The organism is Glaciihabitans sp. dw_435, from assembly GCF_018449675.1.
In the GTDB taxonomy this organism is placed as follows: Bacteria; Actinomycetota; Actinomycetes; order Actinomycetales; family Microbacteriaceae; genus Glaciihabitans.
Genome location: NZ_JAAVUZ010000006.1, coordinates 164,328 through 208,694, shown reverse-complemented (window position 1 = coordinate 208,694; position 44,367 = coordinate 164,328). Strand labels below are relative to the sequence as shown.

The following is a 44,367-nucleotide window of genomic DNA, read 5'->3' as shown; positions in this document are numbered from 1 at the left end:
CGCCCCGAAGAGCCGCATTCGCCCGCGTTCGCGTCGGCGGCCCTGCCAAACCGGCGACCAGGCCACGGGGCACCGGGCGACGGGGGCGCCATGCCGCGAAGGCGTCGGGCGGACTTAGAAGCTGGAGGGGTCCGCGAGGATGCTTTCGAACGCGAGCTCGGCCGCTCCGATGATGAGGAGGTTCTTGCCGAGTTCGGCGCGCGCGATCCGCACGCTGTCGCGCGCCGCGGGCAGCGACTGGTCGGTCGCCCCTCGCTCGAGACGACCCGGGTTCACCGCGTACAGCGATCCGAGGAAACCGCCGAGCACGATCAGCTGCGGGTTCAGGGTGTTGATGGCATTGCGGAGGGTGATGGCGAGGGTGTCCACCTGCCGGTCAATCTCCTCCGTCACTTCCGCGGACGAGGATTCGAGCATGGCGGCCTCGAGATCGTCGGCGTCCTCCACGTCAACGCCGGTCAGCTGCAACAGGGTCGATCGACGAACCTCGGTCTCGAGGCATCCGACCGCCCCACAGTGGCACACCACGCCGGAAGAATTGACGAGCGTGTGACCGAGCTCCCCCGCGTAGCCCGAGACGCCGCGCAGCGGAGAACCGTTGACGATCGCCCCGCCACCGATGCCGCTGGCACCGCCGTTGAGGTAGATCAGGTCGGTCAGTCCGCGACCGGCGCCGAAGGTGCTCTCGGCCAGCGTGCCGAGGCGGGCGTCGTTGGCGGCGACCACCGAGAATCCGGTCGCCTCCTCGAGCATCTCCGACAGCGGCTCGTCCACCCAGCCGAGGTGGGGGGCGAGGCGCACGAGGCCATCGTGCGAGCGCACGAGTCCGGGCACCGCGACGCCAATTCCGACGGCCCTGTGCGCGAGGTCAAACTCCTCGCGCAGGCCGTCGATGATCTGCGCACTGATGGCGACGGCCTCTTCCGCGGTGGGAACGTGGTCGACATTGTGGCGGATGCGCCGGAGCACCGTTCCTCCCAGGCCGACGATCCCCACGGTGATCGCATCGATCTCGGGGTTGATCGCAATTCCCACGGCCCGCGGTCCCGGGCGCACGATGGGACTCGGACGCCCCACCTGATTGCGCGAATCCGGGTCGACCTCGACCACCAGCTCCCGCTCGACCAGCTCGCCCACGAGGGCGGCGATGGTCGAGCGGTTCAGCCCTGTCTGGCGGGTGAGCTGCGACCGGGAGATCCCGTCGTTGCCGTGAACGAGGCGCAACAAAACGGAGAGGTTGTGGCGGCGAACAGAATCGTTACTGTTGCCCTTCCCCTCGTTCCGGCCTTGCGCCATGCTCACGGGTGGCTCCTAGCCGGGGATACGTCGGGTACGAATGAGTTCGGTCAGCCAGTGACCGCTGTCCTTCACGATGCGTTCCTGGCTGTCGTAGTTCACGTGAACGATACCGAACCGTTTGGTGTAGCCGTAGCCCCACTCGAAGTTGTCCATCAGCGACCACACGAGGTAGCCGCGCAGGTCGACACCCTTCGCCATGGCGCGGTGCGCGGCAACGAAGTGACGCTGCAGGTAATCGACGCGCTTGTCGTCCTTGACCCGACCGTCGACGACCTCGTCCGCAAAGGCGGCGCCGTTCTCGGTGATCATGAGCGCGGTGTCGGGGAACTGGGCGCTCAGCGAGAGCAGCAGTTCTTCGAGACCGTCGGGCGCGATGTTCCAGCCCATCTCGGTGTACGGCGGCTTCTGCACGACGAACTCCACATCGCGACTGCCGGGGAAGGGCGAGCCACCCATGTCCTTATGGCCGTCGGCGTTCTGGCGCTCAGACTTGCCGTCCCACATGCGCACGGTGGCGGTGGAGTAGTAGTTCACGCCGAGGATGTCGATCGGCTGCTTGATGAGCTCGAGATCGCCGGGCAGAACGAACTGCCAGTCGGTGATCGACGCGGTGTCCTCGAGGAGATCCTGAGGATATGCCCCGAGGAGCATGGGTCCGGTGAACGCGCGGTTCGCCAGGGCGTCGATGCGGCGCATGGCCTCTTCTTCGCCGTGTCCGCCGGGGCGCAGCACGTGGAAGTTAAGCGTCACCGAGTACTCGGGGTCGTTGGTCACGACGTTGCGCAGCTCGGTGAGAGCAAGACCGTGGGCGAGGTTGAGGTGGTGCACTGCGGTGAGCGCGGCGAGCGGGCTCATCACGCCGGGGGCGTGCGCGCCCGAGCCGTAGCCGAGGTAGGCCGAGCACCACGGCTCGTTCAACGTCGTCCAGGTGGCGACGCGGTCGCCCAGTTCCTTACCCACGATCGCCGCGTACTCGGCAAATCGGTAGGCGGTGTCGCGGTTGGTCCAGCCGCCCTTGTCCTCGAGCTCCTGCGGAAGATCCCAGTGGTAGAGAGTCGCGATGGGCTTGATGTCGCGGGCGAGGAGGCCATCGACGAGGCGCGAGTAGAAGTCCAGCCCGAGCTTGTTGACCTGGCCGGAGCCGGTCGGCTGGATGCGCGGCCACGCGATGGAGAACCTATATGCCTCGAGGTTCATGCTCGCCATCAGGTCGAGGTCTTCCTCAAGCCGGTGATAGTGATCGTCCGCAACATCGCCGGTGTCGCCGTTGGTGATCTTGCCGGGGGTGTGGCTAAAGGTGTCCCAGATCGAGACACCGCGGCCATCCTCGTGAGCAGCACCCTCGATCTGGTACGACGCGGTCGCGGAGCCCAGCAGGAAGTCCTTACCGAACTCGAGCCCCGACTCGCGGTAGTCCGTCTCTTCGGTTGTCACAGTGCGACCTCACTCTTTCCCGCGGATGCCGACGCAGTAGCGCCGCCGACAACCCTAACCTGCCACGTGTCGACGTCCGGCGAGGTGATGGTGACGGCCTCGTCCGTGCGGTCGACAGTGAAGGTAGCGGATGTCCCGTCCGGGGTCGTCACCGAAATCGAGCGAGTTCCCGCCGTCGCCGTCGGGTACACCTCCAGCGTGAGTCCGTCGAGGTAGTCGTAGTCCGGGCGGTCATCGCGGGCGCCGACCGGCAGGACTGCTCCTTCGCGGATGTAGATCGGCATGCTGTCGAACGCGTGCGTCTCGGTGCGCCATCCCCCGCCGGTGACGCTCTCACCGGTGAGGTAGTTGGTCCACGTGCCGGCAGGAAGGTAAAACTGCACCGATCCGTCGGCGGTGAAGACGGGAGCTACGAGTACATCGGGGCCGAACATGTACTGGCGTTCGAGGTAGGCGCAGCTCGGGTCATCCGGAAACTCAAGAATCATCGGGCGCAGCATCGGCACGCCGGTGTTCGTCGCCTCGATGCCCGCCGCGTACAGGTACGGCATGAGCGCGAGCTTGATCTTGGTGAACTTGCGGGTGACCGCGGTGGCGCTCTGCGGGTCTTCCGCCTGGCCCTCGGCGAGCTCCTCGTCGAAGACCCACGGGACACGGTACGAGCTGCTGCCGTGCAGGCGGGAGTGGCTCGACATCATGCCGAACGCGACCCAGCGCTTGAAGACGCCGGCGTCGGGGGTACCCTCGAAGCCGCCGATGTCGTGGCTCCAGAATCCGAAGCCGCTCAGCGCGAGCGAGAGTCCGCCGCGCAGGCTCTCGGCCATCGATTCGTGGGTCGAGGTTGAGTCTCCACCCCAGTGAACGGGAAGCTTCTGTCCACCGACGGTGGCAGACCGGGCGAACAGCACGGCATCGCCCTGTCCACGCTCTTCCTCGAGCACCTCGAAGACTGCCTCGTTGTACAGCTGGGTGTACCAGTTGTGCATGCGCTCGGGGCTGGAGCCGTCGAAGTAATCAACCTCCACGGGGATGCGCTCACCGAAGTCGGTCTTGAACGCGTCGACACCCTGGTGCAGCAGCACGCGGAGCTTGTCTTTGTACCACTGCTTGGCGTCAGGGTTCGTGAAGTCCACGAGTCCCATGCCCGCCTGCCAGAGGTCCCACTGCCACACGTCGCCGTTGGGCTTCTTCACCAGGTATCCGGCGGCCGCGGCCTCGGCAAACAGGGGTGCACGCTGGGCGATGTACGGGTTGATCCACACGCAGAGGTGCAGGTCCTTCTCGTGCAGGCGGGCGAGCATGCCCTCGGGGTCGGGGAAGGTGCGGCTGTCCCACTCGAAGTCGCTCCAGTTGAATTCGCGCATCCAGAAGCAGTCGAAGTGGAACACGCTCAGCGGCAGATCGCGCTCGGCCATCGCGTCGATGAAGCCCGAGACGGTGGCCTCGTCGTAGTTGGTGGTGAAGCTCGTGGTCAGCCACAGTCCGTACGACCAGGCGGGCACGGACGCGGGGCGCCCGGTCAGCTCGGTGTAGCGGCTCAGCACGTTCTTCGGCGTGGGGCCGGCGATCACGTAGTACTCGAGGCTCTCGCCCGCGACCGAGAACTGCGCGCGCTCGACCGACTCGGAGCCGATCTCGTACGACACGTGGCCCGGGTGGTTCACGAGAACGCCGTAGCCGCGGTTGCTCAGGTAGAAGGGGATGCTCTTGTACGCCTGCTCGCTGGAGGTACCGCCGTCGGCGTTCCAGATGTCGACGGTCTGGCCGTTCTTCACCAGCGGTCCGAACCGTTCGCCGAGACCGTAGATCAGTTCCCCGACGCCGAGCGCGAGCTGCTCATGCACATAGCTGGGCTTGAGGGGGGCGGATGTCCCGGCGCGGGCGTTTCCCACCAGACCCGGGTCAACCTGCGCGTCCTTATCGAGCTGCATGTAGCCGATCGACTTCGCGCCGCTGGAGGTGAGAACACGTCCGCCCGACTCGAAGGAGAGGTTCCACGGTGCACCCGCGCTGATGCGGGCGGTGAGGTTGCCGCTGGTCAGCGTGGCGCCCTCATCGGTGGACTCGACAACGCCGTGACCTTCGGCCGAACCGACCAGGTCGAACCCGATCTCGTCTCGCACTCCCTGGAAGTGTTCGATGCGAACACCGATCACTCCCTCCATGGGAGAAGTGAGGGTTACGGTCATGACCGGGCGGTTGAGCGTCATTCCGCGGGAGGCGATGACCGCGGTCGGCGCCGTCACGGTGAGGCTGTGCTCGCCGGCGAAGATGTCATACGCCTCGGAGGCGTACAGGGCGGTGACTCCCGGGCGAAGCTGCCAAAAGCCGTCAGTGAACTTCATAGTGGGGGAACGTCCTTGTTATTACTTGACCGCGCCCGCGGTGATACCGCGCGTGAGGGTCCGCTGGAAAATGAGGAAGAAGATCAGTGTCGGGATGAGACCCAGCAGTGCGGACGCACTCGTGGTCGTGACATCCATCAGCCTGTCGCCCTGGAGGCTGGCAATGGCGATCGGCACCGTCTGGTTGGAGTTGCTCACGAGGAATGTCAGCGGGATGAGGAACTCGTTCCACGTCCAGATGAAGAAGAAGATGAGCAGCACAGACAGGGTCGGACGACTGATCGGCACGATGACGCGCCACAGGATCGTCCAGCGGCTCGCGCCGTCGAGCGATGCGGCCTCGAGGATCTCCTTGGGGAAGGTGCCGTACACCGACGACAGGAGGTAGGTACCGAACGCGCTCTGGATCACCGTGAAGATGATGATGACCGACCACACGTTGTCGTACAGACCGATCGACTTGAACATGAAGTAGAGCGGGTAGAGAAGGGCTTCCTGCGGGAGCACGTTGGCCAGCAGGAAGAGCACGACGATCCAGGTGCGTCCCTTGACCCGGCCGATGCCGATTGCGTAGGCGTTGAGCACCGAGACGATCATGGCGAGGAACGCCACGACGGTCGAGATCAGGATGCTGTTCCACAGCTTCTCGGGGAAGTTGACGCGGTTCCAGAACTTCGTGATGCCATCGAAGCTGATCTGCGCGGGCCACTGGAGGGCGCCGCCGGTGGCGTAGTCCCCCGCGGTCTTGAACGAGTTGATGATGATCAGGTAGAACGGCACCACGATCAGGAGGCCGACAATGATGGCCGCGAGAAGGATGAACCAGTCACCGACGGTGCGGTTCGACTTACGCTTGCGGACCTTGAACGTGTTGTCACGCTTGCCCGTCGGGTCGACGGTGGAACGAACACTCTGGGGGGCGATGGTTGCCATCAGCGATCACTCTCCGCTTCCTCTGCCCGGTTCTGGGCCTTGATGAAGAACACCGACACAACGACGATGACAATGGTCAGGGCGGTCGCGATGGTCGCGCCGTATCCCACTTGCTGGCTCTGGAAGAACTCGCTGTACGAGTAGTAGCTCGGAACGATGGTGCTGTTACCGGGGCCACCACGCGTCAACGTGTAGATCGGGCCGAAGACTTTCAGCGCCGCGATGGTCGACGTCAGCGTGACGACGAAGATCTCGGGACGGATGATGGTGACGGTGATCGAGCGGAACCGCTGGAACCAGTTCGCTCCGTCGAGTTCCGCCGCTTCGTACAGCTCGGGGTCGACGCGCTGCAGTGCCGCCATGAAGATGACGACGGGGTAGCCGATTTGGATCCAGACCATGACGGCCATGATCGACAGCAGTGCGGTGTCGGGGCTTCCGAGCCAGTTGTGCTCGAGTCCGCTGAGGCCGACGGCGCCGAGGATCTCGTTGAGCGCTCCGTTGTCCGGGCGCAGGATCCAGCCGATGACGATCGCACCGACGGCGACGGGCAGAATCTGCGGCAGGTAGTAGGTGGCACGCAGGAAGCTGGCGAGACGTCCGCCGAACTTCTTGCCGATGAGGTCGAACAGCATGGCCGCCAGCACGAGGCCGACGAGCGTGGGGATGATCACCATGGCGATGATCAGCGCGACGCTGTTACCAAACGAGGTCCAGAACTTGCCGTCCGCGAAGAGTTCGATCCAGTTGTCGAATCCAATCCACTTGGGCGGGCGGATGCCTCGGTACGAGGTGAAGCTGAGGTAGATGTTCCACACCAGCGGCACGATCACAATGAGCGTGATCAGAATGAACCCGGGGATCAGGTAGAGCCAGTATCCGGAGAGATTGAGACGGCCGCCCTTCTTGGGGGTGGGTCCGTCACCCGCCGATCCCTGCGTGCGGCCGGGCTTCGCCTGGCTGAGTGGCACCGTGGCCATGACTATCTACCTTTCTTATGCAAAACAAGGGGTGTCCGTGGGGAGGGACGAACGCGTCATCCGCCCCTCCCCACGATCCGGTGGTGCTACTTCGTCAGGTCGTCCACGCCGGCCGCGTACTCGTCGCCGAGTTCGGTCAGAACGCCCTTGGTGTCCTTCGTGCCGTTCACGAGCTCCTGCAGACCGGCGTTGAGCTGGTCGTAGAAGGTCGGGGTGGGCCAGTCGGGGTAGAAGCCAATTCCGTCACGCGCAGTCAGCGTGTTGAAGTTGTCGATCAGTTCCTTGCTCTTCGGGTCGGTGATGTCCGAGGCGGTGGCCGCCACGGGGATTCCACCGTTGTTACCGATAAGGGCCTGGATCTCCGGGCTCATGGTGATGTCGATGAACTTGTACGCGAGGTCCTTGTTCTTCGAGTTCTCCGGGACAACCCAGAGGTTTCCGGACGAACCGGGAGCCATGTCGGACTCGGGGTAGAGGAACGTTCCCCAGTCGAAGCCCTTGATCTCGTCAACGAAACGGCCGTACCACCAGCTACCGGAGTAGAAGATCGGGTTCACGCCCTTTTCGAAGTTGGTTCCGGCGTCTTCGGCCTTGAGGCCGGTGGCGTCCTTCGAGATGTAGCCCTTGTCGACCCAGCTCTTGATGGTGTCGGTCGCGAACGTGAAGTCCTCGTCCTGGAAGTCGACCTTGCCCGTGTAGGTCTGGTAGTCGGTGACCCACTGGCGGGTCGCCTTGCTCAGCGCGAGCTGGTACCAGAGCTGTCCGAGCGGGTACTCGGCGACGGACTCGGCGAGCGGCGTGATGCCGGCGGCCTTGAACGTGGCGAGTGCTGCTTCGAACTCGGCGAACGTCGTGGGAACCGCGACGTTGTACTTCGCGAACATGTCCTTGTTGTAGTACGTCTCAACGAACTCACCGTAGTTGGGGATTCCGTAGAACGCGCCCGAGCCCATGACGCCGGTGTCGCTGTAGCGAGCGGTCGTCTGGATGGACTCGGCAAGCTTCTTGTCCCAGCCGTACGCCTTGACAGCGGGGTCGAGGTCGGTCAGCAGGCCCTGGCTGGCGAGCAGGCCGGCGGTGGCGTTGCCCTTGTTGTACTCGAGAATGTCGGGGGCCGCGTTGGAGTTGAGAACCTGGCTGGCGGTCGAGCGAATCTGCTCGAAGGCCTTGGGCTCGTACTTGACCGTGGCGCCGGTCTCCGCTTCGAACTTCTTAATTGCTGCGTCCCAGGCGATGCCCATGGCGCTGGTTTCACTCTCGTAGTGCCAGAGCGTGAGGGTCTTGCCCTTGCCCTCGGGACTGGTGTTGACAGTCGCGTCGTCCGTTGAGCCAGCGGAACAACCCGCGAGCAGCAGCGCCGCCGTAGTGAGAATTGCACCCACTGCGATATGCCTCTTGCGCATCACTTACCTCCTTGTAGGGAGCGGATGTCGGCGTTGCGGCCGCATGTGCATCCACTCCGATGCTGTTTGTTGTTGACGACAACATAGTCTTCTTGGGAGCGCTCTCGCAAGTACTCTCGCGAATGTGCCCGAGATTGTTATCTGTGGTTCATCACTCGTCCGCCGATCACGGCGACAGAAGCCAGCAATCAGGCGGAAAAGTTGAACTCGCCAACAATCGAGGGTACGTCAGCGCCGGACACCGGCCCGCCGTCGCCGGTCGCCAGCGTCGCGTCGCCGGTCGCCAGCGTCGCGTCGCCGGTCGCCAGCGTCGCGTCGCCGGTCGCCAGCGTCGCGTCGCCGGTCGCGGGCTGTCGCCCATCACCGGCGGACAGCCGCGGTGCCGTGACGCGTTCGAAGGCGGCGGGGTCGTAGAGCAGGGCCTCGAACACAAGCTCCGCTGCACCGATCAGCAGCTGCTCCGAACCGAAGCGGGCAGGCACGAGGCCCACCGACTCCCGCGCCGAGCGAATGGTATGCGCGCTGAGGATCGACTCCATGTATGCACCCGCTCCCTCGCACAGCGCGGACAGGAACCCGGCCAGCACGATCACGCTGGGATTGAACAGATTGACGGCGTTGCCGACGGCGATGCCGAGGTACTCGGTGTCCTGGGCGATCACCTCGCGCGCTGCATCATCCTCGGCCGCGGCGAGCGCGGCCCCGAGCCCGGCGATCTCATCGGCGCGCAGCCCCACCGCGTCGAGCAGCGCCGTCTGGGTGACCTCGGCCTCGAAGCATCCGCTCGATCCACACGAACACCGGGTGCCCGATGACCGCACGAACGTGTGCCCGATCTCGCCGGCATGGCCCGCACTGCCCGTGAGGAAGGTTCCGCCCGAGACCACTCCCCCGCCGATGCCGCTCGCGCCGCCGATGATGTACACGAAGTCGTCGACATCCCGGCCGACGCCAAACACCGCCTCCGCCCGCATCGCGAGGGCCGCGGCGTTGGCGGCAAAGGCCGGCACGCCGATGGCGCGTTCGAACATCTCGGACAGCGGTTCCTCGTACCAACCGAGGTGGGTGGCCTCGCGCACGAGGCCGTCGGCGGTGCGCACCTGCCCCGGCACGGCGATGCCCGCGCCCACGACGGTGACCGAGTCCTCCATCCCGGCGAGCAGACCCGCGACTGCACTCGCAGCACGGTGCACCACGTCTGCGGACAGCGGCGGCACAGGGGTGGCGATCCGCACCGACTTGAGCACGCGACCGCCGAGTCCCACGAGACCGATCGCGATGACGTCGACCTCCGGGTTGATGGCGATGGCGACGATGCGGTCGGCCGCGTGCACCACGGGAGACGGGCGTCCTGGGCTGGCGCCCAGGTGAGGCATCCGCTCGCTCACGAGTCCCAGCTGGGCAAGATCTGCAACCACAGCCCCGACGGTCGAGCGGTTGAGACCTGTCAGGCGAGTTATTTCGGCGCGCGACCGAGGCCCCTCGCGGTGAACGAGTTCGAGAATCGTGGACAGATTCGCACGTCGCAGCTGGTCGGTGGTGGTGCCACCGACGCTACGCCTACCAGCAACATTGCTCGATGACATGCGATGACCCTAGTCCCTGGCCGCCAGCGGCGCCGTGCTGTCGCGGACGACGAGACTTGTCGCCAGATCGATCCGGGTGTGACCCACATCGTCGCCATCGCGGATGCGCAGCACGATACGGCTGGCCTCCTCGGCCATCTCGCGCAACGGCTGGTGGATGGTGGTGAGCCCAGGACTGGACCACTTGGCGACCGGTACGTCGTCGTAGCCGACGATGGACAGCTCCCCCGGCACCGAGATTCCCGCGGTGCGTGCGGCCTCGAGAACACCGAGCGCCTGCAGGTCACTGCCGGCGAAGATGGCCGTCGGCCGGTGGGGCAACGCGAGGAGCCGCTCCGCGATCGCGCGACCACCATCGACATGGAAGTCTCCGAAGTGCACGAGAGCCGGGTCGACGCTGAGGCTCGCCGAGTTCATGGCGGAGCGGAAACCGTCGAGCCGGGCCAGCGAACACATCATGTCTTCCGGGCCGGTGATCGCCGCGATCCGGGTGTGGCCGAGTTCGATGAGGTGTCGGGTGGCCATGAGGCCGCCGGACCAGTTCGCCGATCCGACCGAGGGGACCCCGGGCGAGGGGTCGCCCGCCGGGTCGATGATGACGAACGGGATGGCCCGGGAGCGCAGTTGCTCCCGGTACGCCGGGTCGAGGTCGGAGAAGACGAGGATGACCCCGGCGGGACGCCGCCGCAGTACCCCGGCGATCCACTCGGGCCCCGGCGCATGGCGGCTGCCGCTCTCGGTAAGCACCACGCTCATGCCGTGTTCCCGGGCGATATTTTCGACGCCGCGAATGATCTCCATCGACCACGCGCTGTCGAGTTCGTGGAAGACAAGCTCCAGCAACGTGGCGTCACGCTTGTCACCCCCGCGTCGCTGGTAGCCGTGGTGCTCGAGGATCCGTTCCACGCGGTCGCGCGTTCCCCGCGCCACGTCGCTGCGGCCGTTGAGGACCTTGGAGATCGTGGAGAGCGAGACCCCGGCCTCGACGGCGACCTCATCGAGGGTCACCCGGGCTTTGCCGTTCATCGACATAGTTTCCCTGACTTCATCCGTCCGCGCCGCAAAACTGCGCGAAATCCAGCATCCAACTAATTTGTTGCGCTTGACCGCAAATAGGTTGCGTCGTAGGCTCCACTCATCCTAATAACTTTCGACTACGGTGTCGAAACTTTCGAGAGGCGTTCGACGATGAACACACACAGCAGGTGGCTCACACGGAGTCTGGCGGGTGCCGCGGTAATCGCGGTGGGCCTGGCTATGGCAGGTTGCTCGACAGGAAGCAGCGGAGCGTCATCCCGCCCTGAGAACGTGATTCACGTCGCCGTCTACGGAGACGCGACCAACAAGGTCGAAGAACAGATCGTTGCGACGTTCAACAAGACCTCCGACGTCAAGGTGATCCTCGACAAGATTCCCGGGGCCGACTACCAGCAGAAGCTGCAGACGATCATCAGCACCAAGGCAGCCCCCGACGTCTTCTTCAACTGGGGCGGCGGAAGCATCCAGGACTTCGTGAAGGCCGGGTTGCTTCTTCCCCTCGATGACTTCATCGCCGAGGATCCGGGTCTCAAAGACAACTTCCTCCCCGCCGTCTTCAACACCGCGGTGATCGACGGAAAGCCCTACGGCGTTCCGATGCGTGGCACCCAGCCGGTCATGCTCTTCAACAACAAGACGGTTCTCGCCGCCAACAACATCACGCCTCCCACCACCTGGGAAGAGCTGCTGGCCGACGTCAAGATCCTCAAGGCCAAGGGCATCACGCCGATCGCCCTCGGTGGAGCCGACCAGTGGACCACCCTCATGTGGTACGAGTACATCTACGACCGCGTTGCCGGTCCGGGGCTGTTCGAGAAGGCAATCTCCGGCGACAAGTCCGTCTGGGACAGCGCCGCGAGCAAGAAGGCGCTCGGATACATCAAGGACCTCATCGATGCCGGTGCGTTCGGCACCAACTTCGACTCCGTCAAGTTCACCGACGGCGGATCCCCCACGCTGCTGCGCACCGGTAGGGCTGCCTTCGAACTGATGGGCTCGTGGAACTACTCGACCCAGCAGAGCGCTGACCCGGACTTCGCTGCGAAGGACCTCGGCTACACCGCCTTCCCCGCCATCTCCGGTGGCGAGGGTGACGCGGGAAACGTCGTCGGCAACCCGAACAACTTCTACTCGGTCATCAAGGCGACCCGCTACCCGGACACCGCCCGTGACTTCCTGAAGCTCATGTACTCCGACGAGTTCGTCAAGGCGTCTATGGCCATCGGCAACTTGCCGACGACCACGAACACCGAGCAGTTCCTCGACACGGCGGCCGACCCTGCCTATGCCACCTTCCAGTTCGACCTCGTCAAGGCGGCTCCCTCGTTCCAGCTTTCGTGGGACCAGGCATACCCGCCCGCCGCGGGAACCCCGCTGAAGACCGCTGTCCAGCAGTTCTTCAACGGCCAGCTCGATGAGGCCGGTTTCATCCAGGCCATGCAGGCTCTGTAAGGAAAATCACATGACCACGCTTGCTCCTCGCAAGCGGTCTGCACGTTCGGGCGGTCCCTCCGTGGGCCGCCCGGGCGCTGTGTGGGCCGTTCCCGCGACCATCTTCTTCGCGCTGTTCGCGCTCGTCCCACTCATCTTCGTTGGTGTGCTCTCCTTCACGTCGTGGAGCGGGCTGGCCGATCCGGTCTTCGTCGGCTTCGACAACTGGGTGAAGCTCATCGCCGACCCGATCCTCACCAAGAGCTTCGGTCTCACCGGCCTGTTCGTCATCCTCGGCCTCATCACGCAAACCCCGCTGAGCATCCTGCTCGGCGTCTGGGCAGCAGGCCACCAGAAGAACAGGGCCGTGTTGTCGGCCATCTACTTCGTGCCCCTGCTCCTGTCATCCGCCGCCATCTCCATCCTGTGGCGCGCCCTGCTCGACCCCAACTTCGGCATCCCCGGCCAGCTGCCCTGGTTATTTGGTGACGGAAACCTCTTCGGCAAGCAGGCGTCGGCCATCGCCGTACTCACGTTCGTGAGCATGTGGCAGTTCACCCCGTTCCACACGCTCATCTATCAGGGCGCAGCCCGGGCCATCCCGCCGGTGCTCTACCAGGCCGCGCAGATCGACGGCGCCGGCACGGTGCGCCAGTTCTTCAGCGTCACGCTGCCGCAGCTGCGCAACAGCATCATCACGTCGGGAATCCTCATGGTGGTGGGCGGCCTGACGACCTTCGACACAGTGCTGATCCTCACCAACGGCGGGCCAGGCACGGACACGACAATCACCGCGTTCTACATGTACCAGAAGGCGTTCCGCGCCTTCGACTTCGGTCAGGCCAGCGCCATCGCCGTCGTGCTCGTGGTCATCGCGACCGCGATCTCCCTTCTCGTCGTGCGCCTGTCCGGCTACGACAAGATGCAGAGTGCGCAGGAAGGCATCTGATGAAACCCCGCCGCAATGTGTGGGCCGGATTCGGCTCGACCGCCTGGCTGATCGTCGTCGCGCTTCCGCTCTACGTCATGATCAGCGCCACGATCCAGACCCAGCAGGGCTACAGCTCGCACGGTCCGCTGTCGTTCCCCACGACGTTCACCCTCGACAACTACGTGGGTGCGTTTACCAGCGGGTTCGGGCTGTACTTCATCAACACCCTCATCGTGACGCTCAGCGTGGTGGCGATCGTCGTCGTGCTGGTGCCGCCGCTGTGCTACTCGATCGTGCGCAGTCGCAGCAGGTTCGCCACGGGAGTGTTCCGCCTCTTCCTGCTCGGCCTGGCCGTGCCATCCACTGCGGTTATCGTGCCGATCTTCTACTTGATCAGCGTTGCCGGGCTCTACGACAACCTGCTCGGCGTCATCCTGCCGACGGCGGCGTTCGCGCTACCGGTGTGCACGCTGATCATGAGCGGAACTATGCGCGACATCACGCCGGAGCTCTACGAAGCGATGGCCGTGGATGGCGCGACGCCGGTGCGTACCTTCTTCCAGCTAGTGATGCCGCTGTCCAAGGGCGGCCTCTCGACGATCATCGTCTTCTCGGCCCTGCAGGCGTGGAACGGATTCCTGTTCCCCCTGATCCTGACCCAGTCCGAATCGACGCGTGTGATCACGCTCGGACTCTTCAACTTCCAAACGCAGTACGGCGTCAACGTTCCCGGGCTTCTGGCCGCGGTCGTTCTCTCGATGCTTCCCGTGCTGCTCGTGTATCTCTTTGCCCGTCGCGCCCTCGTTCAGGGACTGATGGGCATGGGGGGAAAGTAACCCGTGACCACTTCACCCACCTCTCTCACCGGCGTCTGGAACGACCCGACGGCGTCGACCCCCGATCGTGTGGAGGCACTCGTCGAGGCGATGACCCTCGACGAGAAAATCGCCCAGCTCTACGGGGTCTGGGTCGGTGCGGCCACCGACGGCGGCGAGGTCGCCCCGCACCAGCACGACATGGAAGAGGTCATCGACCTCGATGAGCTGCTCCCGCGCGGTCTCGGCCAGCTGACCCGCCCGTTCGGCAGCGCGCCGGTCGACCCGGCCCTCGGGGCACTGTCCCTCATGCGCACCCAGCAGCGCATCGTCGGGGCGAATCGCTTCGCGATCCCCGCGATCGCCCACGAGGAATGCCTCGCCGGATTCGCTGCCTGGGGCGCGACCGCCTACCCGGTCCCGCTGTCCTGGGGCGCCACGTTCAACCCGGAGCTCGTGCAGAAGATGGCCGGACGGATCGGCGCGGACATGCGATCGGTCGGCGTGCACCAGGGCCTCGCCCCGGTGCTCGACGTCGTGCGCGACGCCCGCTGGGGACGCGTCGAAGAGACCATCGGCGAAGACCCCTACCTCGTCGGCACCGTCGCAACCGCCTACGTGAAGGGTCTCGAGCAGGCAGGCATCGTCGCCACCCTCAAGCATTTCGTCGGGTACTCGGCATCCAAGGCGGGGCGCAACCTCGCTCCCGTATCGGTCGGCTCCCGCGAGCGCGCCGACGTGCTGCTCGCGCCGTTCGAAATGGCAGTGCGCGAGAGCGGAGTGCGCTCGGTCATGCACGCGTACTCCGACATCGATGGCGTCCCCTCGGCAGCCGACCGCGAGCTACTCACCGGCCTGTTGCGTGACACCTGGGGTTTTGCGGGCACCGTTGTCGCCGACTACTTCGGCGTCGCCTTCCTCCGCACACTGCACGGGATCGCCGGAGACTGGGCTGATGCCGCGGTTGCCGCCCTCACCGCGGGAGTCGACGTGGAGCTTCCCACCGTGAAGACCTTCGGCGCTCCCCTGCTGGAGGCGATCGCGGACGGGCGCCTCGACGAGTCGGTCGTCGACACCGCACTCCGTCGCGTTCTGACCCAGAAGATCGAGCTGGGACTGCTCGACCCAGACTGGTCGGCCGTGCCCGCCGTGCTTCGGGGTTCCGACACCGGCACCGCTGTGGCGTCCGAGGCACTCCGGGGAACCGTCTCCCTCGACGACGAGGCCAACCGGGCCATCGCCCGCGAACTGGCCGAACACGCGATCGTGCTGCTCACTAACACGGGCATTCTTCCGCTGGCCGGAACGCCATCGATCGCCCTGATCGGCCCCAACGCCGACGACCCGATGGCAGTGCTCGGCTGCTACTCCTTCCCCGCCCACGTCGGAGTGCAGCATCCCGAACTGCCCATCGGCCTCAGCCTGCCGACGCTCGCCGACTCCGTGCGCGCCGAGTTCCCCGACAGCGAGATCACCCTCACCCGAGGAACCACCATTGATGGTTTCGAGACCGACGGGATCGCCGATGCGGTGCGCGCCGCCGAAGCCGCGGGTGTTGCCATCGTGGTGCTCGGTGACCGCGCCGGCCTCTTCGGCCGCGGCACCAGCGGCGAGGGCTGCGACGCCGACTCGTTGCGACTCCCGGGCACCCAGCAGGAGCTGCTCGACGCCGTGCTCGCCACGGGGACACCGACCATCGTCGTGCTGCTCTCCGGGCGCCCCTACGCCCTCGGCCGCGCCATCACGGAGGCGGCCGCGATCGTGCAGTCGTTCTTCCCCGGTGAGGAGGGAACTCCCGCCCTCGCGGGCGTGCTCAGCGGACGCGTGAATCCCTCGGGTCGACTGCCCGTTAGTGTGCCCGCGCACGCCGGATCACAGCCGTCGACGTATCTAGCGGGGCCGCTCGGGCACAAGAGCGGCGTCTCCAACGTCGACCCCACCGCGGCCTTCGCGTTTGGTCACGGGATCGGCTTCACCACGTTTGCGTGGTCGGACTCCGAACTCGGTACCACCGAGATCGCCACCGACGGACACGCACAGCTGACGGTGACAGTGACGAACACGGGCGATCGCTCCGGTGTCGAGGTCGTGCAACTTTACCTGCACGACCCTGTCGCTTCCGTGGTCCGCCCGGTGCAGCGACTCGTCGGTTACCACCGCATCGAGCTCGCGCCCGGCGAACAGGCGCGACTGAGTGTCAGCGTGCCGGCCGATCTCTCCGCGTTCAGTTCCCGCACGGGTGACCGTGTGGTGGAGCCCGGTGAACTCGTGCTGGGGCTCGGAACCTCCAGCAGTGACATCCGCTTCCCTCACAGCGTCGCCCTGACCGGCGACACCCGCGTCGTCGACCACACGCGCGAATTGCACGCGACGTGGACGGCGCAGGTCGGCCGCGCGGACCGATGATGTTCAGTAATCCCGTGCTGCGCGGGTGTTATCCCGATCCCAGCGTTACCCGGGTGGGGAGCGACTATTTTCTGGTGACCTCGTCATTCGAATATCTTCCCGGGCTGCCGATTTTCCGGAGCGCGGATCTCGTGAACTGGGTACAAGTCGGCGCGGCCATCGCTGGGGAAGGACAGGTCGACCTGTCGACGGTACCCTCCTCGGGCGGTCTATACGCGGCGACGCTGCGGCACCACGACGGCACCTTCTACATCACCAACACCGTCGTGCACGGCGAGGGACGGAAGGGCAACTTCATCGTCACGGCGACGGACATCGCGGGGCCGTGGTCGGATCCGGTGTGGCTCGACGACGCCGCGGGCATCGACCCGTCGCTGTTCTTCGATGCTGACGGACGCGCCTGGTTCCACGCCACGCGACTGGCCGAGCCTGGCGAGTGGCCCGAGCAAACCGAGGTGTGGCTGCGCGGACTCGACCTGACGACGCTGCAGCTGGTGGGCCCGGAGTACATCCTGTGGACGGGCGCGCTCATCGGCGCCGTCTGGGCAGAGGGGCCGCACCTGTATCGCGTCGGCGAGTACTACTACCTGCTCGCGGCCGAGGGTGGCACCGAACACAATCACGCGGTCTCGATCGCGCGCAGTGAGAGCGTCACCGGACCGTACGTCGGCAACCCCGGCAACCCCGTGCTGACCCACCGCACCCTCGGGCGCGAGTACCCGGTCGTTGGTGTCGGGCACGCCGACCTCGTGCAGACGCCATCCGGCGAGTGGTGGTCGGTGCTCCTGGGCAGCCGGCCGTATGGCGGCTACTTTCCGAACCTCGGGCGCGAGACACACCTGGTTCCGGTGACGTGGGAGGACGGCTGGCCCGTCTTCGCCCCGGGAACCGGCCGGGTCGAGGCGAGTTTCGCCGCCCCGAATCATCCGCTCGCTCCCCCGTTCGACGCCGCCACGGATGCCTCGGGCTTTGCCGCCACGAATCTCCCGGATACCGGGGTGCTGCGCGACGACTTCGACGGTGAGACCCTCGCCCCCACCTGGAACGGCGTGCGCGCACAGCCCACTGCCGTCTCGTCGCTCACCGCGCGTCCCGGGTGGCTGCGGCTGCCGCTGGTGCCGGCGACTCTCGCCGAGGTGGCGGTTCCGGCGTTCGTCGGACGCCGCCAGCAGCACCAGAACGCGCGGTTCAGCGCCCACATCGACTTCGCCCCGGGCTCCGGCAGCGAGGGTGCGGGCCTCGCTGTGCGCCAGTCGGAAGACGCGCACCTCACCCTGCTGATCACCGCCGGCGACTCCGGCGAGCGCCGCGTGGTCGCCACCAGCCGGGTCCGTGGGCTCGACACCGTCATTGGCGACGGGGTCATCCCCGCGGGCCCTCTTACCCTGACCGTCCGGGCCGCGGGCCAGGACTACCACCTCGAATATGAGACCTCATCGGGGATTTTCCCGGTGGCGGTAGCGGATGCCTCGGAGCTGAGCTCCCCGCGGGCCGGCGGTTTTCTCGGGCTGTGGTGGGGACTGTACGCGACCTCGCACGGCGCCGCGACATCCGCTCACGCCGACATCGACTGGACAGAGTACGTCGGGGCCGACGGCTGATCTTTTTCGGACGAATTCCCACAAGGGGGTTCCGCAGTCACGATCTACCCATAATATGTTTCTAGTTACAACAAATCACCAACGAAGCTGAAGGGCTGTTCCCGCAATGACACTCACTCCCACCAAGGCAGACCAGTTCTCCTTTGGACTCTGGACCATTGGCTACAACGGAGCAGACCCCTTCGGCGGACCGACCCGCGCCCACCTCGACACCGTTCACGCGGTCGAGAAGCTCGCAGAGCTCGGCGCCTACGGCCTCACCTTCCACGATGATGACCTCTTCGCGTTCGGTTCGACCGACGCCGAGCGCCAGACCGAGATCGACCGCCTCAAGCAGGTTCTGGCCGACACCGGGCTGATCGTTCCGATGGTGACGACCAACCTCTTCAGCGCTCCGGTGTTCAAGGACGGCGGATTCACCTCCAACGACCGCGCAGTCCGCCGCTTCGCGCTGCGCAAGGTTCTGCGCAACATCGACCTCGCCGCCGAGCTCGGCGCCAAGACGTTCGTTATGTGGGGTGGCCGCGAGGGAGCGGAGTACGACGCCGCGAAGGACATCCGTTCGGCTCTCGAGCGCTACCGCGAGGCCGTCAACCTGCTCGGCGACTACGTCACCGACAAGGGATACGACATCCGCTTCGCGATCGAGCCCAAGCCCAACGAGCCCCGCGGCGACATCCTGCTGCCGACGGTTGGCCACGCCATGGCGTTCATCGAGACGCTCGAGCGTCCCGAGATGGTGGGCGTCAACCCCGAGGTCGGTCACGAGCAGATGGCCGGACTGAACTTCGCCTCGGGCATCGCGCAGGCGCTCTACCAGGGCAAGCTCTTCCACATCGACCTCAACGGCCAGCGCGGCATCAAGTACGACCAGGACCTCGTCTTCGGTCACGGCGACCTGCACAACGCGTTCGCCCTCGTCGACCTCCTCGAGAACGGCGGCCCCAGCGGCGGCCAGGCCTACACCGGTCCCCGTCACTTCGACTACAAGCCCTCGCGCACCGAGGACGAGGTCGGCGTCTGGGACTCCGCCGCGGCCAACATGCAGACCTACCTCCTGCTCAAGGAGCGCACCGCCGCCTTCCGCGCCGACCCCGAGGTACAGGAGGCGCTTGCCGCTTCCCGCGTGCTCGAACTGACGGAGAACACCCTCGGCGCCGGCGAGACCTACGCCGAGCTGCTCGCCGACACGTCCGCGTACGAGGACTTCGACACCGACCAGTACTTCAACGGCAAGGGCTTCGGCTTCGTCCGTCTGCAGCAGCTGGCCACCGAGCACCTCATGGGCGCTCGCGGTTAACACCCGTTTCACCCCGCCGGGCCTCCGGGTTCAGTTCGGGATGCCACACCCGCAGTACCCCGCACCATCCGAGATGCCCACCTGACCCAGCGCCCACCAGCCCGGGGCAGGTGGGCATTTCGCCGCACCGCCCGCCCGGGGCATCCGCTCGCCCGACGCATGCACCGCACCGCCCTCGCCTCACCCACCCCGCCTCACCCCACCGAAAGAGCCACCCCCATGACACTCGTCGCCGGCATCGACTCCTCCACGCAGAGCTGCAAGGTCGTCATCCGCGACCTCGACACCGGAGCCGTTGTGCGCACGGGGCGGGCGGGTCATCCGTCCGGCACGGAGGTCGACCCGGAAGCGTGGTGGGTCGCCCTGCAGACCGCGATCGCCGATGCCGGTGGGTTTGACGATGTCGCCGCGGTGTCTGTCGGCGGGCAGCAGCACGGCATGGTCGTCCTCGATGACGGCGGCCGGGTCATCCGCAATGCACTGCTCTGGAACGACACGCGCTCGGCCCAGGCGGCGCTCGACCTCATCGCCGAGGTGGGGGCCGCGGACTTCGCCGCGCGCACCGGCTGCGTTCCCGTGGCCTCGTTCACCATCACCAAGCTGCGCTGGCTCGCAGACGCCGAGCCGCAGAACGCCGCGCGGGTAGCCGCCGTCGCACTCCCCCACGACTGGCTGACCTGGCGCCTGCGCGGCTTCGGACCCGACAACCCGCAGCTCGGCGAACTCACCACCGACCGCTCCGACGCGAGCGGCACCTCCTACTTCAACCCGTCGACCAACGAGTACGACCTCGCGCTGCTCGGGCTGGCGCTGCGCCGCCCGGTCGGGGACGCGGGGCTCGAGCCATCCGTCATCCTGCCGCGCATCGTCGCGCCGGGCGAGGTCGCCGGACACATCAGCGGCACCCAGGTCGCGCTGGCCGCGGGTGCCGGGGACAACGCCGCCGCCGCCCTCGGTCTCGGAGCCGTGCCCGGCGATGTCGTCATCTCCATCGGCACGAGCGGCACGGTCTTCGCCGTCACCGACACCGCGCCACGCGACGAGTCCGGCACTGTTGCCGGATTTGCGGATGCCTCGGGCGCCTACCTTCCCCTCATCGCCACGCTCAACGCGGCCCGCGTGCTCGACTCCATCGCCGGTCTGCTCGGTGTCGACCACACCGAGCTGGGGTCGCTGGCGCTGACCGCCGAGCCCGGGTCCGACGGAGCCGTGTTGCAGCCGTACTTCGAGGGGGAACGCACGCCGAACCTCCCGGACGCTACCGCGACCCTCTTCGGAATGACCCTGCTGTCGACGACCCGCCCGAACCTCGCCCGGGCCGCGATCGAGGGGCTGCTCTGTGGACTCGCCGATGGACTCGACGCCGTCCGCGCCCAGGGCGTGGAGGCAACCCGCCTGCTGCTCATCGGAGGTGCCGCGCAGAACTCGGCGGTCAGTGCGATCGCGGCGCAGGTCTTCGAGGTGCCGGTCGTGGTGCCCGAGCCCGGCGAGTACGTTGCTGCCGGAGCCGCCGTCCAGGCCGCCTGGGCCGTCACGGGTTCGCGCCCCACGTGGACGATCGCCGAGGTCGCCGCACCCGCGGTCGACTACCGTCCGGTCATCCGCCAGCAGTACGCGGCCCGCGCGGCCTCGTAGCCGCCCCGGCATCCGGCCGCTCGCGTGCATCCGGCTGCTCGCGTGCCCGCGTCGCCACGTCACTCCACCGCGCCTCGTCACCCCACCGCCGCCCCGTCTCCGCACCGCCGCCCCGTCACTCCAGCGACGCCACGTCGCCCTTTCCCTAGATTCGGAATTCTTGTCATTTCGCGCCCAGATAAGGACGCGCAGACCGTGGCCCGCACGAAACTCCTGATCTGGCGAAGCCCGGCGAGAGGCCAACAGCCCGAAACCCTCCGACGGCTCACCCCAGATCGCCGCCCCCACTTCTCCAGATAAGGAGATTCGGTCCGATTGCGCCCAGATTCGGATCCTGGGACAGCGGATGACCCGAACCTCCGCATCTAGCGAACACCCGGGCACCTCTGGCCCCACTCGCCCTTCCGGGATTTCGGTGACGGAGGAAATTCAGTCATTTCCTCCCGGGTGAAACGCTTCAGCTGCCGAATCTCCTCCGTGAGTGAAACGGAAGCGACCTCACTGCCCGACGTGGCCGCGCGGCGCGCGCGCACGAGCGCCCACAGCGCGGAGCAATGGCTCGGCGCCCCACGCAACTGGTCTGAAACTGGCACCCGCCCACCCAACCGGCCAGAAGCCGGCACCCAATACCGCACAACCGTCCAACCGCAGCCCGCCGACGCTAACCGGCAACCGGCTACCGGCTACCGGCTACCGGCTACCGGCTACCGGCTACCGGCTACCGCAGCCCTACCCCCGCGGCGCCGCCGTCGACGCCCGCACCACGAGCTGGGCCGCCGTGTGCGGGGTATCCCCCTGCTCCCGGTCCTGCAGCACCCGGATCACAGTCGCCATGATGTCACGCCCCAACACCGCGAAATCCTGCCGCACGGTGGTCAGTGGCGGAGTGAAATGCTCGGCCTCGGGGATGTCATCGAACCCGACAACGCTCACGTCCTCCGGCACGCGAACACCCCGGGCCGCGAAGGCGTGCAGCAGTCCCAGCGCGAGCTGGTCGTTGCCCGCAAACACGGCCGTGAAGTCACGGCTCTCGAGCAGTTGGAGTCCCACCTCGTACCCGCTGCGGGGTGACCAGTCCGTGTGGAACGGCTGCCGGGCTACCAAACCGTGCCCCGAGAGTGAGGTCTGCCAGCCGCGCATCCGCTCCGTGGCATCCATCGAATCCTCTGGGCCGGCAATGTGAAGGATGCTTCTATGCCCGAGTTCTGCGAGATGATCGGTCGCAGCCCGCGCCCCACCGAACTGGTCGATCGAGACGCTGTGAAATCCGAGGCGACCGCTGCTCTCCACCGCGAGCAGGGGGACGCCGAGGTCGATGTCCTGGATGGCTTCGAGCGCGCCGCTGTGCCCGGCGATGAGCACAATCGCCTCGACGTTCTGGCTCAGCAGCAGTTCGACCGAGGCGCGCAGCGAGCCGGGGTCGGCCTCGGCCATGCTGGCGATGCTCACCGTGTAGCGGGCCTGGCGCGCCGCATCGTTGAAGCCGAGGGCAGTGGCCGACGGGCCATAGTCGGGGCGGCCGGTGGTGATCAGGCCGATCGTGCGCGAGCGCTTCGTGACCAGCGCGCGGGCAGCGGTGCTCGGGCGGTAGCGCAGCTGGCGGATGGCGTCTTCCACCCGCTCCCGCGTCGCGGGCCGCACGTTGGGGATGCCGTTGACCACGCGCGAAACTGTCTGGTGCGAGACCCCGGCGAGACGGGCGACATCGAAAATGTTGGCGGTACGCGCCCGCGGGTCATCGGAGTTCACCACACCTGCCGACTTCCCTTAACCACCATGCGCGCCCGGATATGGCTCTAATTATGCCCGCCGGATCCGTCCCTCCCGACACGGCGCGGTCACCGCCGTCGCAGCGTCAACACGCGCTGCAGAATGATGAACACAAGCAGTAGCGAACCGATCACGATGCGCGTCCACCACGAACTCAGCGTCCCCTCGAAACTGATGATGGTCTGGATCAGCCCGAGCACGAGCACCCCCAGCACCGACCCGAGCACAAACCCCGAACCGCCGGTCAGCAGCGTGCCTCCGATGACCACCGCCGCGATCGCATCAAGCTCCATGCCGACGGCAGTCAAGCTATATCCGGACAGCGTGTAGAACGTGAACAGCACGCCCGCGATCGCCGAGCACAGCCCGCTGATCGCGTAGACGAGCACCTTCGTGCGCCGCACCGGCAGCCCCATGAGCATGGCGGATGGCCCGCCGTTACCAATCGCGTACACCGTTCGTCCCGTGCGCGTGTAGTGCAGCACCACGAAGGCGATCGCCACCACGATCAGCGCGACGATCACGCTCGGGGTGATCTTCAGGCCCGGCCCCACCGGGATCCGCGCGTCCGCCATCGCGGTGAAGAACGGGTCCACGATCGAGATCGAGTTAGTGCTGATCACGTAGCAAAACCCGCGCGCCAGGAACATCGCCGCCAGCGTCGCAATGAACGGCTGAATGTCGAAGTAGTAGATGACGAGGCCGACCAGCAGTCCCAGCGTCGTGCCGACAATCAGGACGATGAGGATGACCCAGGGCGGCGACCACCCGGACTGCAGCAGCGACGCCGCAATCATCGTTGACAACGCCACGACCGACCCCACTGAGAGGTCGATGCCACCCGTGAGAATCACGAACGTCATGCCGACTGCCAACACGATGAGGAACGCGTTATCCACAAACAGGTTCAGCGCGACTTGTCCCGAGAAGAACCCCTCGTACCGAATCGAGCCGACCGCAAACGTCACAATCAGAAGGGCAAGAGTGACGAGAACGGAGGCATAGCGTGACGACACCACCGCTCCGAGCCATTCCGCGATTCCATGCTGTCCCGTCGCGCCACTGCCGCCCGGGGGCGTGCCACCTCCAGCCGCGCGCCGCCCTGCCTCGCGACGGCGCCCGCTCATCAGCAGTCCCGCGCCGGCCGCCCGGTCGGATCCGCCACCGGCGGTACCTCCGCGCCCGGGCTCGGCCCCCGCCGGCCTGTTTGTCGTCGCGGTCATGACACGGTCGCTCTCGTCGGAGCCACCGCCGGGGTGCGGCGACGACGCATTCGCATCTTGGTGATGCGCGTGTTCATCACGGGCGACTGCAGCAGGCACACCGCGATGACCACGAGTGCCTTGAAGACGAGCGTGATCTCGGGCGCGATTCCGATGGAGTAGACGGTCGTCGTCAACGTCTGGATCACGAAGGCGCCGATCAGAGTTCCGGTCAGCGAGTAGCGGCCGCCCGCGAGCGACGTGCCGCCGAGCACCACGGCGAGGATGGCGTCCATCTCGATCCAGAGGCCCGCGCTGTTGGCGTCCGCCGCCGTGACGTTCGAGCTGATCATGAGGCCGGCGATCGCCGCGCACACCGCGCTGAACGTGTACACCGTCCAGACGATGACGCGCGCGCTCACGCCCGCCAGCCTGCTCGCCTCGGGGTTGATGCCGACGGACTCGATGAGCATGCCGAGCGCCGTCTTGCGGGTGAGGATCGCGACGAGGGCGAACATCACGCCCGCGATGATGATCGACGCCGGCAGGGCGAACCAGTAACCGCCGCCGATCACCTTGTACGGAGCGCTCGACACCGTGAGGATCTGCCCCTCGGTGATGAGCATCGCGATGCCGCGGCCTGCCGTCATGAGGATGAGCGTCGCGATGATCGGCTGAATGCCAAACACCGAGACGAGCAGGCCGTTCCACGAGCCGAGAACGATGGCGAACACGATGGATGCCGCGGCCGCCCCGAGAACGACGCCGAGGTCATTCGGGTCGGGTGCGTCACCGACGATCGACAGGGCGAATGCGCCCGAGATGGCGACGACGGCTCCGACGGACAGGTCAATGCCGCGGGTCGCAATCACGAGGGTCATTCCCAGTGCCACCAGCACAATCGGGGCGCCGTTGCGGAGGATGTCGATGAGACTCCCGAACAGGTGACCGTCCTGCACGCGAATGGACAGGAAGCCCGGCGACTTGATGACATTCGTCACGAGCAGGGCGACGAGGGCGATCACCGGCCAGATGAGCCGGCTGCGAAACACGTCACGGAGGCGGGCGGCAATCATGCGTCCGCTCCGCTCGCGATGAGACCCATGATCTCGGTCACCGTGACGTCCTCGTTGGGCAGGTCCGCGATCTTGCGGCGATCCCGCATCACCACGATCCGGTGGCTGAGCCGCAGCACCTCCTCCAGCTCCGCCGAGATGAAGAGCACGCTCATGCCTTCCTCGGCGAGGTTGGCTACGAGGCGCTGGATCTCAGCCTTCGCGCCGACGTCGATGCCGCGGGTCGGTTCATCCAGAATCAGTAATCGCGGCGCAATCGCGAGCCACCGGGCGAGCAGCACCTTCTGCTGGTTACCGCCGCTGAGGTTGCGTAACAGCGCCTCCGGATTGGCCGGGCGGATGCCGAGCGCCTGAATGTAGCTGGCCGCCAGTTCGTCCTGCCGGCGGCGCGGGATGCGTCGGAACCATCCACGATCGGCCTGCAGTGCGAGGACGATGTTGTCGCGCACCGTGAGGTCTTCGATGATGCCCTCGCGTTTGCGGTCCTCCGAGGAGTAGGCGATGCGGTCCTTGAGCGCAGAGCGCGCGGTGCTGAGCCGGCGCGGTTTGCCCTCGATGCGGATCTCGCCGGAATCGGTGCGATCGGCGCCGCCGATGATCCGGGCGAGTTCGGTGCGACCCGAGCCGAGCAACCCGGCGAGGCCCACGACCTCGCCTTCCGAGATGCGCACGTCGAAGGGCTCGATCGAGCCCTTACGTCCGACGCCGCTCGCCTCGAGGAATGGCACCGCCGTGGCGGTCGCCGTCTCGGTCTCCACCGCCTGGGCGCGGGTGCGGGTATCGATGTCGTCGAGCACCGCGATCTCCTTCCCGATCATCTTGCGCACCAACTCGATCCGCAGGATCTCCTCGATGCGGTACTCGCCCACCAGCGCACCGTTACGCAGCACCGTCAACCGGTCGGCAATCTCGTACACCTGATCGAGAAAGTGCGACACGAACAGAATCGCAACGCCGTTGTCTTTAAGGCTGCGGATGACCCGGAACAGCTCGGCCACCTCGTCAGCGTCGAGGCTCGACGTCGGCTCGTCGAGAATCAGCACCCGGGCCCGAACCGCAATGGCGCGGGCGATGGCGACGAGTTGCTGTACCGCCAGCGAGTGAGACCCCAGCAGCGACGCCGGATCGATGTCGAGCCGCATCTGGGTCAGAAGTTCGGCGGCCATCGCGCGGGTCTTCTTCCACGCGATGCCGCCAAACCGCCGGGGCTCGCGTCCCAGCATGATGTTTTCTGCCACCGACAGGTTCGGCAGCAGGTTGATCTCCTGGTAGACGGTGCTGATGCCCGCGTTCTGGGCCTCGGCCGGCGACTTGATCACCAGCGGCTCACCGTCCAGTGTGATGGTGCCGCTGTCGATCCCGTACACCCCGGTCAGCGCCTTGATCAGGGTAGATTTTCCTGCCCCGTTTTCACCCATCAACGAATGGACCTCACCGGGAAACATCCGGAAGTCCACCGCATCAAGCGCCTTGACGCCGGGAAAGGAGATGGAGATGTGGGACATCTCTACGAGGGGCACGGGATCGACAGCGACACTCACGGTCGAGCTCAGTACTTCCGGTCGGGAAGCGCGGCCTTCGCCTGGTCCTGCGTGAAGGTGGTTTCCTCCGTGACGATGCGCTTGTCGACCGTCTCGCCCGCGGCGACCTTCTTCACGATGTCGACCAGCTGACCGCCCAGCAGCGGCGAGCACTCGACGATGAAGTTGATCTTGCCGTCGGCCAGGGCCTGCATTCCATCGTGCACCGCGTCCACCGTCACGATCTTGATGTCCACACCCGGCTTGAGGCCCGCTGCTTCAATCGCCTCGATGGCGCCGAGACCCATGTCGTCGTTGTGCGCGTAAAGCAGGTCAATCTTGGGGTTGCTCTTCAGGAACGCCTCCATGACCTGCTTGCCACCGGCACGGGTGAAGTCACCCGTTTGCGACGCGATGATCTTGAACTTGCTGTCGCCCTCGATCGCCGTGCGGAATCCTTTCGCCCGGTCGTTGGCCGGGGCCGCGCCCGTGGTGCCCTGCAGTTCGACAACGTTCACCGCCGTGGCATCCGCAAATTCCGTCTTCGCCCACTCGCCGGCCTTCTCGCCCTCGGCGACGAAGTCTGAGCCGAGGAACGACTTGTAGAGCGAGTCATCGGAGGAGTCGACCGAGCGGTCGGTGAGCACGACGGGGATGTCGGCGTCCTTCGCTTCGTTGAGCACCGTGTCCCAGCCGGACTCGACCACCGGCGAGAACGCGATCACGTCGACCTTCTGCTGGATGTACGAGCGGATCGCCTTGATCTGGTTCTCCTGCTTGCCCTGCGCATCGGAGAACTTCAGCGGGATGTCCGCGGTCTTGAACGACTCCTGGATGTCCTTCGTGTTGGCGGTGCGCCACGCGCTCTCGGCGCCGACCTGGGCGAAACCGACCGTGAGAGAGTCGGCACCCCCGCCCGATCCGCCACTGCTGGCGCAGCCGCTCATCGTGAAGAGCACCGCTCCGGCAGCCGCCAGCCCGATGACGCTGCGCACCCTGCCCCGGCGCGATCCGGTCGGCGCCGCGGCGCCCAACCCTCTAGTGAGTGCAAACCTGTTCATAGAAACCAAACCTCCTTGTTCAGTGTCTTGCCGTCGTATTGAGTTAGGTAGCGCCGCTCGTCGCGCCGTCGTTTGCGGAAGTCCGCGCATCCGTTGCGCCATTGCAACCGCGAGTTCGAGCCGGGTAGTGCGTGTCCAATCTGGTTGGAATGTTAGCGCTCACAAAATTGCGCCCTCAAGGGGCAATGGTTACGGTTTGGTAACGGGATGACCCGGAGTCCCGCAATCACGGGGGTCCGGCGCCCTCTCACGCGCGCACCCAGAGTCACTTCGGCGCAGGGTCATCCGCAAATGTGAGGGTTATCGTGCGCATCTCGCTGAACCCACGCTTTTCTGTCCGGCGAAAGTTAACGCGGGGTTTGGCGGGAGAAAAAAGCAAGCGGAGGGAGCTGTAGCTCCCTCCGCTTGCCAGTTTCTCCCGCCACGGGGATGTGCCCGCCGCAGAGGCGGGCGAATGGTGACTAGTGACCGCCCGAACGACGCTTGTTGTAGACGTCGAACGCGACGGCTGCCAGCAAGACCAGGCCCTTGATGAGCTGCTGGTACTCACTGCCGACACCGAGGATGGACATACCGTTGTTCAGGATTCCGATGATGAGACCACCGATGATGGCGCCCGTCACAGTACCGATACCGCCGGTGACCGCCGCGCCACCGATGAAGACTGCGGCGATGGCGTCGAGCTCGAAACCGTCACCGGCCTTCGGGTTTGCGAGGTTGAGCTGGGCCGTGAAAACCAGGCCCGCCAGAGATGCGATGACACCCATGTTGACGAACAGCAGGAATGTGACCCGCTGCGTCTTGACGCCCGAGAGCGCCGCAGCGTTGAGGTTGCCACCGATCGCGTAGATGTGACGACCGAAGACGCTGCGGTTCATCACTGCCGAGTAGACGACCACGAGCAGGCCGAGCACGACCAGCACGATCGGGGTTCCCCGGTAGCTGGCCAGCAGGTAGGTCACGAGCAGGATGAGCACGGTCGTGAACGCGAGCTTCGTGATATACCAGGCGAAGGGCTCGTCCTCGACGTTGTACTTCTTGCGGGCGGCGCGACCACGAATGGCCTGCACCACCAGCAGCAGCACGGCGAGCACACCGAGGATCACGGTCAGCGGCTCGAGGAAGCTCTGGCCACCACCGAGGTCCGGCAGGAAGCCGGAGCCGAGCGCGCGGAACTCGTCCGGGAAGGGCGAGATCTGCTCGTTCTGCAGCGCAATCTGGGTCAGTCCACGGAACGTGAGCATGCCCGCCAACGTCACGATGAACGCCGGTATCTTGAAGTACGCGATCCAGAATCCCTGCCACATGCCGACCACCGCACCCAGGATCAGGCACAGCACGATCGCCACGAACCAGGGCAGGTGCCACTGGGTGATCATCACGCCGGCCATGGCACCGGTGAAGGCGACCACCGATCCGACCGACAGGTCGATGTGGCCAGCGATGATTACCATCACCATGCCGATCGCCAGGATCAGGATGTAGCTGTTCTGCACGATCAGGTTCGACACGTTGATCGGCTTGAGCGTGATGCCCGGGGTCGCGATCTCGAAGAAGATGATGATGACGATCAGCGCAATGAACAGGCCGATCTGGCGCAGCTGCCCGGCCAGGTAATTGAATGCTGAGCGGATGCCACCCCCCGTCGACACTTCTTTAACACGGATGTCGCTCATTCCTGGTCCTTCCTCTCCTGGGTCATGTACTGCATAAGGTGTTCAGCGCTCGCGTCCGCACGGGACACGTCCGCCGTGATCCGACCCTCGGCGAGGGTGTAGATCCGGTCGCAGATGCCGAGCAGTTCCGGCAACTCCGACGAGATGACGATGACGCCCTTCCCCTCGTCGGCAAGGCGGTTGATGATGCCGTAGATCTCGTACTTCGCACCGACGTCGATACCGCGGGTCGGTTCATCCAGAATCAGCACGTCCGGGTTGGAGTACATCCACTTGGACAGCACGACCTTTTGCTGGTTACCGCCCGACAGCTTGCCGGTGAGGGCATCGACGCTGGGGGCCTTGATGTTCATGTCTTTGCGGTAGCCCTCGGCAACGACGATCTCCTTGTTGCCGTCGACCCATCCGGCGCGGGCCAGCTTCTCGAGAGCGGCGGCCGACACGTTGCGCTTGATGTCCTCGATGAGGTTCAGCCCGTAGTGCTTGCGGTCTTCCGTCGCGTAGGCGAGTCCGTGGCCGATCGCCGCCGACACGGTGTTCGTCTTGATTTCCACGCCCTGTTTGTAGACCTTGCCCGAGATGTTGTACCCGTAGCTGTGGCCGAACACGCTCATCGCGAGCTCGGTGCGACCGGCACCCATGAGGCCAGCGATACCGACGATCTCGCCGGCGCGCACGTAGATGTTGGCCTGCTTCACGACCTCACGCGCGTGGTCGAGCGGGTGATGTACCGTCCAGTCCTCAACACGCAGCATCTCCTCGCCGATGTGCGGCGTGTGGTCGGGGAAGCGGCTCTCGAGATCGCGACCGACCATTCCCTTGATGATGCGCTCCTCCGAGATGACGTCGGAATGCATATCGAGCGTCTCGATCTTCTTGCCGTCACGGATGATGGTGACCTCGTCGGCTACCGCTTTGATCTCGTTCAGCTTGTGGCTGATGATGATCGACGTGATGCCCTGCTCGCGTAGGTGCTTCATGAGATCCAACAGGTGAGCGGAGTCCTCGTCGTTGAGCGCGGCCGTCGGCTCGTCGAGAATCAGCAGCTTCACTTCCTTGGAGAGTGCCTTCGCGATCTCCACGAGCTGCTGCTTGCCGACGCCGATGTCCATGACCTTGGTGATCGGGTTGTCCTTCAGGCCCACCCGCGCGAGCAGCTTTGCCGCCTCGAGGTTGGTCTTGTTCCAGTCGATCCAGCCGCTGGACTGCTGCTCATTGCCGAGGAAGATGTTCTCGGCAATGGAAAGATATGGGCTCAGTGCGAGCTCCTGGTGAATGATCACCACGCCCGACGCTTCTGAGTCGTTGATGTTGCGGAATTCCACGGGCTTGTCCTCAAAGAGGATCTCCCCGTCGTAGGTCCCGTGCGGGTACACGCCGCTCAGCACCTTCATGAGAGTCGATTTGCCAGCACCGTTCTCGCCGCAGATGGCGTGGATGTGTCCACGCTTGACCTCGATCGAGACATCCTGCAGCGCCTTGACACCGGGGAAGGTCTTCGTGATGTTGCGCATCTCGAGAATGTTGGTTGTCACCATTGCTTCTTTCTTGGCTTCCATGGAGAAAGAGGCAGTGGCGACGGATGACTCGTCCGCCGCCACTGCCGGAATGACGCTGACCCTACTTCAGGTCTGCTTCGGTGTAGTAACCGCTGTCAATGAGGACCTCTTTGTAGTTGTCCTTGGTCACAACCGTCGGCTGGAACAGGAACGTCGGAACGACCTTGACCTTGTTGTTGTAGCTGGACGTGTCGTTCACCTCCGGGGTCTTTCCGGTGAGCAGGTCATCGGCCATCTTGACTGCCTCGTCACCCAGCTGGCGGGTGTCCTTGTAGATGGTGGAGTACTGCTGTCCCGCAATGATCGACTTGACCGAGGCGGCCTCGGCGTCCTGACCGGTGATGATCGGCAGGGCGTCCGTCTTGTAACCCGACGACGTCAGCGCGGAGATGATTCCGATGGAGAGACCGTCATATGGCGAGAGGACACCGTCGACCTTGGCGCCACCGGAGTACGTGCTGGCGATGAGGTTCTGCATGCGCTTCTGGGCGGTAGCAGGGTCCCAACGCAGGGTAGCGACCTGGGTGAAGCCGGTCTGTCCGCTCTTGACGACGAGAATCTTCTTGTCGAGGTACGGCTTCAGAGTGTCCATCGCGCCGTTGAAGAAGAACGTGGCGTTGTTGTCGTCGGAGCTACCGGCGAACAGCTCGATGTTGAACGGGCCGGTCTTGCCGGTGTCCTTGCCATCGGCGTCCAGGATGCCGAGGCCCTGGAGGAGGCTGGTGGCCTGGTCAACGCCGACCTTGTAGTTATCGAACGTCGTGTAGTAGTCGACGTTCTTGTTGCCGTTGATCAGGCGGTCGTAGGCGATGACCTTGACGCCGCTGTCGGCTGCCTGGTCGAGCTGGTCGCTCAGGGCGGTTCCGTCGATGGCGGCGATGATGAGAACCTTGGCGCCCTTGGTCAGCATGTTGCTGACCTGCTGCACCTGCTGCGGGATCTTGTCGTCACCGTATTCGAGGTCGACCTTGTAGCCGAGCTTTTCGAGGGCGGCCTTGACGGCGTCGCCGTCCTTGATCCACCGCTCGGAGGTCTTGGTCGGCATCGCGACGCCGACGAGGGCGCCCTTGTTGTCGGCGGATGCTCCGCTGCCGGAATCGTCTCCCGTGCCGCCGCGACCGCCGGAGCAGGCCGCGAGTGTGAGGGCGAGGGTCGCGGCTGCAATGCCGACGAGTACCTTTCGTGCTTTCACTGTGTGGTTCCTTTCATAGGTGTTCCCATGGACGTCATTGTCAGTTTTTGGTGCTACCTGATCCGGCTTCGTCCACAAGCCAGACCCTTTCCGGGACGGGTCCCGGCAAGTTATTGGGTGCGCGCGAGGCGCGCCGTCGCGGTCGTCCTACAGCCCCTGTGCGAGCCGGTAGTACGCCTGATTCCAGCGAACCTGCTTGCTGAATTCGCGCAACGTGGTGTCCTCGTCAATGACAAGTAGTTCAGTCTTGGCCATCTCCGAGAAATCTTCAAACACGTCGATGGACACCGCGGTGCTCATCACTGTGTGGTGCGCGGCGCCCGCGGTCAGCCAGGCTGCCGCGCTCGTCGCGAAATTGGGGGCGGGCTTCCACACCGCGCGGGCGACCGGCAGGTTCGGGAGCGGCTCGGGCAGGGGAACGACCTCCACGACGTTCGCCACCAGGCGGAACCTGTCGCGCATGTCGCTCATCGCGACAACGACCCCGGGACCGGCGTCCGTGTCGAACACCAGGCGCACCGGGTCATCCTTTCCACCAATTCCCAGCGCGTGGATCTCCAGCGATGGCTTGGACGTCGTCAGGCTCGGGCAGACCTCGAGCATGTGGGCGCCGAGGATCAGTTCGTTGCCGGGCTGTAGGTCGTAGGTGTAGTCCTCCATGAGGGAGGCGCCGCCGGGCAGGCCGGCTCCCATGACCTTGGCGGCGCGGACGAGGACGGCGGTCTTCCAGTCGCCCTCCGCGCCGAAGCCGTAGCCATCGGCCATGAGCCGTTGGACACCAAGACCCGGAAGCTGGCGCAGGGCGCCGAGGTCCTCGAAGTTGGTGGTGAAGGCCGAGAAGCCACCGGCCTCGAGGAAGGAGCGCAGCCCCAGTTCGATCCGGGCGCCGTAGCGCAGTGACTCGTGGCGGTCGCCGCCGCGACGCAACTCGGGCACGACCGAGTAGAGGTCCTCGTACTCGGCGACGAGGGCGTCCACGTCGCTGTCCGCCGCGGCATCCACCGCCTCGACCAGTTCGTTGACTCCCCAGGTGTTGACGCTGAGTCCGAAGCGGATCTCCGCCTCGGTCTTGTCTCCCTCGGTCACCGCGACGTTGCGCATGTTGTCGCCGAAACGTGCCAGCTTGAGGAAGCGCATGGCGTGCCATCCGCTCGCCGCCCGCGACCAGGCCCCGACCTGGGCCGTCACGGCCGGGTTCGACACGTGACCGACGACGGTCTTGCGGGATACGCCCATGCGGGTCTGGATGTAGCCGAACTCGCGGTCGCCGTGGGCAGCCTGGTTCAGGTTCATGAAGTCGAAATCGATCTCGGACCACGGCAGCGCGACGTTGGCCTGCGTGTGCAGGTGCAGGAGCGGCTTGCGCAGTTCGTCGAGGCCGCGGATCCACATCTTGGCGGGGCTGAACGTGTGCATCCAGGCGATGACACCGACGACGTTGTCTGCCGAGTTGGCCTCGAGCGCGAGGCGACGAATCGACTCGCTGTCCTTGAGCACGGGCTTCCAGACGATCGTGACGGGCACATCGGCGGCGTCGCCAAGCTCGCGGGCGATCTGCTGGGACTGCTCGGCGACCTGACGCAGGGTTTCCTCGCCGTAGAGGTCCTGGCTGCCGGTGAGGAACCAGACCTCGTAGCTCGCGAGGTCGGGGATGATGCTGGTGCTCACTGGAGTTCTCCTACCGGGGTCTGGCCGTACACGTTCTGGTAGCGGTTGTAGAGGGAATCGATCGCCTCTTGAGGGATCGGGATGGCGGTGCCGAGCTGCCGCGAGATGTGCACGGTCTTCGCGACATCCTCTGCCATGACCGCGGCCTTCACGGCGTCGCGGGCGTTCTTGCCGATCGTGAAGACTCCGTGGTTCTGCATCAGCACGGCGCGGGACCGGTGACCGGCCAGCGTCGCGACGATGCCGCGGCCGATCGAGTCGTCGCCGATGATCGCGAAGGGACCGATCGGAATCTCGCCCCCGAACTCGTCGGCCATCGCGGTGATCACACACGGGATCGCTTCGCCGCGGGCGGCCCAGGCGGTGGCATAGGTGGAGTGCGTGTGCACCACTCCCCCGACCTCAGGCATGTTGCGGTACACGTAGGCGTGGGCAGCGGTGTCGCTCGATGGGCTGCGCTCCGCGCCGGGAGTGCTCGGGATGACCCGACCGTCGAGATCACAGAGAATCTGGTTCTCGGGCGACAGCTCGTCGTAGCTCACCCCGCTCGGCTTGATGACGAACAGGTCGGCACCGGGGACGCGGCCGGACACGTTGCCGCCGGTCCAGACGACGAGCTCGTTGCGGGTCAGTTCCGCGTGGAGCGCGGCGATGTCATCCCGGGTGCGCGCGATGGCGACCTCGATCTCGGGTGCGAACGCGGTCATCGGAGGGCCTCCCTCTTAATCGTCTTGAGCCTGTGCATCACGTCGTTGGCTCCCCGCCCGAAGTAGTCGTGCAGCAGCGTGTACTCGTCGTACAGTGCGTCGTAGGCGTCGGCTGCAGAGTCATCCGGAACATAAACGGCCCGGTTGACCTTGCCCATCGCGCGGGCCGCATCCCGCACGGAGTCGTACGCGCCGGCGGCCACCGCCGCGTGAATCGCGGACCCGAGCGCGGGACCCTGCTCGCTGGCGATCGTGGAGATGGGCATGCGCAGCACGTTCGCATAGATCTGCATGAGGAACGGGTTGCGGATGAGCCCGCCGGCCGCGATGAACTCGGTGACCGGAACACCGCTGGCCGCGAAGGTCTCGACGATCTTGCGGGTTCCGTAGGCGGTTGCCTCGAAGAGTGCGCGGTAGATCTCCTCGGGGCGGGTGGTCAGTGTCGCGCCGATGACCGTGCCGCTGAGCTCGGCGTCGACGAGCACGGAACGATTGCCGCCGTACCAGTCGAGGGCGACGAGACCGTGTCCGCCGACCGGCTGGTTCTTCGAGAGCTCGGTCAGGTGTTCGTGAATGCTGAGTCCAGCGGATGTCGCGGCGTCGAAGTATCGCGCGGGCACCTGATTCTTCACGTACCAGGCGAAGATGTCGCCCACGCCGGACTGGCCGGCTTCGTAGCCGTAGAGACCCGAGACGATTCCGCCGTCAACGACGCCGCACATGCCGGGCACCTCGACGAGGGTGTCGGAGTTCATGACGTGGCAGGTGGAGGTGCCCATGATGGCGACCATCTGGCCGGGCTCGGTGGCCTGGGCAGCGGGTGCGGCGACGTGCGCGTCAACGTTGCCGACGGCAACGGCGATGCCCTCGGGAAGGCCGGTCCAGGCGGCAGCCTCCGCGGAGAGGGTGCCGGCCGCGGCGCCGAGCTGGCCGATCTCGTGGGCGACCTTGTCGTCGGCGAAGGCCCCGAAGCCGGGGTTCAGGGCACTAAGGAATTCGTGGGTCGGGTATTCGCCGTCCTGCAGGATCCCCTTGTAGCCGGCTGTGCAGGCGTTGCGCACGTAGGTGCCGGAGAGCTGCCAGATGATCCAGTCAGCTGCCTCGACCCAGTGGTCCATGCGGTTGTAGATCTCGGGGTCTTCTTCGAACAGCTGCAGGCCCTTGGCGAACTCCCACTCGCTCGAGATCAGTCCGCCGTAGCGGGGAAGCCACGGCTCGTCGCGGGCGGCGGCCAGCTCGTTGATGCGGTCGGCCTGGGGCTGCGCGGCGTGGTGCTTCCAGAGTTTGACGTAGGCGTGCGGGCGGTCGGCGTACTCGGGGAGCTCGTTGAGCGGGGTTCCATCGGCGAGCACCGGCAGCATCGTGCAGGCGGTGAAGTCGGTTCCCACCCCGATGACCGCGGCGGCATCGACACCGGAGGCAGCGAGGGCTGCGGGTACGGCGTTCTTGAGAACCGACACGTAATCGGACGGCACCTGCAGCGCCCACTCGGGAGGAAGCGTCGCTCCGGTGGAGGCCAGCGTCGTGTCCATCACGCCGTGCTCGTAGTCGTGCACGGCCTCGGCAAGTTCGGCCCCGTCGGATACCCTCACGACGACGGCACGACCGGACAGCGTCCCGAAGTCGATACCGACGACATAGGTCTCATCGCCCGCGGATACGGCATTGCTCATTGTTGATGACCTCTTTGTCTCAAACGGGCGGAACTGTAACGGTACATGTGACCGTTCACAAAAGCTTCGGCCATGTTACATCTGAAACGGTCACATCTGTCAACTCGACGTCAAAGCGCCGCCCGGACTAGCTTTCTGACCCTGCCCGGGCTAGGGGCCCGGCCCCTGCCATCCCGCGTCCAGTTGCGGCAAACGCACGCTCCTCGGGCATTCAAACGTGCACATGCCGCAACTGGGGGCTATATCCACTCGTAGCTATTCTGAGTTGCGGCAAATGCACCCACACAGAGGTCAAAAGGTGCAGTTTGCCGCAACTCGGGCGCCATATCCGCCCGTAACCACTCTCACTTGCGGCAAACGCGCCTACACACAGGCTGGAGCGTGCGATTTGGCGCAACTCGCGAGCCCGACGGCCACGTCAGCGATGCTGAGCGAAGCTGAGCCGCGCTGAGCGACGCGTGAGCGCGAGGAGGGGCAGTCGCCTACGCCGAGAGGCGGGCCGTGGACGCGCGCACGATGAGCTCGGGGGCGATCTGCTCGTGCCCGACCTCCTGCTCGCCGCGAAGCTCATCGAGCAGGATGGAGATGGCTCGGCGGCCGATCTCGACGAAGTTTTGGCGCACCGTGGTCAGCGGCGGGAAGAAGTGCGCGGCCTCGGGGATGTCGTCGAATCCCACGATGCTGATGTCGCCCGGGACATCCAGTCCCATCTCCCGGCACGCGTGCATGAAGCCGAGCGCCATTTGATCGTTGCCGCAGAAGACCGCGCTGAAGTCGCGGAACCGCAGCAGCTCCAGTCCGGCGTAATACCCGAAGCTCGCGGTCCAGTCGCCGAGGATGGGCGCGCGGGTGCGCAGCTCGGCCTCGCCCAGCTCCTGCAGGTAGCCCTTCATGCGGGCGTCGGCCTCGATCCAGTCCTGCGGCCCCGAGATGTGGATGATCTCGGTGTGCCCGAGCTCAATGAGGTGCCGTGTCGCGAGCCGCGCCCCGTACACCTGGTCGACCGACAGGCTGTGCCCGAGGTTTTCGCCCGTCGACTCGAGCGTCACGAACGGCACCGTGATCGACAGGTCGCGCAGCGCATCGAACACCCGCGCCTGCGGGGCGATGACGACGAGCGCCTCGATCGACTGGCTCAGCAGGTAGTCGAGCGCGGACTTGATCGACGCGTAGTCACCCGACGCGGTGCTCGTGATGCTCAGCCGATATCCCGCCTCGCGGGCGGCAACCTCGATGGCATTGATGCTCGTGGTTGGTCCATAGTGCGCGGATTGGGATGACAGTACGCCGATCGTTCTCGAACGGCGATTGACGAGTGCACGCGCCGCCTGATTGGGGCGGTACCCCACCTCCTGGATGACGTCCAGCACGCGCTGCTTGGTGGTCTCGCGAATGCTCGGGCTGTCGTTGAGCACGCGGGACACGGTCTGGTACGAGACTCCGGCGAGACGCGCGACATCACGGATATTCGGTGCGCGAACCTTTTCTGGTTCCATCTGCTGGTATCCGGTCTCGTCAAGGATGTGTACGGTCACACGCTGAACGATTCCCATTATGCCGGAAACGCAAAAAGACCGGCCGGGCCCGTGTGGGCCCGACCGGTCTCTGTGTGAAACAGCTAGTAGCCAGAGGCTACGAGCGGGTTGTTACTTGTTGACCAGCGCGAGGAGGGTCGGGTTGTTCTTGTACGCGTCCGCAGCGTTGTCCTTGGTGACGAGGACCGGTGCGAGGTAGTACGTGGGAACGTCAACCGAACCGTTGTTGGTCGGGTCGGAGTTGACCGTTGCGTCCTTGCCAGCAGCGATCTCCTTGACCATGGCAACTGCCTGGTCGACGAGAGCCGAGGTGTCCTTGTTGATCGTGGAGTACTGCTCACCGGACATGATCAGCGGGATCGAGGCAGCCTCAGAGTCCTGACCGGTCACGACGGGCTGAACAGGGGTGTTCTTTCCGGCGCTCTTGATCGAGGTGAGGATGGCGCGAGCCAGCGTGTCGTTCGGGGAGAGAACGCCGTTGATCTCGGTCTTGGAGTAGTTACCAGCGAGCAGGGTGTCCATACGGGTCTGCGCGTTAGCGGCGAGCCATCCGGTGGTCTGCGTCTGGGCGATCGCGGTCTGGCCGGAAACGACCTTCAGCGTGCCGTCGTCAATCTTCGGCTGCAGGATCTTCATTGCACCGTCGAAGAACACCTTGGCGTTCGGGTCGGTGGATGCACCGGAGAACAGCTCGATGTTGTACGTCTTCGCGTCGGGGAAACGTGACTTCATGCCATCGAGGAGTGCCTGGCCCTGGAGCTCGCCAACCTTCTCGTTGTCGTAAGCGACGTAGTAGTCGACGTTCGGGCTGTCCTGGATGATGCGGTCGTAAGCGATGACCTTGGCGCCGTTGTCGTGCGCGTCCTTGACCTGCGTGCCGAGCTGCTTGCCGTCGAATGCACCGATGATGAGGACCTTTGCGCCCTTGGTGTTCATCGCGGAGATCTGGCTGGCCTGCTCTGCAGCAACGTTAGCCGAGGGTGCGTACTGAATGTCGGGCGTGTAGCCGGCCTTCGTGATTGCCTCTTCGAAGAGCTTTCCGGCGAGGACCCAGTTTTCACTGGTCTTGTCGGGAAGAGCAACGCCGATGATGGAGCCTTCCTTGAAGCCGGCTGCATCGCCGCTCGAGGAGGTGTCGGTGCTACGAGTGGAGCAGCCCGAGAGTGCCATCAGGGTGACCGCAGCGACTGCTACGGATCCGAATACGAGTTTGCGCATGTGTTTGTTCTACTTTCTTCTCTTGGTGTTGTAGCTGCCGGGGACAGTCGTCGTCCCCGGCCGCTACGCGGGTTTAGACGTTCGGAGTAATAGACGAGGGGCGCGAAGAGGACTCCGCGGGAGCGCCGGTCGGCTCGACCGACGGGCGGTCGAGGGGAGCGGAGCCCGAGGTGGGAGCGTCGTCGCTGGAGCCGGGACGCTTGCGCGTGAGGAATCCAATGAGAGACGGCTTGCCCTGACGCTTGCTGTAGACGTCGATGCCAACGGCAACCAGCAGAACCAGACCCTTGATGATCTGCACCTTGTCGTTGGAGACACCGAGCAGCTGAAGTCCGTTGTTGAGAACCGCGATGACCAAACCACCGATGATCGATCCGGTGATCGTTCCGATACCACCGGCGACGGCGGCGCCACCAATGAAGACGGCGGCAATGGCGTCGAGCTCCCAGCCGGTTCCGTCACCAGGGCCCGAAGCACCGGCGCGAGCAACGCCGACCATTCCGGCAACCGAGGCGAGGATCGACATGTTCATCATGACGAGGAAGTTGATGCGCTTGATCTTGACACCGGACAGCTCAGCGGCGTGCCAGTTTCCACCGACCGCGTAGACGTGGCGGCCGAAGGTGGTGTTACGCGTGATGAAGGAGTACAGGAGTACGAGAACGCCCAGGATGATGCCCGAGACGGGGTAGCTGGTGCCCAGGCGACCGGTCGCGAACAGGTAGGTGGCACCACCGGCGACGAGGACGAGGAGCACAACCTTGGTGACGCTGACCCAGACCGGAGCGCTCTCGGCGCCCATGAGGGACTGCGTGCGACGCTGGCGGATTTCCTGCCAGACGAGGGCGATGATGACGAGCAGACCGAGGATCAGGGTGCCGTTGCTGTAACCGAATGCCGGTCCGAAGTCGGGGATGAAGCCGTTGCCAATGAAGGTGAAGCCGTCCGGAACGGTGACCGTGTTGGAGTTACCGAAGAACTGGTTGGCACCACGGAAGATGAGCATGCCGGCGAGCGTCACGATGAAGGCGGGGACCCCCACATACGCGACCCAGAAGCCCTGCCATGCACCGATGATCGCGCCGATGACGAGACCGAGCAGCATCGCAACGATCGGCGGGAAGTTCCAGCTGACCATGGACGTCGCGACGACGATACCGACGAACGCGGCGACCGAACCGACCGACAGGTCGATGTGGCCGGCGATGATGACCATGACCATACCGATGGCGAGGATCAGAACGTAGGCGTTCTGGTTCACCAGGTTGATGAGGTTGGTCGGGTCGAGCGTGAGGCCGTCGGTCAGGATCTGGAAGAGGATGACGATGACAACGAGGGCACCGAGGATTCCGACCTGGCGGCCGCTGGACTGGCCACCACCGAACATCTTGCTGAGGTCACGGAAGCGGAAGGCCGGCTTCGCGGTGTCTGGAGCGCTCATTAGTTGTTAACTTTCTTCTTCGCCGAAGTCATGCTCTTCAGGAGTGTTTCGGGTGTGGCTTCGCTGGCCGGGAGGTTGTTGGTGATCGTGCCTTCGAAGATCGTGTAGATCCGGTCGGAGACGCCGAGAAGTTCGGGGAGCTCAGAGGAGATGAGGATGACGCCCTTGCCCTGTGCCGCAATGTCACGGATGATTCCGTAGATTTCGGTCTTGGCACCGACGTCGATGCCGCGGGTGGGCTCGTCGAGGATGAGCAGGTCGGGGTCCGTGAACAGCCACTTGGCCAGAACAACCTTCTGCTGGTTTCCACCGGAGAGCTTGTTCACGCCCTCGTCGACGGTCGGGGTCTTGATGCGCAGGCTCTTGCGGTAGGCCTCGGCCACGTTGTATTCCTCAACGTGGTTGATGACCTGGCCGGGCGCGATCTTGTGCAGCTTGGCCGCGACGACGGAATCCTTGATGTCATCGAGCAGGTTGAGGCCGAGGGCCTTGCGGTCCTCGCTCACGTAGGCGAGACCGTTGTCGATCGCTTCCGAGACGTTACGGGCGTAGATGCGCTTGCCGTCCTTGTACAGCTCGCCCGAGATGAACGTTCCGTACGAGCGGCCGAAGATGCTCATCGCGAGCTCCGTGCGGCCGGCGCCCATGAGGCCGGCGAATCCGACGACCTCTCCACGGCGAACGGTGAAGGAGGAGTCCTTGACGACCATGCGCTCGTTGGTCAGCGGGTGCTGGACAACCCAGTTCTTGACCTCGAAGAAGACCTCGCCGATTTCGCCGGTGCGCTCGGGGAAGCGGTTCTCGAGAACGCGACCGACCATGCCGCGGATGATGCGGTCTTCGTCGACGCCGTCGGCCTTGACGTTGAGCGTCTCAACGGTGTGGCCGTCTCGGATGATCGTGATCGAGTCGGCGATCTGCTCAATCTCGTTGAGCTTGTGGGAAATCATGATGGACGCGATGCCGCGGCCCTTGAGGCCGAGGATCAGGTCGAGCAGGTGCTGCGAGTCCGCCTCGTTCAGCGCGGCGGTCGGCTCGTCGAGGATGAGCAGCTTGACGTTCTTGTTGAGCGCCTTGGCGATCTCCACGAGCTGCTGCTTGCCAACACCGATGTTCTTGATCTGCGTGTCCGGGTCATCCTCGAGTCCCACGCGGGCGAGCAGGTCGATCGCGCGCTTCTTGGCTTCGACCCAGTTGATGACGCCGAAGCGGCGGGGCTCGTTACCAAGGAAGATGTTCTCGGTGATCGACAGCTCGGGGATCAGCGCGAGTTCCTGGTGGATGATGACGATCCCAGCGGCCTCGCTCGCGACGATGTCACGGAAGCGAACGACCTTGCCCTGGTAAACGATGTCGCCGTCGTAGGTCCCGAACGGGTATACCCCCGACAGAACCTTCATCAGTGTGGATTTTCCAGCACCGTTCTCACCGCAGATGGCGTGGATTTCGCCGGCCTGAACGGTAAGGGACACATTCTCGAGGGCCTTGACACCGGGGAATTCCTTGGTGATGGAACGCATCTCGAGGATGGTGGGTGCAGCAGCCTGTTCGCTCAACGCCACGGCGTAGACCTCCTCGTCAAATGGGCGCACAGTACAGATTTACCGCGCCCGCCTATGCAGTTAACTCTTTTACTGCGTTGTCGTCAAATAGTTAACGCAATTTCAAGATAACGATCAGATTTCAGATTCGAAAATCCGATGGCCGGGGCCCACTGCTCAGAATGCGGCGAGCAGCGCGGGCTGCCGCAGCACGAGGGCAGCGGCCCCCAGTGCCTCGGCCCGTTCGCCGAGTGACGACACCACGAGCTCGGTCGTCTCCCCCACGCGCGGCAAGGTGTAGCGCACCATGCCACGGCGGATCGGATCGAGCAGTACCTCGTCGAGAATCGTCAGCGGTCCCCCGATGACGATCACCTCTGGGTTCACGAGATTGGCGATGTTGGCAAGCGAGCGCCCCACGGCAAGGGCCGCGTCTTCGAGCACGCGGATCGTGGCGGCGTCGCCATCCCGGGCCTGGCGGATGACGTCTTCGATCGTGAGTCGGCCGGTCTCGCGACTGCTGAGGCGGTCAACGAGGATCGCAGTGGATGCCACGGTCTCGAGGCATCCACGATTTCCACACCGACACACCAGCCCGTGATCCACGATGGGGGTGTGACCGATCTCGCCGGTAACCCCGATGTTGCCGGAATACGGCTGGCCGTTGATGATCATGCCGCCGCCGATACCGCTGCCGATCTTTACGAAGACGAGATTGCTCACGCCGTTGTGCGGTCCCCAGGTCACCTCGGCGAGGGCACCGAGGTCGGCATCGTTGTCGATGTAGACCGGGAAGTCGAAGAGGCTCTCCAAGTCACCCAGCGTGACGCCCACCCACTCGGGCAGGATCGCGCCCTCCACGACCGTCGAGGTGCGATGGTCGATCGGGCCGGGGATCCCGACACCGACGCCCAGTACCGCAGACCGGCTGATGCCGGTGCGCAGCAGCATCCCATCGAGCAGGCTCGCGGCCGTGCCCATGCCGAGTTCGGCTCTGTGCCCCTGGGGAAGCGAGATCGCTTCTTCGGCAACGACCCGGTAGTCGAGGGTCGACACGACGATGCGCACGTGGGTACGGCCGAAGTCGACCCCGACGGTAACGGCGCCATTGCCGGAGAGGGACACGGACAGCGCACGCCGCCCCGAGCTGGTGGTCGGCGACGTGGTGACGATGCCGCGTTCCCCGAGCACCTTGACGATGTTGGAAATGGTTGCAGTAGACAGCCCTGTCTCACGGGATAGCTCCGCCTGCGTCGACGGGCCCCCGCTCAGAAGGCTTTGGACGATTCTTTGTTGATTCGACTGCCTCAATGCAGTCTGCGACCCCGGGTTACGGGGCCTGGCTCGAACAGGCATACACGTAGAGTGCCTGTCGAAACCCTTGCAGTCAAGAAGTTAACGCACTGGGTTCGCATCGCAATCCCTTGGTTAACGGATTGCGGACGCTCAGCTTCCCGGGATCGGCAGGCGGGCGAAGGCGCGCACGGGGAACGTACCGAAGCCCTCCACGCGGGGCGGAACCGCGGTGAATGTGCTGCCCGAGGGCGGCAGCTGACCGAGGTTGGTGAGGTGCTCGACCACGTGAATCCCGGCGGCGAGAAGCTGGCTGTGAGCGGGGCGTTCGCCCGCGCCATCCGCTTCCGTATTGTCGATGTTGAGCGAGTCGATTCCCACCAGCGTGACCCCGCGCTCGACCAGGTAGGCGGCCGCGTCCGCGGTCAGGTACGGAGCGCCGGAGGCGTAGGCGGGGGTGGCGAAGTGCGTGTCCCAGCCGGTGTGCAGCAGCACGGCGCATCCGGCAATATCACGGTCGTAAAAGACGGACGCGGGGATGCCACGCTCCGTCGAATCCTGCAGGTGGAAGACTTCCGCCCGCTGGTCGACGAGCGTGTCGAGGGTGAGTCCGGAGAGGTCGGTGCCGCCCTCGTAACGGTGGAATGGGCTGTCGATGTAGGTGCCGGTGTTGCCGATCATGGAGATGATGTCCATGGCGAATTCGGTGCCGGGCGCGTAGTGCGACGCGGAATCTTCGCGCGTCAGGTGCGGCGTGATCACCGGTTCGGGAAGGCCGGGGTAGGTGACGAGGCCCGCACGAATGGTGTGGCTGAGATCGACGAGGGCGCCGCGGGGCGCGTGGCTCGTCGAGCGCTCGGTGGTGACGCCGCGGCTGCCGCGGTGCTGCTCCTCGACGATGGCGAGGTGGGTGAGCGTGACGTCGCCGACCAGGGTGAGCCCGAGGTGCTGCACGAGCAGACGGGACACCGTCGCGCTGGTGATGGCATCGGGGCCCGCGGGCGGAATCTCCTCGCCCGGGATATCGAGCCGGAAGGCGTTGGCGGTGAGGCCGCCCCCGTTGGTGAAGCCAATGGATGCATCGAAGTGGGCTCGGTA

The 44,367-nt window shown here is 65.3% G+C and carries 32 protein-coding genes (1 of these 32 cut by a window edge); 7 read left to right on the top strand and 25 right to left on the bottom strand.

The window, feature by feature from the left end:
- Positions 1-114: 114 nt before the first annotated feature.
- The 8 genes from HB677_RS10645 to HB677_RS10610 all read right to left on the bottom strand — a co-directional run bounded on the left by HB677_RS10645 (position 115) and on the right by HB677_RS10610 (position 11,006).
- Entirely contained in the window at positions 115-1,296 is a 1,182-nt protein-coding gene (locus HB677_RS10645; RefSeq protein WP_213815693.1) for an ROK family transcriptional regulator, read from the bottom strand.
- Between the two features lie 15 nt (positions 1,297-1,311).
- Positions 1,312-2,733: a GH1 family beta-glucosidase gene (locus HB677_RS10640; RefSeq protein WP_213815666.1), complete on the bottom strand. Its 1,422-nt coding sequence runs from the start codon at positions 2,731-2,733 to the stop codon at positions 1,312-1,314.
- Positions 2,730-5,078, bottom strand: a complete 2,349-nt coding sequence (gene yicI / locus HB677_RS10635; protein WP_213815665.1) for an alpha-xylosidase — start codon at positions 5,076-5,078, stop codon at positions 2,730-2,732. The genes HB677_RS10640 and yicI overlap by 4 nt, the downstream gene beginning before the upstream one ends.
- Before the next feature lie 21 nt (positions 5,079-5,099).
- Positions 5,100-6,011: a carbohydrate ABC transporter permease gene (locus HB677_RS10630; protein ID WP_213815664.1), complete on the bottom strand. Its 912-nt coding sequence runs from the start codon at positions 6,009-6,011 to the stop codon at positions 5,100-5,102.
- A complete protein-coding gene (locus HB677_RS10625) occupies positions 6,011-6,991 on the bottom strand; it encodes a carbohydrate ABC transporter permease (protein WP_213815663.1) in 981 nt (326 codons plus the stop codon). The genes HB677_RS10630 and HB677_RS10625 overlap by 1 nt, the downstream gene beginning before the upstream one ends.
- A gap of 86 nt (positions 6,992-7,077) precedes the next feature.
- The gene (locus HB677_RS10620) at positions 7,078-8,394 is read right to left on the bottom strand and encodes an ABC transporter substrate-binding protein (RefSeq protein ID WP_213815662.1); all 1,317 of its coding nucleotides are present in this window, start codon (positions 8,392-8,394) and stop codon (positions 7,078-7,080) included.
- A gap of 188 nt (positions 8,395-8,582) precedes the next feature.
- A complete protein-coding gene (locus tag HB677_RS10615) occupies positions 8,583-9,980 on the bottom strand; it encodes an ROK family transcriptional regulator (protein ID WP_213815661.1) in 1,398 nt (465 codons plus the stop codon).
- Positions 9,981-9,989: 9 nt separating this feature from the next.
- Positions 9,990-11,006 carry a LacI family DNA-binding transcriptional regulator gene (locus HB677_RS10610; protein WP_213815660.1) on the bottom strand — a complete coding sequence of 339 codons (1,017 nt, stop codon included), beginning with the start codon at positions 11,004-11,006 and terminating at the stop codon, positions 9,990-9,992.
- A gap of 162 nt (positions 11,007-11,168) precedes the next feature.
- On the opposite strand from HB677_RS10610, the gene HB677_RS10605 reads away from it, so the two are divergent.
- The 7 genes from HB677_RS10605 to xylB all read left to right on the top strand — a co-directional run bounded on the left by HB677_RS10605 (position 11,169) and on the right by xylB (position 21,137).
- Positions 11,169-12,470, top strand: coding sequence for an ABC transporter substrate-binding protein (locus tag HB677_RS10605; protein ID WP_213815659.1), 1,302 nt, complete (start codon positions 11,169-11,171; stop codon positions 12,468-12,470).
- A gap of 10 nt (positions 12,471-12,480) precedes the next feature.
- Positions 12,481-13,398: a carbohydrate ABC transporter permease gene (locus tag HB677_RS10600; protein WP_213815658.1), complete on the top strand. Its 918-nt coding sequence runs from the start codon at positions 12,481-12,483 to the stop codon at positions 13,396-13,398.
- Entirely contained in the window at positions 13,398-14,216 is an 819-nt protein-coding gene (locus tag HB677_RS10595) for a carbohydrate ABC transporter permease (protein WP_255546512.1), read from the top strand. The genes HB677_RS10600 and HB677_RS10595 overlap by 1 nt, the downstream gene beginning before the upstream one ends.
- Positions 14,217-14,219: 3 nt before the next feature.
- Positions 14,220-16,601, top strand: a complete 2,382-nt coding sequence (locus HB677_RS10590) for a glycoside hydrolase family 3 N-terminal domain-containing protein (protein WP_307852560.1) — start codon at positions 14,220-14,222, stop codon at positions 16,599-16,601.
- A complete protein-coding gene (locus tag HB677_RS10585; protein WP_213815657.1) occupies positions 16,598-18,202 on the top strand; it encodes a glycoside hydrolase family 43 protein in 1,605 nt (534 codons plus the stop codon). The genes HB677_RS10590 and HB677_RS10585 overlap by 4 nt, the downstream gene beginning before the upstream one ends.
- Before the next feature lie 106 nt (positions 18,203-18,308).
- Positions 18,309-19,502, top strand: coding sequence for a xylose isomerase (gene xylA, locus HB677_RS10580; protein WP_213815656.1), 1,194 nt, complete (start codon positions 18,309-18,311; stop codon positions 19,500-19,502).
- A 219-nt stretch (positions 19,503-19,721) separates the two neighbouring features.
- Positions 19,722-21,137, top strand: a complete 1,416-nt coding sequence (gene xylB / locus HB677_RS10575) for a xylulokinase (RefSeq protein WP_213815655.1) — start codon at positions 19,722-19,724, stop codon at positions 21,135-21,137.
- A 729-nt stretch (positions 21,138-21,866) separates the two neighbouring features.
- On the opposite strand, the gene HB677_RS10570 is transcribed toward xylB, so the two are convergent.
- From HB677_RS10570 to HB677_RS10490, 17 genes are all read right to left on the bottom strand, one after another.
- Entirely contained in the window at positions 21,867-22,889 is a 1,023-nt protein-coding gene (locus HB677_RS10570) for a LacI family DNA-binding transcriptional regulator (RefSeq protein WP_307852559.1), read from the bottom strand.
- Between the two features lie 86 nt (positions 22,890-22,975).
- The gene (yjfF, locus tag HB677_RS10565; protein ID WP_255546511.1) at positions 22,976-24,130 is read right to left on the bottom strand and encodes a galactofuranose ABC transporter, permease protein YjfF; all 1,155 of its coding nucleotides are present in this window, start codon (positions 24,128-24,130) and stop codon (positions 22,976-22,978) included.
- A complete protein-coding gene (locus HB677_RS10560; protein ID WP_213815654.1) occupies positions 24,127-25,185 on the bottom strand; it encodes an ABC transporter permease in 1,059 nt (352 codons plus the stop codon). Before HB677_RS10560 ends, yjfF begins: the two co-directional genes overlap by 4 nt.
- On the bottom strand, positions 25,182-26,690 hold the full coding sequence (locus HB677_RS10555; protein ID WP_213815688.1) for a sugar ABC transporter ATP-binding protein: 1,509 nt from the start codon (positions 26,688-26,690) through the stop codon (positions 25,182-25,184). Before HB677_RS10555 ends, HB677_RS10560 begins: the two co-directional genes overlap by 4 nt.
- A 44-nt stretch (positions 26,691-26,734) precedes the next feature.
- A complete protein-coding gene (locus HB677_RS10550) occupies positions 26,735-27,766 on the bottom strand; it encodes an ABC transporter substrate-binding protein (protein WP_213815653.1) in 1,032 nt (343 codons plus the stop codon).
- A 461-nt stretch (positions 27,767-28,227) separates the two neighbouring features.
- Entirely contained in the window at positions 28,228-29,442 is a 1,215-nt protein-coding gene (gene mmsB / locus HB677_RS10545) for a multiple monosaccharide ABC transporter permease (RefSeq protein WP_213815652.1), read from the bottom strand.
- A complete protein-coding gene (mmsA, locus tag HB677_RS10540; RefSeq protein ID WP_218624615.1) occupies positions 29,439-30,980 on the bottom strand; it encodes a multiple monosaccharide ABC transporter ATP-binding protein in 1,542 nt (513 codons plus the stop codon). Before mmsA (HB677_RS10540) ends, mmsB (HB677_RS10545) begins: the two co-directional genes overlap by 4 nt.
- Before the next feature lie 82 nt (positions 30,981-31,062).
- Complete coding sequence (gene chvE, locus HB677_RS10535; RefSeq protein ID WP_307852558.1) at positions 31,063-32,193, bottom strand: multiple monosaccharide ABC transporter substrate-binding protein; 1,131 nt, start codon at positions 32,191-32,193, stop codon at positions 31,063-31,065.
- A gap of 147 nt (positions 32,194-32,340) precedes the next feature.
- On the bottom strand, positions 32,341-33,861 hold the full coding sequence (gene araA / locus HB677_RS10530; protein WP_374193812.1) for an L-arabinose isomerase: 1,521 nt from the start codon (positions 33,859-33,861) through the stop codon (positions 32,341-32,343).
- A complete protein-coding gene (locus tag HB677_RS10525) occupies positions 33,858-34,568 on the bottom strand; it encodes an L-ribulose-5-phosphate 4-epimerase (RefSeq protein WP_213815651.1) in 711 nt (236 codons plus the stop codon). Before HB677_RS10525 ends, araA begins: the two co-directional genes overlap by 4 nt.
- Positions 34,565-36,241 carry a ribulokinase gene (gene araB, locus HB677_RS10520; protein WP_213815650.1) on the bottom strand — a complete coding sequence of 559 codons (1,677 nt, stop codon included), beginning with the start codon at positions 36,239-36,241 and terminating at the stop codon, positions 34,565-34,567. Before araB ends, HB677_RS10525 begins: the two co-directional genes overlap by 4 nt.
- 482 nt (positions 36,242-36,723) lie before the next feature.
- Entirely contained in the window at positions 36,724-37,737 is a 1,014-nt protein-coding gene (locus tag HB677_RS10515) for a LacI family DNA-binding transcriptional regulator (RefSeq protein ID WP_213815684.1), read from the bottom strand.
- Positions 37,738-37,887: 150 nt separating this feature from the next.
- Positions 37,888-38,994, bottom strand: a complete 1,107-nt coding sequence (locus tag HB677_RS10510; protein WP_213815649.1) for a sugar-binding protein — start codon at positions 38,992-38,994, stop codon at positions 37,888-37,890.
- Positions 38,995-39,067: 73 nt separating this feature from the next.
- Positions 39,068-40,435, bottom strand: a complete 1,368-nt coding sequence (gene mmsB / locus HB677_RS10505; RefSeq protein WP_213815648.1) for a multiple monosaccharide ABC transporter permease — start codon at positions 40,433-40,435, stop codon at positions 39,068-39,070.
- Positions 40,435-41,955: a multiple monosaccharide ABC transporter ATP-binding protein gene (mmsA, locus tag HB677_RS10500; protein WP_213815683.1), complete on the bottom strand. Its 1,521-nt coding sequence runs from the start codon at positions 41,953-41,955 to the stop codon at positions 40,435-40,437. Before mmsA (HB677_RS10500) ends, mmsB (HB677_RS10505) begins: the two co-directional genes overlap by 1 nt.
- A gap of 198 nt (positions 41,956-42,153) precedes the next feature.
- On the bottom strand, positions 42,154-43,332 hold the full coding sequence (locus tag HB677_RS10495; RefSeq protein ID WP_213815647.1) for an ROK family transcriptional regulator: 1,179 nt from the start codon (positions 43,330-43,332) through the stop codon (positions 42,154-42,156).
- A gap of 90 nt (positions 43,333-43,422) precedes the next feature.
- On the bottom strand, positions 43,423-44,367 hold the 3' portion of the coding sequence (locus tag HB677_RS10490) for a cyclase family protein (RefSeq protein ID WP_307852557.1). Its footprint extends 18 nt past the window's final position; the window shows 945 of its 963 coding nt (coding positions 19-963); its start codon lies beyond the right edge, outside the window; it ends in the stop codon at positions 43,423-43,425.

What these genes read in the sequence shown, in the direction of transcription:
- HB677_RS10645 (WP_213815693.1), bottom strand. Translation starts at nt 1,296, where the DNA reads ATGGCGCAAGGCCGGAACGAGGGGAAGGGCAACAGTAACGATTCTGTT.
- yicI (WP_213815665.1), bottom strand. Translation starts at nt 5,078, where the DNA reads ATGAAGTTCACTGACGGCTTTTGGCAGCTTCGCCCGGGAGTCACCGCC.
- HB677_RS10630 (WP_213815664.1), bottom strand. Translation starts at nt 6,011, where the DNA reads ATGGCAACCATCGCCCCCCAGAGTGTTCGTTCCACCGTCGACCCGACG.
- HB677_RS10625 (WP_213815663.1), bottom strand. Translation starts at nt 6,991, where the DNA reads ATGGCCACGGTGCCACTCAGCCAGGCGAAGCCCGGCCGCACGCAGGGA.
- HB677_RS10620 (WP_213815662.1), bottom strand. Translation starts at nt 8,394, where the DNA reads ATGCGCAAGAGGCATATCGCAGTGGGTGCAATTCTCACTACGGCGGCG.
- HB677_RS10615 (WP_213815661.1), bottom strand. Translation starts at nt 9,980, where the DNA reads ATGTCATCGAGCAATGTTGCTGGTAGGCGTAGCGTCGGTGGCACCACC.
- HB677_RS10610 (WP_213815660.1), bottom strand. Translation starts at nt 11,006, where the DNA reads ATGAACGGCAAAGCCCGGGTGACCCTCGATGAGGTCGCCGTCGAGGCC.
- HB677_RS10605 (WP_213815659.1), top strand. Translation starts at nt 11,169, where the DNA reads ATGAACACACACAGCAGGTGGCTCACACGGAGTCTGGCGGGTGCCGCG.
- HB677_RS10600 (WP_213815658.1), top strand. Translation starts at nt 12,481, where the DNA reads ATGACCACGCTTGCTCCTCGCAAGCGGTCTGCACGTTCGGGCGGTCCC.
- HB677_RS10595 (WP_255546512.1), top strand. Translation starts at nt 13,398, where the DNA reads ATGAAACCCCGCCGCAATGTGTGGGCCGGATTCGGCTCGACCGCCTGG.
- HB677_RS10585 (WP_213815657.1), top strand. Translation starts at nt 16,598, where the DNA reads ATGATGTTCAGTAATCCCGTGCTGCGCGGGTGTTATCCCGATCCCAGC.
- xylA (WP_213815656.1), top strand. Translation starts at nt 18,309, where the DNA reads ATGACACTCACTCCCACCAAGGCAGACCAGTTCTCCTTTGGACTCTGG.
- xylB (WP_213815655.1), top strand. Translation starts at nt 19,722, where the DNA reads ATGACACTCGTCGCCGGCATCGACTCCTCCACGCAGAGCTGCAAGGTC.
- yjfF (WP_255546511.1), bottom strand. Translation starts at nt 24,130, where the DNA reads ATGACCGCGACGACAAACAGGCCGGCGGGGGCCGAGCCCGGGCGCGGA.
- HB677_RS10560 (WP_213815654.1), bottom strand. Translation starts at nt 25,185, where the DNA reads ATGATTGCCGCCCGCCTCCGTGACGTGTTTCGCAGCCGGCTCATCTGG.
- HB677_RS10555 (WP_213815688.1), bottom strand. Translation starts at nt 26,690, where the DNA reads ATGTCCCACATCTCCATCTCCTTTCCCGGCGTCAAGGCGCTTGATGCG.
- HB677_RS10550 (WP_213815653.1), bottom strand. Translation starts at nt 27,766, where the DNA reads ATGAACAGGTTTGCACTCACTAGAGGGTTGGGCGCCGCGGCGCCGACC.
- mmsB (WP_213815652.1), bottom strand. Translation starts at nt 29,442, where the DNA reads ATGAGCGACATCCGTGTTAAAGAAGTGTCGACGGGGGGTGGCATCCGC.
- mmsA (WP_218624615.1), bottom strand. Translation starts at nt 30,980, where the DNA reads ATGGTGACAACCAACATTCTCGAGATGCGCAACATCACGAAGACCTTC.
- HB677_RS10525 (WP_213815651.1), bottom strand. Translation starts at nt 34,568, where the DNA reads ATGACCGCGTTCGCACCCGAGATCGAGGTCGCCATCGCGCGCACCCGG.
- araB (WP_213815650.1), bottom strand. Translation starts at nt 36,241, where the DNA reads ATGAGCAATGCCGTATCCGCGGGCGATGAGACCTATGTCGTCGGTATC.
- HB677_RS10515 (WP_213815684.1), bottom strand. Translation starts at nt 37,737, where the DNA reads ATGGAACCAGAAAAGGTTCGCGCACCGAATATCCGTGATGTCGCGCGT.
- HB677_RS10510 (WP_213815649.1), bottom strand. Translation starts at nt 38,994, where the DNA reads ATGCGCAAACTCGTATTCGGATCCGTAGCAGTCGCTGCGGTCACCCTG.
- mmsB (WP_213815648.1), bottom strand. Translation starts at nt 40,435, where the DNA reads ATGAGCGCTCCAGACACCGCGAAGCCGGCCTTCCGCTTCCGTGACCTC.
- mmsA (WP_213815683.1), bottom strand. Translation starts at nt 41,955, where the DNA reads ATGCGTTCCATCACCAAGGAATTCCCCGGTGTCAAGGCCCTCGAGAAT.
- HB677_RS10495 (WP_213815647.1), bottom strand. Translation starts at nt 43,332, where the DNA reads ATGCCTGTTCGAGCCAGGCCCCGTAACCCGGGGTCGCAGACTGCATTG.